We start from the raw sequence: 46,772 nt of genomic DNA, 5'->3' as shown, positions 1-46,772 counted from the left end.
ACATACTGTACAAACAAATTTCTTCATAATCTAAACTCCTCCTAATTTCCACATTATTTTATTATGAATTTATTTTCAATAATTTACTTTTTAAATTATTTTAAATCCTCTTGATGTTTATTATTATATAATAATAATTATCCATTGTAAATATTAAAAATTATTTTTTTTATTTTTTTAAAAAAACTTTTTATAATTATTATTTTAATGATAAATCATCTAATATATTGATAATTTATCATTAATACAGTTTTCAATAGAAGAACTCCTCACAGGAAAAATCCAATGAGGAGTTCTTAGTATATAATAATTCCAATTTATTTTTACTATTAATTTAAATTCTATTTTATTCCCAATGCTGCTTCAACATCAGAAATAATAGTATCTATAGCCATTATTCCACTTCCACCAACATACCAAGCTTGTGGATTAACATATACTATGTGCCCATCTTTATAAGCCTTTGTTGTCTTCATTAATTCATTTTCCACAGCTTCTTTCACAGATGCTTGAGTTCCAGTTATTGCACCTCTATCTAAAACAAATAAGTAATCTGGATTCTTTTCTTTTAAATATTCGAATGAAATATTTTGTCCATGATTTGAAGCCTCTATTTGTGTATCGGCTGGAGTAAATCCAAACTTACTATAAACCATATCATATCTTGAACCTGTACCATATACAGATAATGAACCTTCATTGAACATTGTCATTAAAGCTGTTGAATTATTTTCTTTAACTTTAGCACTTACCGCTTCTAATCTCTTATTTATATTTCCTAATTCAGTTGTAACGCCTTCTTCTTTAGCAAATACTTTTCCTAATACTTTAGCATTGTTCTCTGCTGAAGCAAATATGTCACTGTTAGCTGTACCTAAGTATAATACTGGAGCAATTTTCTTTAAGTCTTCATAATAAGACTCTTGTCTTCCCTCTATTATAATTAAGTCTGGTGCAACTTCATTGATTTTTTCTAAATCAAATTCTTTTAATGAACCTAAATCTACATATTTATCATCTTTATATTTATCTAAGTATGCTGGAAGAGAACCTTTTGGTAATGCCACTGGTTCAACCTCTAACTTAGTCATTATATCTAATGAACCATAGTCTAAAACTACAACATTTTTAGGATTAACAGGTACTTCTACTTCGCCCTTTTGATCTGTAACAACTACTGTTTTCTTTTCTTCTTTTGCTGAATCTTTAGTTGATTTATCTCCTGAAGTACAACCTACTACTCCTACTAATAATAACATAACCATACTTAATATGGCTGCAAGTCTCTTTTTCATTACATTTACCTCCGTTTTTTGTTTTATATAAATTTTATTTTATACTGTAATTTTTTTAGAAATATATACATATCTTTTGATTATTTACTTCTCTAATATTGAAATTCATATCATAAAGACAACTTAAACTATCTTCTGTTATCATTTCTTCTGTTATAGTATGATTTACTAATTTTCCATCCTTTAATGCTACTATTGTATCTGAATAACAGGATGCAAAATTTATATCATGAATAACTATTATTATAGTTTTTCCTAAATCATTAACCATTTCTCTTAAAAGCTTCATCATTTCAGCTGAATGCTTCATATCTAAATTATTTAGTGGTTCATCTAAAAGTATATAGTCTGTATCTTGAGCAATTATCATTGCAATATACGCTCTTTGTCTTTGCCCACCACTTAATTCATCAAGATACTTATCTTGAATATCTATAAGTTTCATATAATTTAAAGCTTCATCAACAAGCCTTTCATCATCTTCTTTTAATTTGCCTTCACAATACGGGAATCTTCCGAATGAAACAAGTTCTCTAATTGTCAGTCTTATATTTAAATTATTACTTTGCTTTAATATTGATAATTTTTTTGATAACTCTTTAGAGTCCCACGATTTTATTTCTTTACCATCTATAATAACTTCTCCTGAATCAGACTCCATAAGTCTTGATATTATAGACAAAATAGTACTTTTACCTGCACCATTTGGTCCTATAAAGGAAGTTATTTTTCCTTCCTCTATTTTAAAAGAAACATCTTCTAGAACTTTTTTATTTCCATAACTCTTGTTAATATTTCTTACTTCTATCATAGCTTACTCTCCCTTAATAATAGATTTATAAAATAAATTCCACCAATAAAATTTATTATTATACTTATAGTCGTATTGAAATTAAATACTCTCTCAACAAAGAATTGACCACCAACTAAAGCTATTATACTTATAAGTGTTCCAACTATAAGAAGAACTGAATGTTTGTAAGTTTTAGTTATCTCATAAGTTAAATTAACAACTATTATTCCTAAAAATGTTATTGGACCAACTAATGCTGTTGATAGTGAAACTAGTATAGCAACAAATACTAATATCTTTTTGCTAAATTTATCATAATCAATACCTAAGTTTATAGCTTGCTCTCTACCTAACGACATTACATCTAGCTTATTAAAATCTTTATATAAAGTAATTGCCATTATTACTAATATCACAACTGAAATAAATATTATTTTTGTATTTACTAAACTAAATGAAGCAAATAGTTTCGTTTGAAGTGCATCAAATTCATTCGGATCAATTAATACCTGCATAAAAGATGATAAACTTCTAAATAATGTCCCAACAACAGTTCCTACTAGCAATAAAAAGAATATATTATTTCTTCCACTTTTAAGAACTACTTTAAATAATATCATTGCTAAAATTACCATTAAGGTGCCTGAAGCTAAAAAGTTTACTGTTTTATTAACCATGAATACTGATGTAGATCCAAATACAAAAATTACTACAGTTTGTACTAAATTATATAAAGCATCTAAGCCTATAATACTTGGCGTTATAATTCTATTATTGGTTATTGTTTGAAATAATAACGATGCTACTGAAATAGTTCCTCCAGCTATTAAAATGCCTAATACCTTTGGAATTCTAAGAGATAGATTAAATCTATAATTTCTTGCATTTAACCCCCACACTACAAATAATATTAAAAAGGTTATTGCAATTATTGACATTATAATTATTTGTTTTTTATTATTTTTCATTATTTATTCCTCCTAAATATTAAATAAAGGAATATTACAGCTCCAATAACTCCTACAGTTAAATCTATAGGTACTTCATATGGTGCAATTATTAATCTACTTATAATGTCACAAGCTAATACAAAACTTCCTCCTAGTAAAGCAACAATCGGCATATTAGTTTTAAGATTGTCCCCTTTCCATATAGAAACTATATTGGGTATTATCAATCCTACAAAAGGTATACTACCTACCGTTATTACAACTAATGATGAAATTAAAGCAACTATTATAACTCCAATATTAGTAACTCTTTTATAATTTAGTCCAAGACTTACTGACATCTCTTCTCCCATACCTGCTAAGGTAAATTTATGTACGTAGGAAAAAGCTATTATCATCAATGGTATGCTTAAATATAATATTTCATAGTTCCCTTTTAATACCGTTGAAAAATTTCCTTGTAAAAAAGCTCCCATACTTTGTGTTAAGTTATACTTATAAGCAAAGAAATCTGTTATTGAGCCTATTACATTCCCCAGCATAATACCAACAAGTGGAATAAAAATTACATTCTTTATCTTTATCTTCTTTAATATAGTCATAAACATAAAAGTTCCTACTACCGAAAATATAAAAGACAAGATCATCTTTTGAAATATATTAGCAGATGAAAATATTATTATAGAAAATAAAACTCCAAGCTTAGCTGAATCAACTGTTGCTGCTGTTGTTGGTGAAATAAATTTATTATTACTAATTTGTTGCATTATTACACCGCTTATACTCATACCCACGCCTGCAACTAATATACTAATCAAACGAGGTAATCTACTTATCATAAGAACCTCTATTTCTTCAGTCCCCATGTTAATTATATTTATATCCGATACTCCAATAAATATAGATACTACCGATAGAATAAATGTAATAATCAATAATGATTTTTTAGTCATCTTCTCACTCCCATCATTTGATAATATATATCAATTGATTTTTATTATAGTTGATATAGATTATCATTGTCAATATACTTTTGGATAATTTATCTATACTTTTATAAATTACGTAACATTTCTTATATTTAAGTGAAGAGGATATTATTATTAAATAAAGAAATGTAAACATTTCTTTACCTATAGGAGAAGCTTTTTACAATATAAAATGCGGCATGAGTTATATTTAATATAAATCTCATACCGCATAACTTTTCCTATTATCTATTTATAAAGATTACGTTTAGAAAAAATTTATTCAAATTAATTTATTGGTATATCATTTTTGTTCTTTATTTTATCAATTAGTTTATATGGTAATAATAAAATATTATCTAGGTGCTTGTCCTCTATTTTTTTAGCTATGGCAATTACAACTTCTGCTAATACTATTGCTGCTATTCCATCTAAAATAAAATGCTGCTTTATAAATAATGTTGATAGAATTATCAGTACACCTACTAATTGTGTATAGTAAAACCATGCCTTGTTATCATTTTTCATTGTATATCTCATAACTATATAGGTATTTAATACATGTATAGATGGAAAACAATTAAATGGTCTGTCATTTTCATAAATAATATTAACCAATTTATTTGATATGCTACTATTTATTATTGTTGGCCTTACTATCTCAACAGGAAATAAATAATAAACTAAATAACATACGCACATACCTATATATACTGTAAATAAAGCTCTTATATATTTTCTACGATCTTTTAATAAAATAAATATTAGTCCTATAAAAATATAAATATACCAATATATATAAGGGAAAATAAACATTGAGATAAATGGTATCTGTTTATCTAATGTTAAGCTAAAATCTTTTCCATCTTTTGCAATTGAGCCAGCTATAACATAGTTTATATTCATTAATGGAAATAATGCAAACCATATTAAATCTAGCCATTTCAATTCATTTAAATTATACTTTAATATAATTTTTTTAGATAATTCCTTCATTTTCTACCCCTCCCCATTAGTTTACTGCCTTAATATAAAATATGTTATTAAATTTAATTTTATCTCTTACTTCCTATTTTACAATAATTAACTTATATTGTGCATTTTATAAAGTAATATTAAGAATTTTATAAGATTTCAAGCCAAAATAAAAAACTCCATTGGAGTTTCTTTAGTTAACTTATTTTTATTAAGTTATATTTTTAATATTTCTTCTACTTTTTTCATGTCTATATTACTTTGTAATATTTTAGAAAGCTCATCAAATTGCTTCATTTTATATTGCTTATAACTTAATTTATCTTGATCTATATCTTCAATTTTATTTACTTTTAATAAATATTTTATAAATATATTAACAAATTTGCTATCATCAAATATTCCATGAATATAAGTTCCGAAAACTGTAGACTCCTCATTTGTAGTACCTGCTATTTCACCATTATTTAATTTAATAAATGGAATTGCATTTTCATCCAAATTACTAATTCCATTATGAATTTCATAACCAGCTACTTTTATATCATTAAATTCTGGAATTTTATTGGAAATTATTTTTCCTTTCGACTGTTTCGTTATTTTATCCCTATTAAATATTGTTTTTATATTTAAAAATCCAAACCCATTTTCAAATGTTTCTTTTCCTTCTATCCCAAGCTTATCCTCGATAAGATTTCCTAACATCTGATAACCACCACATATTCCAAAAATTAATGTTCCCTTGTTTTTCAAATTTACTATTTCGTTAAAAATACCATTTTTCTTTATTTCTCTTAAATCCTCTATAGTATTTTTACTTCCTGGTATAATCAATAAATGGGGATTACCTATATCTCTTCTATTATCTACATATCGTATCGATACTCCATTTAATCTTGCTAAAGCATTGAAATCCGTAAAATTTGACATGTATGGAAGTTTGATAACTACTATATCAAGTTTTTTTATATCCCTATTGTTTAACCTTTCTGTTACGCTATCTTCATCTTCTATATCTAATTGAAAATATGGCATAACACCTAGTACTGGTATTTTTATAATATCTTCTAATTGCCTCATGGCTGGCTTAAATAAATCTATTTTCCCTCTAAATTTATTTATAATTACACCTTTAACACGCCTTCTATCTTCTTCATCTAAAAGCATTATAGTTCCTACCACTGATGCAAATACTCCACCTCTATCTATATCAGCAACTAATATTACAGGTGAATCACTATCTCTAGCCATTGACATATTCGCAATATCGCTATCCTTTAAGTTTATCTCCGCACAACTTCCAGATCCTTCAAGTACAATTACGTCATATTCTTTAGAAATCTTATAAAAGGTTTCTTTAACTATTTCTTTTAATTCCTTATTTAATTCCTTATATTTATATGATTCAATATTACATTTTACTTTCCCATTAACTATAACCTGAGTCGTCATATTTCCACTTGGTTTTAAAAGTACTGGATTCATCCATGCCTCTGGCTCTATTTCACAAGCTTCTGCTTGAACAACTTGTGCCCTTCCCATTTCTAAACCATCTTTTGTTACATATGAGTTTAATGAAATATTTAAAGCTTTAAAAGGAGCAACTTTTAAAGCTTTATTTTTAAAATACCTACAAAATGCTGCTGCTAATGTACTTTTTCCAACTGATGAAGCTGTACCCAATAACATTACACTTTTACTCATTAATAACACCTGCTATATCTAAAAAACCATGAGTTTCATTTGTAATTATTCCATTTTCTTTAAATCTTATTGGATATTTAAATAATGGTCCATCAAACACAAAGGTATGATACTCTCCATTTTCGCCACATGCATCTGAACCTGTTTTTATTATATCCTTAACTAATTTATGAGTTAATTCTTTTCCTAGAAAGTCAGTTGATAATGCATCTAATCTAACATTTTTAATAACGGTTTTAAAACCAGTATCTATGAACTCATAAGTTAATTTTTCCCTATCTTCAAGCCACAATGGGAATATTGCTTCCATTTCAACTTCATTACATCTATCTGTACACCATGTTCTATGTGCATCTAAATCTATATCGCCAAATACACAACCTTCTGCTCCTAATTCATTTTTAGCTTTATATAGTGCTTTTTTAAAAGCCTCTGCATAGTCCTCGCCCTCACAGTTCACTAGTAAAAGAGGAATATCAAGTGATTTTGACACCTCATTTAATAAATCATTTGGTACTCCATGAAACCATGACCTTAAAACTTTTTTATCTACTGTAATGAGTAAGGCAACTGGCTTATTACCTTTTCTTATCATTCTATACAAGGATAATGTGCTATCTTTTCCACAACTATATGACATAACAAATTTTTTCTTCATTATAAACTCCTCCCTTTATCTCCATTTTTCCAAGGTTCTTACCATAAAAGATTTTATATCTATTCCGTAAACTTCTTCTAAATCATTGTTATTTAAAACTTCCTTTGTATTTCCATGACCTTTTATAATTCCATCATTTAACATTAAAACTCTATCTCCAAAATTTTGAACTAAGTTTAAATCATGTAATACAGCTACAACAATTTTATTTTTTTCTTTAGCCCAATTTTTAAGATAATCTAATATTTCAATTTGATATCTTAAGTCCAAGTGATTTGTTGGCTCATCTAAAAGTATAACTTCTGGATCTTGTGCAAAAGCTCTTGCTAAAAATACTCTTTGAAGTTGCCCTCCTGATAATTCACTTATAAGTTTATTTTTTATATCTAATATTCCAACCATTTTTAAGCTTTCATTTATAATTAATTCATCTTTTTTAGTTAATCTAGAAAAAATTCTTTTTAAATGAGAATATCTTCCTAATGAAACTGTTTCATAAATTGTATATGGAAATTGTATATTAGAGCTTTGTGTCATTAACGCAATCTTAGTTGCAAGATCTTTTCGTTTTAACGTATTTATATTTTTCCCATCTAATTTGATTTCCCCATGAAAATCAATAAGACTAGATATAGCTTTTAATAAAGTACTTTTGCCACATCCATTAGGGCCAACTATACATAAGTTTTCACCTCTATTTATGCTAAAACTAACTTGCTTTACAATATCTATTCCGTCATAACCACAACAAACATTTTTGACTTCTAACATATTAAAATCACCTACTTTGATTTTTTAAAATATAAATAAGCAAAAAATGGAGCACCTATTATTGCTGTTACTGCACCCACTGGAAGCTCTGATGGAACTATTATAGTTCTTGCAATTAAATCAGTAATTACCATAAGACAGCCACCAAATACAACTGACATAGGAATAACACATGAATGCTTTGATCCAAATATTTTTCTTACTATATGCGGAGCAATTAAATCAACAAAACCTATAGTCCCACTTATTGAAACTGCTGCTCCTGTTAATATTGCTACGAACAAGAAAAGATACTTTTTAACCCTCTCTGCTTCAACGCCAATAGATTTAGCTTGTTCCTCTCCAAAGGTTAATACATCCATTTCTTTTGCAAATATCATTACTCCAATTATTCCTATTATAAAAAAAGGGAATCCCGCTTTAATATAGCTCCATCCTCTCATAGAAAATGATCCCATTTGCCACATAGTTATAGCTTCTATTTTACTAGTAAATAAAGCTGTTATTGTTGTTAATGCTGCATTAAAAAATAAAGAAAAAACCATTCCTGACAATATTATTGTGCTATTAGACAATTCCTTATCTACCTTACTTGCAAATACTAATACTATTATCATTGTTAATAAACTACTTATAAAGCCTACTAGAGGTAATGAAAAGTTTCCAAGGAATGGGATAGATATTCCCGAAACTATTAAAAGACCTACTCCTAAAGATGCTCCTGATGATACTCCTAAAGTATAGGGGGATGCTAATGGATTTTTTAAAACTGATTGCACTACAGCTCCACTTGCTGCAAGAGCTCCTCCAACAGTAAATGCTAATAATACCCTTGGCAGTCTAATACTCCAAATTATTGAAACATCCTTTACTTCAATACCTTCTAATAATCTTACATTAAATAATTTGTGAAGTATTATTGAAATAATATCCATAATACTAATATTGGAACTTCCAATGGAAGTTCCAATACAAATTATTAAAATAACTAGTGGTATTGATAATATCATCAATACTTTATTTTTATTATATTTATTTATATTCATTTGGATAAATAGCCTTTGCCATTTCTTTTAAAGCCTTAATTATATTTTGTGATGGTCTTGATGATGAGTTACCATCTATACTATAAACTTGGCCTTCCTTTATGGCTGTTATACTACCCCATCCATCACGGCTTTTTATATCATCAACTGCCTTTACTCCATTTATATCTGGCATACTAGTTAATATAACATCTGGATTAGCAGATATAATAGCTTCTGCAGATGGTGATATCCATGATTTTTCATTTGAAAATATGTTTTCTGCTCCAACTATTTCAATCATTTCATTTAAGAAAGTCTCTTTACCAAAACTACTTAACATAGAACCAGAACCTATCTCAAAATAAACTTTCTTTTTATTTGTTATCTTATCTCCAATAGCCTTTATAGACTCAACTTCTTTTTTCATATTATCAATAATTTCTTTGCTTTTTTTATCTGCTTTTGTTATTTGTGCTATAAATTCTATATCTCCATATATCCCATCAATGCTATAGCTACTTGGTATATATACAACTGTTATTCCTGCATCCTTTACCAATTGAAATGGATCATTATCTCCAACCTTATTATGTCCTGATGCAATAATTATATCTGGTTGTAATGATATTATAGTTTCTGCATCTGGATTTCTAAAATCTATTTTAGGTAGATCTTTATTTATTCCTTCTACATCTGCTGAATATTTATCCACTGCAACTAGTTTATCTGCAAGTCCTAAATCAACTAATACCTCTGTATTTGATGGTGCAGTTGATATAATTTTTTCTACTTTCTTTGGTAGAGTGAATTCATTTCCCTCTCTGTCTGTCATAGTTTTTGTAGTTTCTGCACAACCAGCAAATATTGCTAATGAAAATAACATTGCAAAAACTAACGAAAGAATTTTACTTCCTTTTTTCATAATACTTTCCTCCTAATTTTTTATTAGGGCTTATTTTATAGAATGATACTTAATTAATCTTTCTATAAAATAAAAAGACATACTAAGAGTATGCCTAAAATACATATTTCATAATTTAAAATTATTAAATAATAGAAAATAGCTTGTATTATCTATTAAAAATAATTTAAAACTATAATAGTATTTTTACTATCTCACCCTCAGAAGATAATAATCTTTATATAAAAGGCAGGTCTCCCGGCTTTACTTCATCCTACTTTCTAACCTTCCCGCATTTTTTTGCAGTGGTATTAATAGATTTCGTCCATTTCACGGTTACTGGGGTAGCTTAGGAATGATACCTAATTCCCTATTAAGCTTAAAAAGCACCCTAAATATTTAATATAGTATAAATTCAAATAGAATTATATTATTAATGATATAATATGTCAATTAAAATATATGCTGTAATTTATAATATAACCTTTTATTATGCTATAAAATAGACCTATAAAATTAAAGATTAAATACATTAATTCATTATTTTTTTTAATGAATTAATAAGTTTTTCATTTTCTTTTCTAGTTCTTACTGCAATTCTATAATAATTATTATTTAATCCATTATAATTACTACAACTTCTTATAATAATACTTTCTTTTAACATAATTCTCTTTAAATCTATTTCTTTTAATGTTTTAAACATTATAAAATTTACATTTGGTTCGAAAACTTTTATATTTTTTATCTTTATTAGTTCTTGGAATAAGAAGTTTTTTTCACTTTGTACATAATCTATAGTATTTTTTATATATTCTTCTTCTAATAAAGCTGCAATTGAAGCCTTTTCTGCCATTATGTTAATATTCCACGGAACACATGCTTTATCTATTTCTTCTAGTAAATCTTTATTCTTAGAGATGCCATATCCCATCCTAATTCCTGGTATAGCAAAAAACTTGGTCATAGATTTTATAATAAATATATTTCTATACTTATTTAATAAAGATACTGCAGTATAATCATCATTGTCTTCTACAAAATCTAAAAATGATTCATCTACTACAATTATAGAATTAAATTTTAAGGCTCTTTCTGCAATTCTTTCTATCAAATCTTTATTGGTTAAATTTCCTGTTGGGTTGTTAGGATTACATATAAATATAATATCTATATCATTATTTATATACTTTAATATATCTTCACTTATATTCCAATTATTACTTTCTCTTAAATAATAGTATTCTATATTTCCATTTATGCTTAAAACTGCTTCTTCATACTCTCCAAAAGTTGGAGCTGGAATAAGCACCTTTTTAGGTTTTAAAGCTCTAACTAAATTAAATATAACCTCTGCCGCTCCATTGCCTAAGGTTAAGTTATTAATATCTATAATCTCAAATTTACTTATTGCTAGCTTTAAATCATAATAGGTTATATCTGGATATCTTTCAATATTATCTAAGCCCTCTATAATTGCCTTTTTTATATTTTTATGTACTCCCATTGGATTTATATTAGCTGAAAAATCTATTAAATTATCTTTATTTAAATTATATTTTCTTGATAATTCATCTATATTTCCACCATGAACTACTTTACTCATATTAAAATCTCCCCCATTAAAGATAAAAGTATAGCAATTAAATAACTTAAGAAAGAAACCATATATAAAATATTACTAGTTTTATTTACATCTTTAACTTCTATCTTCTTTATTTCATCACCTATAGTTGGTTTTTCTACTAATTTACCAAAATAATAATTAGCTCCTCCTAATTTTAGCCCCAAAGCACCTGCTACCGCCGATTCTGGATGTGCACTATTAGGACTACTATGGTTATATCTATCTCTCTTATATATCTTATAAGAATTTTTATAATCCACTTTTAATATAAAAGCTGCTATAACTATTAAATATCCTGTAATCCTAGCTGGTATATAATTAAATATATCATCAAATTTAGCTGGAAAATATCCAAATTCATAATATTTATCATTTTTATATCCAAACATTGAATCCATAGTGTTTACTGCTTTATATACTAAAGCAAAAGGGGCTCCAAATAGCCCAGCATAAAAAATTGGTGCTACAACCCCATCAGAAATATTCTCTGCTATTGTTTCAACTACTGCTCTTAAAATTTCCTCTTCATTTAAGTTTTTAGTGTCTCTTCCAACAATATAAGATAATCTATGTCTTGCTTCTTCAATATTATTATCCTTTAAGGCTTTTACTACCTTTAAAGCTTCAACCTTTAATGACTTTGTTGCTATACAAAAATATATAATAATTCCACTTATTATCACTCCAAGTATATAATTAAAATTATAGCTAAACCTTAAGATTAAGTTACTAAATACAAAAACAACTAAAACAACAGATATCCAAGTTGATAATCCTGCCATCTTAAGGGACTTACTTAGTTTTTTTCTAAAATAATTTTCTATTCCTTTACATAAGTTTCCTATTAATCTTATAGGATGAATTGGATTTTGTGGATCTCCTATTATTAGGTCTAATAAATAGCCTAAAGTTAATTCTTTCATATGTTTATCTCTCCCAATTTTACTAATTATCTATAATCATTTTATATCTCAGTAACATTTAATATTTTAAACTCTGAATTTAATATTTCTACTTGGATATTATATCCTCTTACATAGCTTGGCTGCCATTCATAAAAATTTTTACTATTATCATAGAACTCTTCTAATATTGTACCTATTGTTCCTCCATGTGAAACTAATAAAGCCGAATTAATTTTTTTATTATTTATATTATTGATAAAGTCTATAAACTCATCTTTTATTCTTTTTTTATAATTATGCTTACTTTCACCGTTAGGACATTTTACTTCTCCAGATTTATCTATTATCCAATCAATATATCTTTTGTCTTGCTTTAAATCATCATAGGATTTCATTTCGAAATCTCCAAAGTCATATTCAAAAAAACCCTTTAACTCTTTAAACTCGTTACTTTCATATAGGGCTTCAAAGGTTTCATTGGCTCTTTTAGCACCACTAGTATAATATTCTTCACATATTGGATACTCAATACTTTTCTTTAGAAATTTTAGTTCTTCTAATCCTTTATCACTTAAGGATAAATCTGTTTTACCACAGTATAATTTCTTTTCATTAGCCATAGTCTTTCCATGACGTATTAAATAAATATTTATGTTACTCATCATCTTTAATCACCATTGGTATTCCACAAAAAATTCTATATACTTTTTTTGAATTTTGGCTTAAGTATTGAAGACATTTTCCTGTATTTTCTCTCCATAATCTATCTTCTTTTTTTAAAGGAACTATTCCCTGACAAATATCATCACTTATTATTATTTTTTCTTTAAATAAGTCTTTATTCTCTAAAATATATTGCAATGGATCTTTATTTTCTAAAGACATTTTATATGTGAACATATGAAAATTATTTATTACTTTTTTTGAAAAATCTATTTCTAAATTATCTATATTATCTAATGTTAGTACTTCTTCATCTAAAATACCGAACTTTTCTTTAACAAAACTCAATTTTCCACTATAAGCCCCACCAAATATAAGAATCAAATTTAAACACCCCTTTGTAATAAAATGCGAAGCATTTTTCAGTTCACAGTTCACAAGGCACAGTGCACAGTTGTTTTAATTTTTTCATTCTTTCATTTATAAATTGCTTTGCAATTTATATCATAACCTGTTCCCTGTTACTTTATTCCAAAAACTGTGAACTGTGAACTGTGCGCTGTGAACTATATAAATTGCTTCGCAATTTATTTATATTATTGCCAAACACATAATTCCTACAACTTCTGCAATTACTAGTCCATATCCAGCACTATCTCCTGACATTCCTCCAAGTTCTTTAGTGCTTTTATTTACTGATACTATAGCAGAAATTATCATAAATACAGGCACTAATATAGCTTTTAAATTAAATATTAAAACAAAAGAAGTACAAGATATTAATAAAATTAAATATAAAATTATTATATCTAATTTCCCAGTATCTTTTTTAAAGTAAGAACCTAAAGAACTTTCTTTCATAGATTCTTTTTTTATTAGCATCAGTGCCATTAAAGCTCTTGATATTATAGGTATAATTATAATTCCAATGACATTCACCTTATTTTCTACTAAAGTATAAATTGCTGCAAAATCAATAATAAATAAAATAGCTAAAGAAATAACTGCAAAGGCTCCTGTATTAGGGTCCTTAAGTATTCTTATCTTTTCTTTTTGATCTCTTCTAGATAGTAATGCATCAGATACATCCATAAATCCATCTAAATGTAGCATGCCTGTAATAATAAAAGGTGCTACCATAGTAATTGCAGAAATTAAAATTGTAGAAAGATTAGAATAATCTGCAATTCTATATATAAAATAATTAATAAATCCAACTATTAGCCCAACTAAAGGATAAAGCTTCATCATGTGTCTAACACTTTCATCCTTCCAAACTTTATATGGCATTGGCAGTATTGTAAACATACTTAAAGCCATTATAAAACCGTTAATTAAATTCTTCATCTTAACTTCATTATTTCCTTTCTACCCTTATGTATAATTTCATTATTAAAGGAATACTCAATAACAATATCAGCAATACTTGCTAAATTTATATTAAGTTTCCCCATTTCCCTTCTAAAGCTTTCAGTATAATTATCATAAATAATTCCATCACTAAATAAATAATCAGTGACTATTATTAAGTTTTCTATCTTTTCACTTATAAGCCTTATTTCTTTAATTATCTTATCACTTACATTTATAATAAAACTTCCATTATCAAACATTTCATTAGTAACTAGGGATGTAATACTATCTAATAAAATTGTATCTTTTTTAGATAGATTATCTACTATGTCTTTTAAGTCCTTATCTTTTTCAATAGTTATAAAGCCCCATCCTTTTCTTTCTAATAAATGATTTTCTATTCTCTTCATATCCTCTAAATCAGAAGCCTTCATAGTTGCAAGATAATATAACGCTCCCTCTTTATTTTCAATTAACTTAGAATACTTTTGAGCTGCTATTGATTTTCCACTTTTAGAACCACCAACTAATAAAATTATCATTTTAACCCAGCCTTTTCTAATCTTTATTAACAATATAATTTTTCTTATCTTTAATCTTATCCAAATAGCTTGGATCTATTTCTGCCTCTTCAAAGGTAGCCATATTATTCATCATAGCACAAGCATAATTAATTACTGAAAAAGCAATTGGACATCCACTGCCTTCCCCTAGTCTCATATCTAAATTTAGCATTGGCTCAAGTCCCATATTATTTATAGCAATGTTATATCCTATTTCCTTTGACATATGAGATGGAATTAAATAATCTTTAACACTATCACATAATTTAGTTGCTACTAAGGCTGCAACTACTGATATAAAGCCATCTATTACAACAGGAAGCTTATAATAAGCTGCTCCTAAGTAAACACCTACCATTCCTGCTAAATCAAAGCCTCCAACCTTTGCAATTACATCTATTGGATCTTCTATATTAGGACTATTTATTTCTATTGCTCTTTTTATTACCTTCTTCTTATTTATAAAGGCTTCATCTGTAAGGCCAGCCCCCTTACCAACAACATCATCTATTTTACATTGAACTAAGGAAGCTAATACTGCACTACTAGTAGTAGTATTTCCTATTCCCATTTCTCCAACCCCTAAGATGTCATATCCCTTTTCCTTAACATCTCGTACTAAGTCAATTCCAATATAAATAGCCTTTAAAGCTTCTTCATAGCTCATGGCAGGTCCCTTAGCTATATTATTTGTCCCTTTTCTTATCTTCTTATTAAGTGCTCCTGGAATCTCTCCCTCACAATTAACTCCAATATCTACAACAATCAAATCTGTATTATTCTCTTTTGCCAAAACTGCAACTCCAGTAAGGCCCTTAGAAAAATTTATTGTTTGTGCTAATGTAACATATTGTGGAGATGATGCTACGCCTTCCTCTACTACACCATTATCTGATGAAAAAATCATTATACATTTTTTATCTATTCTATTTTTTATATTTCCTGTTATTCCTGCAAGCTTGATTGAAATATCTTCAAGTTTTCCTAAACTCCCTAATGGTTTTGCTAAAAAATCAACTCTTTTTTTGGCCTCTTCTTTAGCTTTATGGTTTGTTTCTTTTATATTCCTTATTACATTATTTACTTCTTCTATATAACTCATGCCCTTACCTCTTATTCTACTTCTTTTTGTTATAATATAGTACATGCATAATAAAAGTCAATAAAGTATATTTTTATAAACAACAAAAAATCCACAGCTTAATATAATTAATCCGTGAATTATTATTTAAAATTTACTTTTATAAACTTTATTATTGATACTTTTCAAATATTATTTCTGAAGGACTTGGCCAGATATTTCTTTTATTTACAAGTTTTATTTTTATATTTTTAACCTTTACTCCATTTAAAAATATTTCTATAAAATCTTTATCTTTCCCTATATATGATCCAAATAATATTAATCTTTCTATATCCTTTTGATAATCTAATATTTCATAAATTTCATAATAAATAAGTTCTCTATTAAATGATGAATATTTTATCTTATTAATTTTCACATAATCATTAAACTTATATATAAATTCTCTTGAAAAATGTCCATTACTATCTTCTAAATATATTTCCTTCTTCTCTAAGTCCGAATTCATGCAATTATCTTTATACTTATTAGTTATTGATAAAAATCTTTTTACGCTCTCTTTGGAAATTTTAAAGAATTCATTATAATTAAAAAACCCTTCATACAACACTGTAGTGGATAGAATATCATCTATACTAATACAATCCATATAAGCCTCCTTTAATTTTTATAAAGCCCCAATAAAATCCCTAAATTATTACAAAATACCCTATACTTATATTTTTATACTTTTTATTATAATTTTAAAGTCCTATTTTCATCAAAAATAGTCATAAAAAAATAGGACTAAAGTCCTAGATTTTATTTTTTTATTTAATTTTATAAAATTTATCATTAACTAAATCATTTCAATCAATTCTTCTACTTCACTTTTCTCTATTATTCTCCAATGACCTACTTCTATATCCTCAGATGTTATATTAATAATTCGTATCCTTTCTAGCTTAATAACATTATATCCAAAAGCCTTAGTCATCCGCCTAATTTGTCTATTTAAACCTTGAGTTAAAATAATACTAAATATATTTTTATCTATTCTATTTAATTTACATGGCCTAGTTATTGTTCCCAATATCTCAACTCCACTAGACATTCTTTCAATAAACTCATCATCAAAGCCTCTATCTACTGTAACAATATATTCTTTTTCATGATAACTATCTGAAAATAATATTTTATTTGCTAATTCACCATCATTTGTCATTAAAATCAGTCCTTGGGAGTCTTTATCTAATCTTCCAACAGGAAAAATATAATCCTTGTAATTTAAAAAATCAATTATATTATTTTCGATATCATTTGCTGAAGTACAAACTACGCCTGGTGGCTTATTTAATGCTATATATACCTTTTCTTTCGGATTTACTCTTTCTCCATCTAATAATATATCATCGCTCTCCTCTACCCATTGACCTTGTTCACATAACCTTCCGTTAACAATTATCCTTTTATCTTCAATCCACCTATTTACTTCTTTTCTTGAACAATATCCATAATTACTTAGTAATTTATTTATCCTCACGATGCAAATTATCCTTTCTATTTCTGATTTTTATATTATATACTTAATAGTTCACATTTCACAAGAGACAGTTCTCTATTACCTATTATAAGCAGGAAACAGGGAACAAGTAACAGGTGTCAGGTACCAGGTGTTAGGAGTAGCAGGTATCAGATTTCTGGAAACAAGTTTCATACTACTCCTTTTACCTGAAAAAATAGCTATGAATTGTGACTGTGAACTGAAATAAAATTGTATTTTTGTATTTCAGTCCAAATATATTTTCTTCGTACTATTTGTAATTGTTGTCATAAATGAACTGTGTTAAATTCATCTTAAGAAACTTCTTAAGGAGGATACTATGAAGAAGAAGAAAAAAGTAATTTATTTATCAATATCCATAATTTTAGCTTTATTTGCTATAATAATTTCTTTTAATTATTTTAAACAAAAAAACAAGGATTTGGAAAACAAAGCTTTCTCATGGGATAATGTTAGTCTTTATTTTGTGATGACTGATAGATTTTATGATGGCAATAAATCTAATAATAATTCCTATGGAAGGGTTGGGGTCGATTCTAAAGGATCTACTGTTGGAACTTTTCATGGTGGAGATATTAAGGGTTTAACTAAAAAACTAAAAGAAGGTTATTTTAGTGATTTAGGAATTAATGCAATTTGGATTACATCACCTGTAGAACAAATACATGGTTTTATATCTGGAGACTCTAATGGTTCCTTTGCTCATTATGGTTATCATGGGTACTATGCTTTGGATTGGACTTCAATAGATAAGAATATGGGGACTGTCCAAGAAATGAGAGAATTTGTTGACTTAGCTCATTCAAATGGAATAAGAGTTGTGTTGGATGTAGTAATGAATCATACTGGATTTTCTACCTTAAAAGATATGTCTGATTATGATTTTTCTCCAACAAAAAATGATACAGTTGATATTTCTAGTTGGACTCCTAGTGAAACTGAAAATTTTGATACTTATAATAAAACTATAGTAGATTATTCTGGTCATAAGGAAGAATGGGCTAAGTGGTGGGGTCCTGATTGGATAAGAGCCGGATTACCTGGATATACTCCTGGTGGTACAAATGATATCAACATGAATCTTTCTGGATTACCAGATATAAAAACAGAATCCACAAATCCTGTAGATATTCCACCAATACTTAAAACAAAATGGAAAAAAGACTCTATAGAAAAAAATAATAAATGGATAATTCCTTCTGCTGAAAAATATAGAGAAAATTTAGATATAGCTCCTTCAGAGTATATAATAAAGTGGTTATCAGCTTGGGTAGAAGAATTTGGAATTGATGGTTTTAGATGTGATACTGCAAAACATATAGATATGTATAGATGGCAAGAATTAAAAGAAGAATCAAATAAAGCTTTAAAAACTTGGAGAGAAAATAATCCAAACAAGCCTGGTGCTAAATGGATTGATGACTTTTGGATGACAGGTGAAGTTTTTGGACAAGGAATTGAAAAAAATGAATACTACGCTAATGGCTTTGACTCTATAATAAACTTTAAGTTTCCAAAAGGTGATAGCCTAGATTCTCTTGAAGAAATTTATTCTGAATATGATGATAAAATAAATTCTGATCCTTCATTTAATATTTTAAGTTATATATCCTCACATGATACTGGATTAACTAGAGGTAATATGATAAATTTAGGTACAAAACTTATATTATCTCCAGGAGGCATAGAAATTTATTATGGTGATGAATCTAACCGTAAAGCTTCAACTAATACTATAACTACTGCTAAAGATCAACCTTCAAGATCTGATATGAATTGGGACACCTTAGATCAAACAGTTTTATCTCACTGGCAAAAGCTTGGACAATTTAGATCTAACCATATTTCAATAGGAGCTGGTACTCATAAAAAATTACAAGACTCTCCTTATATATTTAGTAGAACTTATACTAAGAATACTATTAATGATAAAGTTATAATTGCTACTAACCTTTCTGGTGAAACAACTATAAATGTATCATCTATATGGGAGAATTCTACATCTATAAGAGATTTTTATACTGGAAAGAAGTACACTGTTAAGGATAATAAAATTACTGTTAACGCGGATATTAATGGTGTTGTATTACTGGAAAAAGTGGATAAGTGATATTAGGGAACAAGGATTAGGTAACAGATGTCAGGTGGCAGGGATGAGAGAACAATTATTAATATTTAAACTTAATAATATTACTTTAAAGCTATAATATGTATTAAACTATATATTTTGAAATTTATGTGTTTATTTAATTAAAATTTGTATAAAAAGTGGACATATGTAAATTGACTTATTTTGTCACTTCATTCCAAGTCAACGCTAGCTTACATATGTCCATTGAAAAACTAAAAGAAAAAATTATAGACCTACAACTTCTTTTATTGCTTCTACTACTCCATTATCATTATTGCTTTTTGCAATAAACCTTGATACCCTTTTTAAATCATCATGGGCATTTTCCATAGCAAAGCTATAGTAGGCACTTCCCATCATTTCTAAATCATTAAGATAATCTCCAAATACCATTGTTTCTTTGTGATTTATATTTAACATGTCCTGAATTTTATTTATAGCAACTCCTTTATTAACTCCTTTAGCTGTTATATCAAGCCAAATTTCTCCTGAAACAGTAACTTGAAGCTTGTCTTTATATTCATTATAGTATTTGTCACTATTAAATTCAGAGCCCGAAAAATCGCATATAGTTACTTTAAGTATATCATCCTCAACCTTGGTCAAATCTTCAATTATTTCATATCTTTCATAATACTTCTTTGTTTCCTTTACTAATCTTTCTTCTCTACTTTCTATATAAGCTGATTTTTTACCACATACTATTACATATGAATTTTCTATAGTTCTACCGATCTTTATAAGATCAACTGCTACATCTTTATCTAATGAATTTACTATAATTTCTTCACCCTTATATACTACAAAGGTTCCATTTTCAGCTATAAACATCATATTATCTTTTACTTTATCAAATCTCTTAAGTAAATTGTAATACTGTCTTCCACTTGCAGCTGCAAATATTATATCTTTCTCAATAAGCTTATGAAAAATATCAAAAAATTCCTTATTTATTTCATTTTTTTCGTTTAATAAAGTTCCATCCATATCTGATGCTATAAATTTTATCATCTGATTTATCACTCCTATTTTAATATATCACTTTTACATTATGCTTTGCTAAGCCGTCAATTATATCTTCTTCTGGTCTTTTATCTGTAATTATATAATCAATGTCATCCAATTCACAGAATTTATATGATCCATCACTATAAAATTTTTCATTAATAGTAATTAGATACTTCTTCTTACTCATCTTTATAATTGCTTCCTTTGTACTTACTTCATCTAAATTAAAATTACTAACAAAATTATCTTCTATATTAATTCCACCTACACCAATAAAAGCTTTATCTATTTTAAATTTTTTAATTTCTTCTACAGTAAAAGCCCCCATAGTTCCGCCTATTTTTTTATTATAAATTCCACCTAACTGTATTATATCAATATTTGGCATTGAATCAAATTCCATAGCTATTCTATTCATATTTGTTATCAATGTTATATTTTTTTTAAATCCAGTCATCATAGTTGCAATAGTATAGTTAGTGCTTGAAATATCCATAAATATAACATCATTTTCTTGTATTTCATCCATAACTAATTTTGCTATTTTTTCTTTTTCTTCAATATTACTTATAATCCTTGAAGTAGTATTATCATTATGAATTATTTTTCTCTCTAGAATTGCTCCCCCATATGTTCTTTTTATGTTGCCTTCTTTTTCTAACTTGCTTAGATCCTTACGAATCATATCTTCAGAAACCTTAAATTTTTCACTTAGTTCTTTTACCCTTACCTTACCATCTTTTTTAATCATTTCTAATATATCTTCTAATCTTTCTTCCATAAACAATTGAATCACCGCCTCTTTATTGTTTGTTATTGTTTATTATTATTTTATATCATTTATTATTATTTTTCAATATTAAATAACTAAAAACATTAGACAATAATCTTTCTAAAAGAATAGGAACTGTATAATTACTTATTTTAATAAAGCATTATACAGTTCCTAAATATTAATTTTTAATTATTATAGTTAATAAAGCTAAACTCTTCACTTTCATCATCATTATTTTTTTTCTTAATTAATAAAAGTGATATTACAATTCCTATGATTCCAAATATCATAAAACCTATAAAAGTACCTGTTACCATAATAGATTCCGATAAAAACATAGGTAGTATCGTTGCTATAGTATTATTAACCATATGCATTATTATTGCTGGCCATAATGATTTTGTTTTATATGTCACATATCCAAAAATCAATCCTAACAATGTTGCATAAGAGCCTTGAATTAAGTTTCCATGAAATAAACCGAATAATACCGCTTGTATGATTATTGTCCAAGTGATAGATATATTTTTATTTAACGTTTTATATATTACACCTCTAAATAAGAACTCTTCTGCAAATGGAGCAACTATTCCTACTGTTATTATTGAAATAATTATACTTCCTTCCGCTAGTGGTGAAAGTATTTGATTCATGACATCGAAATATTTTGTAAGCAATCCTGCTTCTTCTATTAAACTTAATACTCCAGAATTAAATAGCCATACACATACTCCAAGAACTCCTGCAATAATAAGATTTATATTTTTTGTTTTAACTATTTGTAGTTCTTTTTTAGTACTTTTCTTTCTTACTTTATAAATCAGTAAAAATGTAAGTACTGTTATTATAGATGAAGCAAAAAGTATATAGTTTGTTAAACCTAGGATACTATTAGTCATGTCTTCTATATTAGGACCATTTGCGGTGATTTCATTTATATTATTAATTGTGTAAATAACTCCTATAGTACCTCCTACCACTACTGAAACTATTACTTGAATCAAAAACGCTAATAATAAATATCCTGCAGCCCCAAAAAAACTTTTAAATTTTCCCTTCATTTCTCCCCCTACCTTCTAGTATTATTTTTCATTAAATTTTATTAATTCTAATTATATACCATACTGTAATATTTATCCATATATTTATAAAAAATCAGCCTTTTACATAAAAAACTCTATTTTACCATACTTTCTCTTTATTTTTTCTCTCCCTTAGTTTAAAATTAAAAGTAAAACTAAGATACTATTTATTTCAGTTCACAGTTTCTGATTATAATCGGTGGAATGGAACAAGTAACAAGGACGAGAGAATTTAATTTTACAGAGTAAAAAATCTTTAATTTTCGTTTTCACTACTAAATTTAAATTTATAACCTGTTACCTACTACCTGTTACTTTATTCAAAAAACTGTTAACTGTGCACCAGGAAATTGCTTTGCGATTTAAGACTAGTCATAAATATATAAAAATATGATTTAAAAGTAAAAAATAGTATATAACTAATATATAAGGTAATAAAAAGATAAATTTGTACAGGAGAGGTATGCATATGTCAAATGAAATTAACTCATCTAACTTTATAAGAAATATAATAATTGAAGACTTAGAAAGTAAAAAACATAATGAGATTATAACTCGTTTTCCACCTGAACCAAATGGATATTTACATATTGGTCATGCTAAGTCAATAGTTTTAAATTCAGGTCTTGCAAAAGAATTTAATGGAAAATTCAATTTAAGATTTGATGATACGAATCCAACTAAAGAAGATACCGAATATGTTGACTCTATTAAAGAAGATGTTAAGTGGCTTGGTGGTAATTGGGATAATATTTATTTTGCTTCAAACTACTTTGATATAATGTATGATAAGGCAAAACTTCTAATAAAAAAAGGATTAGCTTATGTTTGTGATTTAACACCAGAAGAAATAAGACAATATAGAGGAACTTTAACTGAACCTGGCAAAGAAAGTCCTTATAGAAATAGATCAGTTGAAGAAAATCTTGATTTATTAGAAAGAATGAAAAAAGGTGAATTTAAGGATGGAGAAAAAGTATTAAGAGCTAAAATAGATATGACTTCTCCTAACATAAATATGAGAGATCCTATTATATATAGAATCGCACATGCTGTTCATCACAACACTGGTGATAATTGGTGCATATATCCTATGTATGATTTTGCTCATCCACTTGAAGATGCAATAGAAGGAATAACTCACTCAATTTGTACTTTGGAATTTGAAGATCATAGACCTCTTTATGATTGGTTTGTAAGAGAATGTGAAATGGAAAGCACTCCAAGACAAATAGAGTTTGCTAGACTTAACATGACTAATACTGTTATGAGTAAAAGAAAGCTTAAACAACTAGTAGACGAAAATATAGTTGATGGTTGGGATGATCCAAGAATGCCTACAGTGTCTGGTTTAAGAAGGAAGGGCTATACTCCTGAAGCCATTAGAAACTTCTGCACGGCAATTGGAGTTTCTAAAGCAAATTCTCTTGTAGATTCTCAAATGCTTGAGTATTTTATAAGAGAAGATTTACAACCTAAGGCTAATGCTGCTATGGCAATCTTAAGACCATTGAAGGTTGTTATAACTAACTATCCAGAATGTCAAAGTGAAATGCTACCAGTTCCAAACAATGCAAAAAATGAAGCAGCTGGTACAAGAGAAGTTCCATTCTCAAGAGAAATCTATGTAGAGCAAGAAGACTTTATGGAAGTACCCGTTAAAAAGTACTTTAGACTATTTCCAGGTAATGAAGTAAGATTAATTGGTGCTTACTTCATTAAGTGTAACGATGTAATAAAAGATGAAAATGGTAATGTTATAGAGTTACATTGTACTTATGATCCTGAAACTAAGAGTGGCTCTGGATTTACTGGAAGAAAAGTTAAAGGAACTATCCACTGGGTAGATGCAAAAACTGCAAAGCCTGCTGAATTTAGACTTTATGAACCATTAATATTAGATGATGCTCCTGAAAATGAAGGTAAGCATTTCTTAGAACAAATAAATCCTAACTCATTAGAAGTTTTAGAGGGATATATTGAAAATACTACTGCTAATATAGCTAAACCACAAGATAAATTTCAATTGGTACGAAATGGTTTCTTCAATGTAGATCCTAAATACACTACTGATGATAAGCTTGTATTTAACAGAATAGTTTCACTTAAGAGCTCATTCAAAATTAATAATTAAATAATTAAAGAATGAAAGAATTATAAAATTTTAGAGAGCTGCTGTTGTAGCTCTCTTTTTTATAGTTTCTATTTTAAACCAATGTTGGTAATATATAGTATAAAAATTATAAATAAACTTATCCACTTTTAATTCGTAATAGTTTAATAATTATATAAAAATATATATTTATAATATAATCCCAGGAGATATAAATATGATATCTCCCATAAAAATTAATAATTTTCAATCATGAAATTTTTCCACTCTTCAATAAATTCTTCTTCTGACAAATTTAAAATTTCATTTATATTTTTTACTCCAACATTATCTATTATTTCTAATAATTTATCATTCCCATACTTACTAATAACGAAATCAACTATAGCTCTATATGCTTGATATCCCCATTCATCAGTTACAGAACTTGAATTCTTTAATATTTTACTTAAGTCTGGAAGATTATTTGTTAATGCTGCCACTCTTAAAGCATTATTAGTTCTATAATATATATTATTATCAAAATATGTATTATAATATGCTATTCCCTCAGATAACCATTCATAAGCTGCATTATCCATAGAAACATTTCTAGCAGATGTTAACTTGTGAATTAATTCATGCCTAAATGTCTCCTTGATATCAGAACCATTCTGAATTTCTACTATATATATTCCTACTCCATTTGCTGCACCTAAAGGTTCTAAGCTTTTATATGATCCAAAATCTATAGCTGATGTTAAGTCACTAGATGTTTTATAAATCATAACATCTATTTTACTATCTATATCTACACCCATATTTTTTTCAAAGTCATCATATATTGAATTAATATATTTATTTAAATCTTTAATTTTCTTTATATTATCTTTAGTATAACTATAGTAAGTAAAGTTCTTTCCCTTTAAAACCTTATAAAGTTCTTTTTCTTTATCATAAGGTTTATAAAAATTAATAAATAAAATAACTCCAATTATAATAAAACTTAATAACAACCCTATTTTTAATTTTAAACTTTTCATATAACCTCCTATATATCATAAACCTATATATTTAATTTTTTGATATCAATTAAATTTTACAAAAATATATAAAAATTGATAAACTTTTTTATTAACTTTTAATTAATAATAATACAATTGCGTATTAATCTATGTTTTAATTATACATTATTATGGAATTATATTCCATAATAATGTAAATAATATGACCTTTTGGAAAATAATAATAATTATCAAGTAGAGCGTTTCTATAAAGCTCTAAAATAGAAGTTATATTATAAAACTTTATACCAATCGGTCAAATTTTATATTGAAATATTTCTTTTTTGGTTATAAAATATTCTATGTATTTTATATACATAATCATTAAACTTAAGATATACGGAGGTACTTATGAATAATTTTATAACTATATTAATATTAACAATTGTTGGTGGTCTTATTGGATGGATAACTAATATATTAGCTATAAAACTTATGTTTAGGCCTATTAACCCTATTAAGATTCCTATCTTAAATATTGAAATATTAGGCTTAATTCCTAAAAGGAAAAATGAAATTGCTTCTAATATTGGTGAAGTTATTTCTAATGAATTACTTTCAATAGATGATATATTAAATCAAGCATTGAATACTAACTCTAATGGAGAAAGCTTTAATTCACATATAACAAATAAAGTGAAAAGTATAATAAATGAAAAGCTTAATATTATTCCTATGCCATTTAGAATGATGGCTACACCTTATATAGATGAAATTTTAAATAAAGAAGTTCCTGATGCAATTAATGAAATTAGCATTGATTTATTAAGTAAAGCTAAAGAAAATGTTAATATTCAAGAAATCATTGAAGAAAAAATTAATCAATTGGACTTAGAAAAATTAGAGGATATCATAATCAAGGTTGCCAAAAAAGAGCTTAAGCATATTGAAATTTTAGGTCTTATATTAGGTGCTATTATTGGAGTACTTCAAGGAATTTTAGTTATTTTCCTTTAAGAAAAATATATTATTATTTACACTTAACTAATAATATCTTATATATATTCTTATCTATATTGAATTGTATAAGATAGTCATTTAAAATAGTAATTAATATGTTCTTATGTTAGATTGAGGTGATTTTTATATTAGAAGCTTACTTTTTAGAAAATAGTATTAGAGACTTTAATGATATGTATCTTTGCTATTGTGGCTTAGAAAAGTGTGTGCCTTTACATTCCTTTGGTCCTGCTGTTAGACCTAATTATTTATTACATTATGTACTAGAAGGAAAAGGTTATTATTATGTGGATAATAATAAATTTACAGTTAATAAAAATGAAGGTTTTTTAATAAGCCCTAATATCGTTACTTTTTACCAAGCTGATCAGGAAAACCCTTGGACTTATTTATGGATAGGAATTGATGGTAACAAGGTTGAAGCTTACTTAAAATCAGTAGGTCTAGATAAAAACAATGTAATTTTTAAATCTAGTGAAAATGATGAACTTAAAGAATATGTTATGGAAATGCTAAAGCACCATAGAAGTACCCCTGCTGATTCTTTTAAAATAGAAGGGCTTTTATATCTGTTTTTTTCCAAATTAGCAGAAGATAATAAAAGTATATTGCTTAATGATAAAAATCATTCTTATAATACATATATAAATAATGCAGTAGAGTTTATTCAAAACAATTATCATTCACAAATTAAGGTAACTGATCTTGCTGACTATGTATGCTTAAATAGAAGTTATTTAACATCTATTTTTCAAAAACATTTAAATATGTCTCCCCAAAAGTTTTTAATGGAGTTTAGAATAACTAAAGCTTCAGAACTTTTATATAATACAGATTTACCCATTGGTAATATTGCTTTTTCCTGTGGATATAATGATCCACTAGCCTTTTCAAAAGCCTTTAAAAAGGTAAAAGGAGTTAGTCCAAAAGAGTATAGATTAAATAAAGGTATTTCTGCAAATAAGCTTTTATTAAGAACATAATTAAATATTTATTATATAAAAGAGAGAAACTCACTTTATCTGATTTTCTCTCTTTTTAAATTTCTTTTATATTTAGCTTATTTTACTTAATGTCCAAATTTTAGCTTGGTAATCATTAAATAATTCTCCAATTTCAAGTCCTATATACATAAGTTCATCTCCGCCAAATACTTCTCCAGTTTCATTAAGTTTATATAATGAATTTTCCTCTAGTGCTTTAAGCTTTAATCTCCTTGGAAGTACATTTGCTTCTCCATACTTTTTTACATAACTAACTACAACTTTATTTTTATCTTTGGATAAATTCATCCATGCTACTTCATTACTATTAGATGAACTCTTTAGCCTATATAAATCTCCATATTGAACAATAGCTCTTATATTTTTATAAAACTCAACTTGAGCTTTCACTTCTTCTTTTTCTTCATTACTCATTTTTGTTATATCTAATTCGTAACCAAAGCTACCAGCCATAGCTACTACCCCTCTTGTATTAAGTGGAGTTATTCTTCCCACCTGATGGTTTGGAACTGCTGAAACATGACTTCCCATAGAACTAGGTGGATAAACTAATGATGTGCCTTCTTGAATCTTTAATCTTTCAATAGCATCAGTATCATCACTTGTCCAAGCTTGTGGCATATAATACAACATTCCGCCATCAAATCTTCCACCTCCACCAGAGCAGCTTTCATATAAAATATTAGGAAAATCTGAAGTTATATTTTCTAATATTCTATATAATCCTAACATATATCTATGCACAACTTCTTTTTGCTTTTTAGCTGGCCATGCAGGAGATCCTATTTCACTCATATTTCTATTCATATCCCATTTAACATAAGATATTGGTGCTGATTTTAATATATTTGTAAGCATTTTTATTACTGCATCACAAACCTCTTTTCTAGACAAATCTAATATAAGCTGATTTCTTGCTTGTGAGCGTGTTCTTCCTTCTATATGAATACACCAATCTGGATGTTCCTCATACAATTTACTATTAGGTGAAATCATTTCTGGCTCAAACCATAAACCAAACCTCATTCCCATTTCATTTATTTCTGATGCTAATAAATTTAATCCACCTTTTATTTTCTCTTCGTTAACAAACCAATCTCCAAGTGAAGACTCATCACTATTTCTTTTTCCAAACCATCCATCATCTAATACAAATAATTCTATTCCAAGTTTACTGGACTCATTTGCTAGCTCTTTAATTTTTTCATTATTAAAATCAAAATATGTTGCTTCCCAATTATTTATAAGTATTGGTCTTTCCTTATCTTTATATATTCCTCTAGATAATCTTTCTCTATATAAATCATGATATATATGAGACATTCCAGTTAGTCCATTAGGTGAATATACTAATACGGCTTCAGGGGTTTGAAACTCTTCTCTTGCTTCCAAATTCCAAGTAAAATCAAAGGGATTTATACCAATTTGTGCTCTTGAATTATTATGCATATCAACTTCAACATTTGCTAAAAAGTTTCCACTATAAATTAAATTGAATCCATAAACATCTCCATAATCTTCATTAGCATTGTGGCTAACTAATGCCATAAATGGATTTTGAGCATGGCTGCTTGCCCCTCTTCTACTTTCTACACATTGTCCTCCAGACCTTAATGGGGTTCTTATTATATGCCGCTCTCTTGCCCATGCTCCTGATAAATGTATAAAATCAAATTCACTGTTATTAAAGTCAACATTAGCACTTAAAACTCTTAATATATCAACTTCTTCATCGCTATCATTTATTATTTTACAAGATCTTGCTATTGCATTATATTCTTCAAAAATAGTATAGGATAATATTACTCTAAGCCTTGCCAGCTCATCCTTTAAGGTTATTTCTAGAGTTTCTGCTTCATTATCATTTTCTACATAGGTTGCTGGTAGTCCATTAAGTTTTTTCTTCCCTTTAAATATTTTATGACTATCATATCTAAAATCTGTTACAGTTGTTCCATTTGACAACTTTATTTGAACTGCTGGTGAGCGTAAATCTGCATTCCCATAGCTTGGGTACTCCTGTGGTATTGCTTCTAAATGTAAATTATCTATATTATCTAAGTCAGCTAAAAAACTTCCACACTGTCTTTTTTTAATTATATAATCTATTTTATTTGAATTAATTTTTCTTCCCCAATATAAATGAACTATATGTCCAGTTTCTAAAACTCTTAATACATAGCTTGTATTTTTTGATTCAATATTAAATAGTTTATTTTCTTTATTAAATCTAATTCCCATATTATCCTCCATCATAAATATATTTTTATACCTTTAATACTTAAGAATATTATAATTTGTGATAGATTTTATTAACATGACTATTTGTTATAACTTTATGTCCTAATGTTATTTTTATTAAGATTATTTTATTTAATATAAGAAAAGAGCTGTTTGCCACAGCTCTTTTTTACTATTCTAATTTGAATAATAGTTCATCTTCTAGAACTTTTCCTGTATCCTTAAATCCAAAACTTTCATAAAGCTTTCTTGCTATATTGTTCTTTGGATTAAAGGAAATATATATATCCTTACAATCCTCAAGTTTCTTCATTTCCTCAATTATTTTACCTAAGGCAAGTTTTCCATATCCTTTTCCTTGATATCTATGATCTATCATAAACCTACATATTTCATAAAAGGAATATTCATAGCAATATCCATACATTGTAAAGCCAATCATTAAATCATCATCATATATTGCTTTCACAATCCAACCATTTTGAACCTTTGATTGTGCAATGGAAAAAGCATTTGAAGCAACGAATTCTTCAAAAACATAGTGCTTACCATCTTTATTAGTAGTTAATAGGGTACATTCCACTAAATTACTCTTATCAATATCTTTTAAATATATACTCATTTTATCTCTTCCCCTTCATAGAACTTTTAATCCTATGTCTTTCTTGGCTCTTAGCTTTTGATAAATTATAGGCTTCTTCTCTTTTAAGCTTTTTATATCTTTCTAATCTATCTATTTCTAATTCACCATTTTCAACGGCTTCTCTTATTGCACATTTAGGTTCATTCTTATGAGTACAATCTGAAAACTTACATTGCTTTTCTAACTCTTCAATATTACTAAAGGATTTATCAACATCAGCAGAAATTAATCCAAGCTCCCTCATTCCAGGAGTATCAATTATTACTCCACCATCCTCCAATAAAAATAACTCTCTATGGGTGGTTGTATGTCTTCCTTTATCATTTTCACTAATTGAGTTAGTTTTTAAAACCTCTTCATTCAATAGCTTATTAATTAGTGTAGATTTACCTACTCCAGACGAACCAATAAAGGCTATTGTTGTTCCAGATTTAATATATTCCTTAACTTTTTCATATCCATTTCCATTTAAACTTGAAGTTACTAGTATATCTATTCCTATAGCAACTTCTTTAACTTCTCTTAGTCTTTCATCTATATCTTCATATAAATCCGACTTAGTTAATACTATAACTGGTATTGCCATGCTATCCCAAGCCACAGCTATATATCTTTCAAGTCTATTAATATTAAAATCATTATTTAATGCCATGCAGATAAATATATAATCAATATTTGCTGCAACAATTTGCACATCATATCTATTGCCAGCTATCTTTCTTGAAAAACAACTTTTTCTAGTTAACACTTTATGAATTATAGCATCACCATTCTTATTATCCGTTCTGTCTAATAATACCCAATCACCCACTACAGGATAATCAAAAGTACTATTTGAAGAATATGATAATTTACCAGATACCCTTGCAAGCACTTCTCCCTCTTCAGTAACAATCCTATAAATATCCTTATATTGTACTGATACTCTTCCTAAATAAAAGCTTTCATTGTAACTACTTGCTTCCTTAATGTATCCTTCATTTAATCCTAATTCTAGTAAGTTTTTATTATTCATTTTTCCTCCCGAAATTAAACATATTGGGAAGGATATTTATTGCTATACTGTAGTCACCTTCCCATTAACAACAATATAGTTTTTATTGATTCTTACTAAATCCATCATAAAACATCACATCCTTTCAGATAATTAATGGTTAAATTTGTATGTAACCACTATAATTATAATATAACAATATTAACTTTTTTCATACAATTATTTGTAAATAATTCTAACTTTATATTTCTACTTCTATATTTATTTAAAGTTCATTTACATTATTTATTATGAATGTCCTCCTTCTGATAATCAAAGGCAGTTGCCAGATTTCTTTTTATCTTTAAAAGGAGTTTTTTATTAAAAATATAGCTATAAGTTTTCTGAGCCACAAATCAGACTTTCACCCACTAGTACGAACCTACTCTGAGCACAGAAAAAAGAGGAAAATATATATTTTCCCCTATGTATATAAGAATATTATTCAAATTTATCAATATTAATATTTATTCAAATTTATTAATATCTTTCAAATAGTTCTCAACTTCATCCCATGTTGGTATAGATTCTAAAGCGCCAACCTTTGTAGTAGTTATTCCACCAACTATATTAGCACATCTAATTATTTCTTCCATATCCTTTTCTGGTGAATTTAATACTTGTGCAAGTACTGCTCCCATAAATGCATCCCCAGCACCTGTGGAATCCTTCATTTTCATTTTTTTAGTTGGTACTAGCACTTGTTTTTCAAATGTTGTTAACATTGCACCCTCTTTACCTAATGTAACTATCAAATTCTTACATCCTAAATTTAAAATAAAATCTGATGCTTCTTTAATAGTATTTTTACCACTAATTAACAAGGCTTCTTCGTCACTCAATTTAACTATATAGCTATCTTTAATAAAATCAATACAACATTTAATAAATTCATCCTTTTTATCATTAAATAAATTATCTCTATAATTAGCATCAAATGATATTATCTTGTTATTTTTCAATGCATATTCCTTTAACTTATAATAGGTGCCTTTTAATTCCCCATCTAGGAAAGCAGTGGCACTTCCAAAGTGAAATAAATCAAATTTATCCAAATCATCTTTAATCATATTATATGATAGAAAAGAATCGGCATCTCTAACGAATTCAAAATCCCTTTCACCATCCTCCATTAATGATACGAATGCAAAAGTTGTATTATGATTTTCTAGCTTATACATAAAATCAGTCATTATATTATTATTTTTAAAAGTATCTTCTAAAAAGCTACCAAAGGCATCGTTACCAACTGTTCCAAAGAAATATGCTTCTGCACCTAGTTTTGATATAGCTGCAGCAACATTTGCAGGAGCTCCACCTGCCTTTTTCACAAATCCATTTGTTTCTTTTAATGAACTTCCTAAATCTATAGATACAAAATCTATTAACGCTTCTCCTGTACAAATAACTCTTTTCATACCATACATCCTCATTTCCTATAAGCTTATTTATCTTAATTATTACATAGTATATAATTGTAAGAACAATTTATTTTTTACACAATAATATCATGTTTTTTTATATTAGCTAAAGTTAATCCTTGTGATGAAAAAGTAATATCTGTGGCACTTAAAGGTGTATAGAATGTAGATGTCATTACATGTTCTCCATCATTAATAAAAATCTCTACAGAATACTTATCTATAATTAATCTTAATTTTATTTTACCATCATTTTCTTTTACACTAATATCTCTTCTATGAAGTGTATCCCCATATTTTCCAGAGTAACTTCTATCAAATGTAACTATACTCTTTCTTGGGTTATAGCTTATTAATGTTTCATATTCTTCATTTTTTGCTACTTTAATTTGGAATTCTTCAGATTTACTTGCATCAATATCTAATGTAATATCTATTGCCCTACCATTAATTCCCTCTAAAGATATTTCTTTTTCAATTGATAAATCATTATATTCAACAGTATTCTTATAATAATTTTCAATTTCTCTAATTGGATTTTGAATTAAAAAACCACCTTTAATTGTAAGCTCTCTAGGTATAGTCATCATTCCACACCATTTAAAATCATGTGGTACAATTCTATTCTCCCAAGAATGCATCCATCCTACCATTATACGTCTTCCATCTTTTGCTTCAAAAGTTTGAGGTGCATAAAAATCTAATCCATAATCTATAACACTATACTTTTCTCTAGTAAAGTTATTATTATTTTTATCATATTTCCCAATTATATATGCTGTATTATTTCCATTATGGAAACCATTTTTATCAGCCTTAACCTCTTGTGGTGAAATTACAAGAATATAATTTTCATCTAATTTAAAGAAATCTGGACATTCCCACATACGTCCTATCTTATTTTCACTCTTATCAACAATAGTAACATATTCCCAATTTCTTAAATCCCTTGATTTATACATAAGAATTTGTCCACTACCATCTTTACTCCTACTTGCAACTACAGTATAAAATTCATTCCCATCTTTCCATATCTTAGGATCTCTAAAATCTTCTAAACTACTTCCTTCTGGTAACATTTCATTTGTTATAACTGGATTGCAATCTAATTTTTCATAATTTATTCCGTCTCCAATTGCAATACATTGAGTTTGTCTTAATATACGCTTTCCCTCTTCATTAGTTTTATCTAAAACCCCAGTATACATAATTATATGTTTACCATCATCTTCTATAGCACTACCTGAAAAGCATCCTTCCATATCATAATCTTCATCAGGAGCAAGAGCTACCGGTAGTTGTTCCCATTTTATAAAATCCTTTGTTTTACTATGTCCCCAATGCATAGGTCCCCATATTGTATCATATGGATAATATTGATAAAATAAATGATATTCATCATTAAAAGTAGAAAATCCATTTGGATCATTAATCCACCCTATAGGCGCACATAAATGAAATGATGGTTTTTCATCTTTGCTAATACTTTTGATAAATTCATTTTCATATAATTTTGCTTTTTCTAAAATTGCTGCATTTCTTTCCCTCATTTATTTAAACCCTTCCTTTTTCTCTAATATAATACATAAGAGACCTATAGTCTCTTATGCATTAATTTATTATTTTATTTAAAATACTCATCTAAATATTTTTGTTTAATTTCTAACATTTTTGATAATCCTAATGATTCTATTTCTTCAAGATATGCATCCCACTCTGCATCAATACCACCATTTAATATCCACTCTGCTTTTTTACGTTCTGTGAATGATCTTACAGCAGTTTCATATTGAGTAAGTTGTTCAGTATCTTCAGAAGTCATAAATACTAATGGATAATTATATTCTGCTTTCATATTTTCTACATATGTTCCATGAAGTATATCTAATCTTGCTTTTGCATCATCCGGCATAGTTGTATATTTTCCATAATACTCATCAAGGATAGCTAAAGGACCAGCAACGAATTGATTTGCACGAACTTCCCAAGGAGATGCTCCATTTAATTCTAAGTGTTTTAAGCTACCATCTTCTTTTAATTCAAATACATTTTGATTATTTTCATCACCATAAGTTCCCCAGTTGTCTTGAACTGATTGAACTGGATCATATAATCTATCTATCCATTTTGCTGTTAATTCTAAGTTTTTGTTTGCTGATGTTATAACACATCTACCAACATCAACACCAAATCCATTAGATCTTGGAATATTAACATTTCCATTAGGTCCTGCTAATGCTGGAAGAGCAATATAATCACTTGCATTTTCTACTACGTTTGCTGCATCCCAAGTAAAGAACATACCAAATTTTCCATTCTTACCTTTAGATACATAAGTAGACCAATCTTGAGTAAATGCTTCTAGATCTAATAATCCTTGTGTTTGAAGGCTATTAAGCCATTTAATTCCTTCTTTATATCCTTCTTGAACTGTTGAATAAATAACTTTTTTGTCATTTGTTACAAGATAATGATCTGCGTTATCCCCTTCTCCAAATGCTCCAAGTAAGATTCCGGGATCTTGGTCTCCATTATTCATAATAAATGACATTGGAATTGAATCAGGCTTCTTTTCTTTAAAAGCCTTTAATACTGAAACTAATTCGTCTGTAGTTGTTGGTACTTGAAGTCCTAATTCATCAATCCATTTTTTATTTATATATGGAATATTTCCTACTGATTGAATTGCTTCTTTACCTGTTCCTAATTCTTCTATCCAAGGGAAAGAATAAATATGTCCATCTGGAGCTGTAATCATTTTTCTATACTCTGGATTTTCATCTAATACTTTTGAAAGGTTTGGCATATAATCTTTAATTAAATCTTCTACTGAAATAATAACTCCTTGCTTTGAGTAACGAAGTAAATCATAAGTACTCATGTATGAGTCAAAAACAACATCTGGAAGAGTATCTTTCTTAGATAATGCTAAATTTCTTTTATCTGCAAATTGATCATCCACATAACATGTCCAATCTATATTCACATTTGTTTCTTCTTCTAGCCTTTGGAATATAAGTCTTTTACTTGGATCTTGCTCTGAAATAGCAGGCGCATGTGTTAACATTTTTAAAGTTGCAGTTTCTTCTAATGGAAATGAAACATCTGTATATACTTTTGTCTCCTTTCCGCCCTTAGAGCCACATGCTACCATTGATAATGTTGTTATAGTTGCTAATGAGACACATAATATTTTTTTAATCATAGATTTTTTCATTATATTTAATCTCCTTTATATTTATTTTTAGCCTTTTAATGATCCGCCTAAGATACCTTTATCAAAGTATTTTTGGAAGAATGGATACATAATTAATAATGGTAAACTTGAAATTACTATAGTTGAATATTTTAATAACTCTGCAATCTTAGCCATTGCTGCTGTACTTTGAATATCAGCAATCATTCCAGTTGCTGGAGTATTTTGAATTAATATTGATCTTATTACAAGTTGTAATGGTTGTAAGCTTGCATCATCTAAATAAATCATAGCATCAAAATAACTATTCCATTGTCCTACAAATTGATATAGAAGCAATACTGCAATTATCGGTTTACAAACTGGTAAAACAATCTTGAAGAAATGTTTTATTTCACTTGCACCATCTATAGCTGAAGCCTCTCTTAATTCTTTAGGTAAACTTCTGAAATATGTTTTAGCAAGCATTATATTCCATACATTAATTGCCCCTGGAAGTAGTATTGCCCACACTGTATTAATAAGCTTTAATTTATCCATTAAAAGATAGGTTGGCATTAAACCTCCACCTATAAACATAGTTATAATAAATAATGCATTAAAGAACTTTTTCCCCACAAAATCTTTTTTTGATAATGGATATGCTGCTAAAAGTGTAACTGCAACTGAAATAAGGGCAAAAGTAATTGAATAGAACATAGAGTTAAGGAACCCTCTTAAAATCATATCATCTTCAAAAACTCTTCTATATCCCTCTAAAGACCATTTGCTAAAGTCAAGAGTTATTCCATTATTACTTAATTCAACTGGATCCATGAAAGATGCAATAAGTACATACGCAAGTGGTATAATAATTAAAAGCACAAATACTGCTAATATAAAGTACCCACTACCCATAATAAATTTATCAGATTTTGTAAGCCTACTTTTTTCTTTTTTCATCATTTTATCCACCTCCTACAAGCCTTGTGCTTCTTCTTCGTCCTTATTCAATCTATTAACAGTTGTATTCACAATAATTAATAGAATTAAATTTATTATTGCATTAAACAGTCCTACTGCAGTAGAAAAACTATAGTCCCCTAATTGAAGACCCACTTTATAAACATATGTTGATAAAATTTCTGATGTTGGCAAATTCAAACTTGTCTGTAATGCTAACGCTTTTTCGAAACCTATACTCATGATATTACCTGCTGATAATATAAATTGTATAACCATTATTGGCTTTATTGCTGGTAAGTCAACATATATAATTTGTTGAAAAACATTTGCTCCATCTATAATTGCTGCTTCTGTTAACTCTTTACTTGAATTAGAAAGTGCTGCTGTATAAATAATAGAAGCCCATCCTGCTCCTTGCCATATTCCACTAGCTATATATATAGTACGAAATGCTTCAGGCTTAGTCATGAAATTAATTGCAGTTCCTAAAAAGTTATTAATAGGTCCTACAGGAGATAAGAATAATATTATCATCCCCGAAATTACTATTACTGAAATAAAATTTGGAGCATATAAAATTAGTTGTATCTTTTTTCTTAATCCTTCGCTCTTTACTCTTGATAATAATAAAGCTAATATAATTGGCATTGGGAATCCCCATAATAAGCCATATACGCTTAACTTTAATGTATTCATAAGTAACTGCATAAAATCTGGCGAGTTTAAAAATCTTTGGAAATGTTTTAAACCTACCCACTCACTATTAAGAAGTCCAGCAATAGGATTGTAATCCTCAAATGCCATTAATATCCCACCAATTGGAACATACTTAAACACAATTAATAAAATCAGAGGTGGTAGCATGAAAAAAAGATATAATTCATAATTTTTTTTCATATACTTAAAATTATTATTTAACTTATCCTTTATTCCCCCTAAAATATTTGAAGGTTCTTTTTTTAAAATATTTTTTGAATTTTTCTTTGTACTAGGTAAAAGGTTTTCTACCTCTCTCAATTTAATCCCATCCCTTCTATATCCATATTTACATTTGTAACATAAACAGTTTATTTCTTTACATTTTCGCTCTTTCTGTAAACATTTTCTAATGTTATAATCTAATATTATCATTTTTATTTTACATTGTCAATATATGTAGTTACATTTATCAACTTAATTTTTAACCTTTGCGCAAAATTTATTTTACATTTGTAACACTATTTTTCTTTCCTTTTCTCTTTTAATTTGGTATAGTAAAATGGTAGTATTAAATTAACATTAATAAAAAAGTTTTATTAATAAATGTAAAGGAGTATTTTATAATGCAAAATAAAAAGGTTACAGTTCAAGATATAGCAGATATGCTAAACCTGTCTCGAAATACTGTATCAAAAGCACTTAATAATACTGGAACAATTTCTGAAAGTACTAAAACAAAAGTTATTCAAAAAGCAATTGAAATGGGATATAAACAATTTTCTCACCTTAACCCCTTAATAAATAGTGAAATTCCTATAGAAAATAAAATCCCTATAGGTAATAAGGAAATTGCACTATTTACATGCAACATGCCAAACAGTTCTCACTTTGGTGCTAATCTTTTATCAGGTTTCGAGAAAACAATAAGTAATTTAGGCTTTAGACTATCTATGCATCTGATTAGAGATACTGATGTAGATTCCTTAAGTTTGCCTATTAATTTTAATCCAGAATCAGTTGATGGTATAATTTGTATAGAAATGTTTAACCATGAATACAATAAATTAATTTGCAATTTAAATCTACCGACATTATTTATTGATTCATCAGTAAATAATGATGATTCAGAACTTAATGCTGATATTCTTTTAATGGAAAATTATCATAGTGTTTATAAGCTAACTAAAACCCTGTTAAAAAATGATATAACAGATATTGGATTCATCGGTGATATTAATCACTGTGCAAGTTTTAATGAACGTTGGAAGGGATATTCAGCTGCATTATCTGATTCTGGAATTGATATAGATTTTCAGAAATCAATTCTTGAAAATGATAAAAGCTTTCTTACCTCATCCAAACTACTTAAAGATAAATTATCTTTAATGTCACATTTACCACAAGCCTTTATATGCGCTAATGATTTTATTGCTATATATTTAATAAAAGTATTAAAAGAACTTAGCTTATCTGTCCCAGATGACATATTAGTATGTGGATTCGATGATTCAGCGGAATCAAAGATAATTGAGCCGAAACTTACTACAGTTAATATCCCAAGCTATGAAATGGGAAAATTTGCAGCAAACCTTTTGCTTTCAAGAATAGAAAATCCTCTAATTCCTTTTAGAACAATGCATGTAAAAACTTCAATTATATTTAGAGGATCTACTGGAAATGTTAATATGTAGTGTTATTACAAGTTATATTTTAATAAAATTAGAGCTGCCTTAAAATGAATTAAATCATTTTAAGGCAGCTCCTTTTATATTATTAATTTACATATTTCTAAACTGGCTTAATAGAAACTTCTAACCTTCCTCCATCCCAAGCATTATTTTCATTAGCTGTTATTATGAAGTAAATTTTATCACTTTTTTTAACATCTAAAGCTTTTATATCTATATCTTCAACAATATCATTTTCATTGCTTACAGATACAGCTTTTTCTTTTAAGATCTTATCATTATGGTAAATTGTTAATTTTACTCCATCTGGCCAATTAGGATTTCCATCTGCATGCTTGAACTTTGTATAGTTACCTGCCAAGTCAATCTTTCCATTTTCACCAACAATCCATCTATATATAGCTCCCTTAGCTTCAGCTGGCTGTACAAAGTCTTTCTTAATTTCTAATCCACCTAGTCCTGGTTGCTCATACTTACCATCTGCTCCATTATAGCTTATAGCTTGTTTAAAATCTTCATAGCTAGTTCCAAATCCAAAGTTCCATCCGTTATTTCCTTGTACACTAAAATCCTTCTTTAAGTTTGCTATATTTTCTCTTACCTCTTCATTATCAACGTTACTATCTTCTTTATTTTCATCTTGATTTTCTTCTTTATTTTCTTCAGAACTATTATCGTTGTTTAATGTTGGATAAATTTCTACTGATAATCTTCCTCCATCCCAAGCATTGTTTTCATTAGCTGTTATTATGAAGTAAATCTTATCACCTTTTTTAACATCTAAAGCTTTTATATCTATATCTTCAACAATATCATTCTCATTACTTACAGATACAGCTTTTTCTTTTAAGATCTTATCATTATGATAAATTGTTAATTTTACTCCATCTGGCCAATTAGGATTTCCATCTGCATGCTTGAACTTTGTATAATTACCTGCTAAGTCAATCTTTCCATTTTCACCAACAATCCATCTATATATAGCTCCCATATCTACAGCTGGTTGTACAAAATCCTTCTTAATTTCTAATCCATCTAGTCCTGGTTGACAATACTTACCTTCATCTTCGATGTATTCTATAGCTTTAGCAAAATCTTTACTACTTGTTCCATATCCAAAACTCCATCCATTATTATCTTGGATACCAAAATCCTTCTCTAAACTTGCTATATTTTTTCTTATCTCGCTATTATCTTCTTCATTATCTTCAGAACTATTATCATTATTTAATGTTGGATAAATATTTACTGATAATCTTCCTCCATCCCAGGCATTGTTTTTATTGGCTGTTATTATAAAGTAAATTTTATCACCTTTTTTTACATCTAAAGCTTTTACATCTATATTTCTAATATTTTCTTTATCTGTACTTACAGATACAACATTTTCTTGTAATACCTTATTATTGTGATAAACTGTTAATTTTACTCCATCTGGCCAATTTACATTTTCATCTGCATGAGTAAACTTTGTATATTTACCCTTTAAGTCAATTTTTCCATCTTCACCAACAATCCATCTGTATATAGCTCCCTTATCTACAGCTGGTTGTACAAAATCTTTCTTTATTTCTAATCCATCTAGTCCTGGTTGATAATACTTACCTTCATCTTCACTGTACCCTATAACCTTAGCAAAATCTTCGCTATTTGTTCCATATCCAAAACTCCATCCATTATTGTCTTGGATACCAAAATCCTTCTCTAAACTTGCTATATTTTTTCTTACAGCATCATTATTTTCTTCCTTATCCCCACTGTTATTGATAGAAGGTTGAATATTAACATTTATTCTACCACCATCAAAAGAAGTATTCCCATTAGCAGTAACAATAAAGCTTACCTTATCCCCTTTATTTACTTTAATATTTTGCATAAGTAATGGAATAACATTATCCTTTATATTATCTACAGTTACCTTTTTATCTAATATAATCTTATTATTTATATATACTTTAATTGTAGTTCCATCTGGATAATTAACATTAGAATCCTCATGTTTAAATTTAATATATTCACCTAATATATCAATATTTCCATCTAAAGCTGCAATCCATTGTAAGGCTGCTCCATTTTCTAAACTTGGATGTATAAAGTCTTTCTTTATTTCTAATCCAGGTGCAGATGATGAGAAATATTTTTCATCTGAATCATCATATTCATCAATTACACTTAAATTATCTGGTGTATTTCCACAAAGATAATACCACCCATTATTTCCTTGTGCTCCAAAATCTTTTGCATTTGATGCAATGTTTTTACCACTATTATTGTCTTTTATTGTAGTATCAACTAATGGATTATCTAAATCCTTTATTGTTACTGTATAAGATCCACCATCATAAGCATTATTCTTCTTACCGTTTACAACTAATGTTATATAATCTCCTTTTTTAACATTCAGTTTATCAATTGACATATCTTCAAATATATCACGAACTCTATTTGCTTCAAAGTTTTTACTCTTAATAGCTTTATTATTATGATATAATGTCACATTAGTACCATCAGCCCAATAAGGATTAGGATCATTATCTATAAATTTAGTATAATTAGCTATAATCTTAACATTTCCATCTTTAGCTACCTTCCACTTAACAATAGCAGATTCCTTATCCCCTGGTTGTATGAAATCTTTCTTAATTTCAAGGCCTCTATCATTATAATACTTTTCATCTTTTTCATATTTTCTTATATTTTCTGCATCAAAAGGATTATCTCCTTCTCCAAATTGATAGAACCATCCATTATTTCCTTGTGCACCAAAATCCTTCACAGTAGATGCATTGTTAGTTCTTAGGTGATCATTTGGAATAGCTGTGTTGTTCTCATTTTGCATAGCAGACTTATCTTTAATGTTAACTTCTAGCTTTCCTCCATCCCAAGCTCCATTTTCATTTGAAAGCACTACGAAGTATAGCTCTTCACCTTCTTTAATACTCATATCCTTTAATTTGAATGAATATTCATTGTCTCCATTTTCAAATACATCTACAATTTCTTCTGTAAGCAGATCATTGTTGTGATATACTCTTATTTTTACTCCATCTGGCCAACTAGGATTTCCATCATGTTGCTCAAACTTAGTATAATTTAACTTTACGTCAATATTACTGTTGTGATATGCTACCCATTTTAATATAGCACCTCTATTTACACCAGGATGAATGAAATCTTTTTGTATTTCTAAACTTGGAGTAGTATTGTCTAAATAAACTGTTTCTTTAAATGTTGACACATATCTTGCATCTTCTGGTGTTGTTCCAGATTGATAGTACCAACCATTATTCCCTTGACTGCCAAAATCATCTATACTATTTGCATTATTATCTTGTCTTGTTGTGTCCACACCAATATCTTCAGATGCTAATTTAGGATCAGTAATTGTTGCATATAGTATTCCTCCATCATAAGCATTGTTTTTATTAGGATCTACTACAAAGTAAATACTTTCACCTTTTTTAACTTCTACATCTTTAATTTCAATTTCAGCAATATTTTCTCTATCAACTTCTATATCTACTTTCTTATTTGCTATAACCTTATCCTCATGATAAACATTTAAGGTTACTCCATCTGGGAAAGATGGGTTTTTGTCTCCATTAACGCTTTTTACATAGGTAGCTTGTACATTGACTATACCATCCTGTGCAACACGCCACTCTAATATAGGTGCTGTATCTTCTCCAGTATGAATAAAATCTTTTTTTATCTCTATTCCTTTTATGCTATAGTCTATATACTTTTCTTCTTTCTCAATGAATTTTAATTTAGTAGCTGTTTCAGGATCACTAGGATCACCCTTTTTATATAGCCATCCATTACTTCCTTGAGGTCCAAAATCACCTACATTAAAGGCCATATTTACTCTTCCAGGAGTATCTACAAATCCATCATCTTCAACTACTGCCTTCATCATTCCAACAGGTCTTCTATTTTCAAGTAACATAACTTTATTTGATCCACTAAAGATCTTAACTATAATTCCAGTTATTAGAAGTATGCAAGCTAAAATACTAGTTATAACTAACTTCTTTCTCTTATTGAAATGTTCCTTTTTATCTTTATGTTCTAGTTCTTCATTATTAATAGTTGTTTCCACAAGTCATCCCCCTATTAATTTATTTTTATACTAAATTCCATTAATACTATTACTTGCTTAATTTTAAATCTTCAATTTCTATGTTGCTATCAACAGAGAATATTCCCCATTTTTGATCTTGCATAGAAAACATACGTGAACTTAATACAGCTTCATCATTTACATAAAGAACAGCAATGCTATCATCTATTAATAAAGTAAATTCTAAAGATTCACCTTCCTTAACTTCAAGGGGCATTGTTGATTGTGGCTTTTTATTAAATATATCTTCTGTTGAAAGGTTATAAAATTGAATTTCATTCTTCTTAGAATCAATAACAATATTTATATCACCCATGTTTTCTTCATCAACATTAAACATAAAGCCAAATTTACTATTTTGAGAACTTAAATTGATTTTTCCAGTAATCTTATTTATTCCACTTATTTCTGGGAATGTTAAAACCTCATAATCTTGTCCAGAAAAACTATATTTATTCTTTGCTTTCTCAATAGTTTCAGTCTGTGCTAATGGATTTAACTTAGTTCCTTTACTAAACTTCTTTACTACATCCTCTACTGGTACAGGATATAATTCTCCTGTTTCCTTTTGTTTAAGCTGATGCACTACAAGATTTCCAGCCCAGTCATATTTTCCCGAATCAATATACATCTCTTTTGTTGGTGTCCATCCAAACATGTAAAGATTCTCTGAATCCTTTTCCATTCTACCTGCGTAGAATCCATTTCCATCAAAATAATCTTGTTCTGGAATTACAAATGGTCCTTTCGAATCTTTTGCTGTCCTATAATGAACAACACGATCAGGCCATTGATCTGAGAAGGAAAGGTACCAATAATCACCATACTTAATTAATGTAGGACACTCCATATTTGAGTCGCTTCCCATATCGTTAGATAATAGAACTCCTTGATCCTTCCATTCCTTTAAATCATTAGAAGTATATAAAGCAATTACACCCATCTTATCTTTTCTAGTTGTTACTAGCATCCAATATTCATTATAATCTTCATTATAAATTACATATGGATCTCTAAAATCATCAGCTTCATATTGGCTTGATGCATAGAATGTATCCTCTGGAATCTTAGTCCATTCATTTAAGTCCTTACTAGTTGCATGCATAACTGCTTCTTTTGGCATTTTCTTACCATTATGTCCTGTATAAAAAGCATGATATAATCCATCATTATCTTTAACTACAGAACCAGTTCCCAATGCTAAATCTTGATCTTGAGTATTTTTAGAGTATGGTATTACCACACCTTTATCTTCGTACTCATAAAAGTTTTTTGTTGTAAATAAACTCCATGGATGAAATCCAATATCTCCATCTCTTAAATCTTCCAAATAAAATATATTGAATTTTTCGCCATCAAAATATGGCATAGGATCTCCCACCCATGTTTCTGATCTAGTAGGGAATATTTTAAAATTATCTTGATTCGAATTACTACATGATGTAAAAGTAAACATTAATAATATAGAAATTAACTTTAACCCTATTTTAACCACTTTATCGCCTCCATCTTATAGAAAAATATTTTTTATAAATAGAATTAAGTTTATACTATCTCTTTCACCTCCTTCTAACCTATTCTTGTTAATATCCTTAACCAAAAGAAGCTTTCATCCTTCTTCGTTATTATTCATCATTTGTTAAAATGAAACCTTTCATTTTTATTTTTCAAAGTTATTTAACTATATTTTTTGTATAATTAAAAATGAAACGTTTCATTTTCAATATAAGTTTATTTTAAGTGAAATTGTTTTCAATGTCAATATTTTATATTTTATATTTTTTTAGTTGTATATCCACTTATAAACTCTACCGGTAATACTATGCTGTGACTACTCTTATCCCCATTTATGTTGTTTAACAGTAATTTTACTGATTCCTTTGCTAATAAATCTACATTTTGTCTTATTGTTGATATTCCTTCTGAAATTTCTTCACTCATTCTACTCCCATCATATCCTATTATTTGAATATCATCTGGAATATTTATATTAAACTTATGTAACTTTTCTATTATTCTATGTGCAAGTATATCATTACATGCAAATATTCCATCTATTTTCTTATTTTCAATATAATTTTCAATAATTATTTTTTCCAAAAAGCTCCCTAAATTCCTATGCTCATCACAGAACTCAAAGCTCTTATATTCTACATTTAATTTTTTACATTCGTGAATAAATCCTTCTTTTCTATCCATAGTACTGCTTTTTCTATCAGATTTAACTCCTACTGAAATTAAACTTCTACATCCACTTTCAAATAAAGATCTTGCGGCAATTTTACCACCCTCATAATTATCAGACATTACATAATTAACTTCTTTACTAAAAAATCTATCTATACTTACAAAAGGTATATTAGTATTAACATACTTATCTATATCACTATAAGTAATTGCTATTATACCATCTACCTTATTTTGTTTAACCATATTTATATATTCAACTTCTTTTTTAGAATTTCCATCTGAATTACATAACAGCAATTTTTTCCCCATGCGACTTAATATTTTTTCTGACTTATATACAAATTCAGAAATAAAAGGATTCCATACCGTTGGTATTATAATTGCAATAGTATCAGTCTTATTTTTTCTAAGGCCTCTAGCATATATATCAGGCTCATAATTTAATTTTTTAATTGCTTCATCTACTTTGATCTTCGTTAGCTCTTTTACATATTTATTATTAATAACCTTAGACACTGTCCCCAGAGATACACCAGCTTCTCTAGCAACATCCTTTATAGTTGGCTTCATACTGTAATCTCTCCTTCCTATAATTACTATACATACAAATAGGTATTATTTCAATTATATTGAAAAGATTTATTTATATTTATACTATTAAATTTTTAATTTTCTAAAAAAGGAGCTGTCGCATTA

At 27.8% G+C, this 46,772-nt stretch carries 39 protein-coding genes and 1 riboswitch; of the genes, 5 read left to right on the top strand and 34 right to left on the bottom strand.

All coding sequences use genetic code 11. The features are described from left to right. Nucleotides 1-341: 341 nt before the first annotated feature. The 19 genes from AAT22_RS07250 to AAT22_RS07160 all read right to left on the bottom strand — a co-directional run bounded on the left by AAT22_RS07250 (nucleotide 342) and on the right by AAT22_RS07160 (nucleotide 17,760). Nucleotides 342-1,295, bottom strand: coding sequence for an ABC transporter substrate-binding protein (locus AAT22_RS07250; RefSeq protein WP_047000735.1), 954 nt, complete (start codon nucleotides 1,293-1,295; stop codon nucleotides 342-344). A gap of 55 nt (nucleotides 1,296-1,350) precedes the next feature. Then, nucleotides 1,351-2,106: an ATP-binding cassette domain-containing protein gene (locus tag AAT22_RS07245; protein WP_047000734.1), complete on the bottom strand. Its 756-nt coding sequence runs from the start codon at nucleotides 2,104-2,106 to the stop codon at nucleotides 1,351-1,353. After that, on the bottom strand, nucleotides 2,103-3,056 hold the full coding sequence (locus AAT22_RS07240; RefSeq protein ID WP_047000733.1) for an iron chelate uptake ABC transporter family permease subunit: 954 nt from the start codon (nucleotides 3,054-3,056) through the stop codon (nucleotides 2,103-2,105). Before AAT22_RS07240 ends, AAT22_RS07245 begins: the two co-directional genes overlap by 4 nt. Then, entirely contained in the window at nucleotides 3,056-3,991 is a 936-nt protein-coding gene (locus AAT22_RS07235) for an iron chelate uptake ABC transporter family permease subunit (protein WP_047000732.1), read from the bottom strand. Before AAT22_RS07235 ends, AAT22_RS07240 begins: the two co-directional genes overlap by 1 nt. Before the next feature lie 303 nt (nucleotides 3,992-4,294). Beyond that, complete coding sequence (locus AAT22_RS07230; RefSeq protein WP_047000731.1) at nucleotides 4,295-5,002, bottom strand: phosphatase PAP2 family protein; 708 nt, start codon at nucleotides 5,000-5,002, stop codon at nucleotides 4,295-4,297. A gap of 195 nt (nucleotides 5,003-5,197) precedes the next feature. Beyond that, nucleotides 5,198-6,685 (bottom strand): cobyric acid synthase, encoded by a 1,488-nt coding sequence (locus AAT22_RS07225; protein ID WP_047000730.1) that lies wholly within the window; start codon nucleotides 6,683-6,685, stop codon nucleotides 5,198-5,200. Continuing rightward, nucleotides 6,678-7,343, bottom strand: a complete 666-nt coding sequence (locus tag AAT22_RS07220; RefSeq protein ID WP_047000729.1) for a diphthine--ammonia ligase — start codon at nucleotides 7,341-7,343, stop codon at nucleotides 6,678-6,680. Before AAT22_RS07220 ends, AAT22_RS07225 begins: the two co-directional genes overlap by 8 nt. Nucleotides 7,344-7,358: 15 nt before the next feature. After that, nucleotides 7,359-8,114: an ABC transporter ATP-binding protein gene (locus AAT22_RS07215; RefSeq protein WP_047000728.1), complete on the bottom strand. Its 756-nt coding sequence runs from the start codon at nucleotides 8,112-8,114 to the stop codon at nucleotides 7,359-7,361. Between the two features lie 11 nt (nucleotides 8,115-8,125). Next, a complete protein-coding gene (locus AAT22_RS07210; RefSeq protein ID WP_047000727.1) occupies nucleotides 8,126-9,160 on the bottom strand; it encodes an iron ABC transporter permease in 1,035 nt (344 codons plus the stop codon). Further along, nucleotides 9,147-10,064: an ABC transporter substrate-binding protein gene (locus tag AAT22_RS07205; RefSeq protein ID WP_047000726.1), complete on the bottom strand. Its 918-nt coding sequence runs from the start codon at nucleotides 10,062-10,064 to the stop codon at nucleotides 9,147-9,149. The genes AAT22_RS07210 and AAT22_RS07205 overlap by 14 nt, the downstream gene beginning before the upstream one ends. A 209-nt stretch (nucleotides 10,065-10,273) precedes the next feature. Further along, nucleotides 10,274-10,452, bottom strand: a riboswitch (cobalamin riboswitch). A gap of 123 nt (nucleotides 10,453-10,575) precedes the next feature. Continuing rightward, the gene (cobD, locus tag AAT22_RS07200; RefSeq protein WP_047000725.1) at nucleotides 10,576-11,649 is read right to left on the bottom strand and encodes a threonine-phosphate decarboxylase CobD; all 1,074 of its coding nucleotides are present in this window, start codon (nucleotides 11,647-11,649) and stop codon (nucleotides 10,576-10,578) included. Further along, the gene (locus AAT22_RS07195) at nucleotides 11,646-12,593 is read right to left on the bottom strand and encodes a cobalamin biosynthesis protein (protein ID WP_047000724.1); all 948 of its coding nucleotides are present in this window, start codon (nucleotides 12,591-12,593) and stop codon (nucleotides 11,646-11,648) included. The genes cobD and AAT22_RS07195 overlap by 4 nt, the downstream gene beginning before the upstream one ends. 41 nt (nucleotides 12,594-12,634) lie before the next feature. Continuing rightward, on the bottom strand, nucleotides 12,635-13,237 hold the full coding sequence (locus AAT22_RS07190) for a phosphoglycerate mutase family protein (protein WP_047000738.1): 603 nt from the start codon (nucleotides 13,235-13,237) through the stop codon (nucleotides 12,635-12,637). Further along, on the bottom strand, nucleotides 13,230-13,622 hold the full coding sequence (locus AAT22_RS07185) for a bifunctional adenosylcobinamide kinase/adenosylcobinamide-phosphate guanylyltransferase (protein ID WP_047000723.1): 393 nt from the start codon (nucleotides 13,620-13,622) through the stop codon (nucleotides 13,230-13,232). Before AAT22_RS07185 ends, AAT22_RS07190 begins: the two co-directional genes overlap by 8 nt. Nucleotides 13,623-13,829: 207 nt before the next feature. Then, nucleotides 13,830-14,585 (bottom strand): adenosylcobinamide-GDP ribazoletransferase, encoded by a 756-nt coding sequence (locus AAT22_RS07180; RefSeq protein WP_047000722.1) that lies wholly within the window; start codon nucleotides 14,583-14,585, stop codon nucleotides 13,830-13,832. Continuing rightward, nucleotides 14,582-15,133: a bifunctional adenosylcobinamide kinase/adenosylcobinamide-phosphate guanylyltransferase gene (locus tag AAT22_RS07175; RefSeq protein ID WP_040436451.1), complete on the bottom strand. Its 552-nt coding sequence runs from the start codon at nucleotides 15,131-15,133 to the stop codon at nucleotides 14,582-14,584. The genes AAT22_RS07180 and AAT22_RS07175 overlap by 4 nt, the downstream gene beginning before the upstream one ends. A gap of 16 nt (nucleotides 15,134-15,149) precedes the next feature. Continuing rightward, nucleotides 15,150-16,256, bottom strand: a complete 1,107-nt coding sequence (gene cobT / locus AAT22_RS07170; RefSeq protein WP_047000721.1) for a nicotinate-nucleotide--dimethylbenzimidazole phosphoribosyltransferase — start codon at nucleotides 16,254-16,256, stop codon at nucleotides 15,150-15,152. A gap of 151 nt (nucleotides 16,257-16,407) precedes the next feature. Then, nucleotides 16,408-16,887, bottom strand: coding sequence for a hypothetical protein (locus AAT22_RS07165; protein ID WP_047000720.1), 480 nt, complete (start codon nucleotides 16,885-16,887; stop codon nucleotides 16,408-16,410). A gap of 189 nt (nucleotides 16,888-17,076) precedes the next feature. Then, the gene (locus tag AAT22_RS07160; RefSeq protein WP_047000719.1) at nucleotides 17,077-17,760 is read right to left on the bottom strand and encodes a pseudouridine synthase; all 684 of its coding nucleotides are present in this window, start codon (nucleotides 17,758-17,760) and stop codon (nucleotides 17,077-17,079) included. 340 nt (nucleotides 17,761-18,100) lie between these two features. On the opposite strand from AAT22_RS07160, the gene AAT22_RS07155 reads away from it, so the two are divergent. Beyond that, nucleotides 18,101-19,891 carry an alpha-amylase family glycosyl hydrolase gene (locus AAT22_RS07155; protein WP_047000718.1) on the top strand — a complete coding sequence of 597 codons (1,791 nt, stop codon included), beginning with the start codon at nucleotides 18,101-18,103 and terminating at the stop codon, nucleotides 19,889-19,891. A 246-nt stretch (nucleotides 19,892-20,137) separates the two neighbouring features. Here the strand turns inward: AAT22_RS07155 and AAT22_RS07150 are convergent, their stop codons facing one another. The 3 genes from AAT22_RS07150 to AAT22_RS07140 form a co-directional block, all read right to left on the bottom strand. Next, the gene (locus AAT22_RS07150; RefSeq protein ID WP_047000717.1) at nucleotides 20,138-20,923 is read right to left on the bottom strand and encodes a Cof-type HAD-IIB family hydrolase; all 786 of its coding nucleotides are present in this window, start codon (nucleotides 20,921-20,923) and stop codon (nucleotides 20,138-20,140) included. Nucleotides 20,924-20,942: 19 nt separating this feature from the next. Beyond that, entirely contained in the window at nucleotides 20,943-21,701 is a 759-nt protein-coding gene (locus AAT22_RS07145; protein WP_242849797.1) for a DeoR/GlpR family DNA-binding transcription regulator, read from the bottom strand. A gap of 179 nt (nucleotides 21,702-21,880) precedes the next feature. Then, nucleotides 21,881-22,756 carry a type II CAAX endopeptidase family protein gene (locus tag AAT22_RS07140; RefSeq protein ID WP_047000715.1) on the bottom strand — a complete coding sequence of 292 codons (876 nt, stop codon included), beginning with the start codon at nucleotides 22,754-22,756 and terminating at the stop codon, nucleotides 21,881-21,883. A 490-nt stretch (nucleotides 22,757-23,246) separates the two neighbouring features. On the opposite strand from AAT22_RS07140, the gene AAT22_RS07135 reads away from it, so the two are divergent. Continuing rightward, nucleotides 23,247-24,911 carry a glutamine--tRNA ligase/YqeY domain fusion protein gene (locus AAT22_RS07135; RefSeq protein ID WP_047000714.1) on the top strand — a complete coding sequence of 555 codons (1,665 nt, stop codon included), beginning with the start codon at nucleotides 23,247-23,249 and terminating at the stop codon, nucleotides 24,909-24,911. 215 nt (nucleotides 24,912-25,126) lie between these two features. On the opposite strand, the gene AAT22_RS07130 is transcribed toward AAT22_RS07135, so the two are convergent. Beyond that, complete coding sequence (locus tag AAT22_RS07130; RefSeq protein WP_047000713.1) at nucleotides 25,127-25,912, bottom strand: hypothetical protein; 786 nt, start codon at nucleotides 25,910-25,912, stop codon at nucleotides 25,127-25,129. Between the two features lie 372 nt (nucleotides 25,913-26,284). On the opposite strand from AAT22_RS07130, the gene AAT22_RS07125 reads away from it, so the two are divergent. Together AAT22_RS07125 and AAT22_RS07120 are read left to right on the top strand one after the other, a co-directional pair. After that, nucleotides 26,285-26,890, top strand: coding sequence for a DUF445 family protein (locus AAT22_RS07125; protein WP_047000712.1), 606 nt, complete (start codon nucleotides 26,285-26,287; stop codon nucleotides 26,888-26,890). 119 nt (nucleotides 26,891-27,009) lie between these two features. Continuing rightward, a complete protein-coding gene (locus AAT22_RS07120; protein WP_207642005.1) occupies nucleotides 27,010-27,876 on the top strand; it encodes an AraC family transcriptional regulator in 867 nt (288 codons plus the stop codon). A 72-nt stretch (nucleotides 27,877-27,948) separates the two neighbouring features. Here the strand turns inward: AAT22_RS07120 and AAT22_RS07115 are convergent, their stop codons facing one another. The 8 genes from AAT22_RS07115 to AAT22_RS07080 form a co-directional block, all read right to left on the bottom strand. Next, on the bottom strand, nucleotides 27,949-30,138 hold the full coding sequence (locus AAT22_RS07115; RefSeq protein ID WP_016206026.1) for an alpha-galactosidase: 2,190 nt from the start codon (nucleotides 30,136-30,138) through the stop codon (nucleotides 27,949-27,951). Nucleotides 30,139-30,310: 172 nt separating this feature from the next. Beyond that, a complete protein-coding gene (locus tag AAT22_RS07110; protein ID WP_016206027.1) occupies nucleotides 30,311-30,760 on the bottom strand; it encodes a GNAT family N-acetyltransferase in 450 nt (149 codons plus the stop codon). Nucleotide 30,761: 1 nt separating this feature from the next. Next, complete coding sequence (gene rsgA, locus AAT22_RS07105; RefSeq protein ID WP_047000710.1) at nucleotides 30,762-31,796, bottom strand: ribosome small subunit-dependent GTPase A; 1,035 nt, start codon at nucleotides 31,794-31,796, stop codon at nucleotides 30,762-30,764. Nucleotides 31,797-32,281: 485 nt separating this feature from the next. Continuing rightward, nucleotides 32,282-33,232, bottom strand: coding sequence for a carbohydrate kinase (locus AAT22_RS07100; RefSeq protein ID WP_047000709.1), 951 nt, complete (start codon nucleotides 33,230-33,232; stop codon nucleotides 32,282-32,284). A gap of 77 nt (nucleotides 33,233-33,309) precedes the next feature. Then, nucleotides 33,310-34,785, bottom strand: coding sequence for a glycoside hydrolase family 32 protein (locus tag AAT22_RS07095; protein WP_047000708.1), 1,476 nt, complete (start codon nucleotides 34,783-34,785; stop codon nucleotides 33,310-33,312). Nucleotides 34,786-34,859: 74 nt separating this feature from the next. Continuing rightward, nucleotides 34,860-36,452, bottom strand: coding sequence for an extracellular solute-binding protein (locus tag AAT22_RS07090; RefSeq protein ID WP_047000707.1), 1,593 nt, complete (start codon nucleotides 36,450-36,452; stop codon nucleotides 34,860-34,862). Nucleotides 36,453-36,479: 27 nt separating this feature from the next. Next, nucleotides 36,480-37,376, bottom strand: coding sequence for a carbohydrate ABC transporter permease (locus tag AAT22_RS07085; protein WP_347456919.1), 897 nt, complete (start codon nucleotides 37,374-37,376; stop codon nucleotides 36,480-36,482). 12 nt (nucleotides 37,377-37,388) lie between these two features. Continuing rightward, complete coding sequence (locus tag AAT22_RS07080) at nucleotides 37,389-38,273, bottom strand: ABC transporter permease subunit (protein WP_084820731.1); 885 nt, start codon at nucleotides 38,271-38,273, stop codon at nucleotides 37,389-37,391. A gap of 425 nt (nucleotides 38,274-38,698) precedes the next feature. Here AAT22_RS07080 and AAT22_RS07075 point away from each other — a divergent pair, with 425 nt between their 5' ends. Beyond that, nucleotides 38,699-39,766, top strand: coding sequence for a LacI family DNA-binding transcriptional regulator (locus tag AAT22_RS07075; protein WP_047000706.1), 1,068 nt, complete (start codon nucleotides 38,699-38,701; stop codon nucleotides 39,764-39,766). A gap of 97 nt (nucleotides 39,767-39,863) precedes the next feature. On the opposite strand, the gene AAT22_RS07070 is transcribed toward AAT22_RS07075, so the two are convergent. The 3 genes from AAT22_RS07070 to AAT22_RS07060 form a co-directional block, all read right to left on the bottom strand. After that, entirely contained in the window at nucleotides 39,864-43,865 is a 4,002-nt protein-coding gene (locus AAT22_RS07070; protein ID WP_047000705.1) for a hypothetical protein, read from the bottom strand. A 49-nt stretch (nucleotides 43,866-43,914) separates the two neighbouring features. Continuing rightward, nucleotides 43,915-45,381, bottom strand: coding sequence for a glycoside hydrolase family 32 protein (locus AAT22_RS07065; RefSeq protein WP_047000704.1), 1,467 nt, complete (start codon nucleotides 45,379-45,381; stop codon nucleotides 43,915-43,917). Nucleotides 45,382-45,659: 278 nt separating this feature from the next. Further along, complete coding sequence (locus tag AAT22_RS07060) at nucleotides 45,660-46,646, bottom strand: LacI family DNA-binding transcriptional regulator (RefSeq protein WP_047000703.1); 987 nt, start codon at nucleotides 46,644-46,646, stop codon at nucleotides 45,660-45,662. Between the last annotated feature and the right edge of the window lie 126 nt (nucleotides 46,647-46,772).

This window comes from Clostridium sp. C8 (assembly GCF_001010885.1).
GTDB lineage: Bacteria > Bacillota > Clostridia > Clostridiales > Clostridiaceae > Clostridium > Clostridium sartagoforme.
Note: the sequence above shows the minus strand (reverse complement) of the source record. Positions and strands in the feature narration are given on the sequence as shown.

Coding starts and splice junctions, on each gene's coding strand:
- AAT22_RS07250 (WP_047000735.1), bottom strand. CDS start 1,295: ATGAAAAAGAGACTTGCAGCCATATTAAGTATGGTTATGTTATTATTA.
- AAT22_RS07245 (WP_047000734.1), bottom strand. CDS start 2,106: ATGATAGAAGTAAGAAATATTAACAAGAGTTATGGAAATAAAAAAGTT.
- AAT22_RS07240 (WP_047000733.1), bottom strand. CDS start 3,056: ATGAAAAATAATAAAAAACAAATAATTATAATGTCAATAATTGCAATA.
- AAT22_RS07235 (WP_047000732.1), bottom strand. CDS start 3,991: ATGACTAAAAAATCATTATTGATTATTACATTTATTCTATCGGTAGTA.
- AAT22_RS07230 (WP_047000731.1), bottom strand. CDS start 5,002: ATGAAGGAATTATCTAAAAAAATTATATTAAAGTATAATTTAAATGAA.
- AAT22_RS07225 (WP_047000730.1), bottom strand. CDS start 6,685: ATGAGTAAAAGTGTAATGTTATTGGGTACAGCTTCATCAGTTGGAAAA.
- AAT22_RS07220 (WP_047000729.1), bottom strand. CDS start 7,343: ATGAAGAAAAAATTTGTTATGTCATATAGTTGTGGAAAAGATAGCACA.
- AAT22_RS07215 (WP_047000728.1), bottom strand. CDS start 8,114: ATGTTAGAAGTCAAAAATGTTTGTTGTGGTTATGACGGAATAGATATT.
- AAT22_RS07210 (WP_047000727.1), bottom strand. CDS start 9,160: ATGAATATAAATAAATATAATAAAAATAAAGTATTGATGATATTATCA.
- AAT22_RS07205 (WP_047000726.1), bottom strand. CDS start 10,064: ATGAAAAAAGGAAGTAAAATTCTTTCGTTAGTTTTTGCAATGTTATTT.
- cobD (WP_047000725.1), bottom strand. CDS start 11,649: ATGAGTAAAGTAGTTCATGGTGGAAATATAGATGAATTATCAAGAAAA.
- AAT22_RS07195 (WP_047000724.1), bottom strand. CDS start 12,593: ATGAAAGAATTAACTTTAGGCTATTTATTAGACCTAATAATAGGAGAT.
- AAT22_RS07190 (WP_047000738.1), bottom strand. CDS start 13,237: ATGAGTAACATAAATATTTATTTAATACGTCATGGAAAGACTATGGCT.
- AAT22_RS07180 (WP_047000722.1), bottom strand. CDS start 14,585: ATGAAGAATTTAATTAACGGTTTTATAATGGCTTTAAGTATGTTTACA.
- AAT22_RS07175 (WP_040436451.1), bottom strand. CDS start 15,133: ATGATAATTTTATTAGTTGGTGGTTCTAAAAGTGGAAAATCAATAGCA.
- cobT (WP_047000721.1), bottom strand. CDS start 16,256: ATGAGTTATATAGAAGAAGTAAATAATGTAATAAGGAATATAAAAGAA.
- AAT22_RS07165 (WP_047000720.1), bottom strand. CDS start 16,887: ATGGATTGTATTAGTATAGATGATATTCTATCCACTACAGTGTTGTAT.
- AAT22_RS07155 (WP_047000718.1), top strand. CDS start 18,101: ATGAAGAAGAAGAAAAAAGTAATTTATTTATCAATATCCATAATTTTA.
- AAT22_RS07150 (WP_047000717.1), bottom strand. CDS start 20,923: ATGATAAAATTTATAGCATCAGATATGGATGGAACTTTATTAAACGAA.
- AAT22_RS07145 (WP_242849797.1), bottom strand. CDS start 21,701: ATGGAAGAAAGATTAGAAGATATATTAGAAATGATTAAAAAAGATGGT.
- AAT22_RS07140 (WP_047000715.1), bottom strand. CDS start 22,756: ATGAAGGGAAAATTTAAAAGTTTTTTTGGGGCTGCAGGATATTTATTA.
- AAT22_RS07135 (WP_047000714.1), top strand. CDS start 23,247: ATGTCAAATGAAATTAACTCATCTAACTTTATAAGAAATATAATAATT.
- AAT22_RS07130 (WP_047000713.1), bottom strand. CDS start 25,912: ATGAAAAGTTTAAAATTAAAAATAGGGTTGTTATTAAGTTTTATTATA.
- AAT22_RS07125 (WP_047000712.1), top strand. CDS start 26,285: ATGAATAATTTTATAACTATATTAATATTAACAATTGTTGGTGGTCTT.
- AAT22_RS07115 (WP_016206026.1), bottom strand. CDS start 30,138: ATGGGAATTAGATTTAATAAAGAAAATAAACTATTTAATATTGAATCA.
- AAT22_RS07110 (WP_016206027.1), bottom strand. CDS start 30,760: ATGAGTATATATTTAAAAGATATTGATAAGAGTAATTTAGTGGAATGT.
- rsgA (WP_047000710.1), bottom strand. CDS start 31,796: ATGAATAATAAAAACTTACTAGAATTAGGATTAAATGAAGGATACATT.
- AAT22_RS07100 (WP_047000709.1), bottom strand. CDS start 33,232: ATGAAAAGAGTTATTTGTACAGGAGAAGCGTTAATAGATTTTGTATCT.
- AAT22_RS07095 (WP_047000708.1), bottom strand. CDS start 34,785: ATGAGGGAAAGAAATGCAGCAATTTTAGAAAAAGCAAAATTATATGAA.
- AAT22_RS07090 (WP_047000707.1), bottom strand. CDS start 36,452: ATGAAAAAATCTATGATTAAAAAAATATTATGTGTCTCATTAGCAACT.
- AAT22_RS07085 (WP_347456919.1), bottom strand. CDS start 37,376: ATGATGAAAAAAGAAAAAAGTAGGCTTACAAAATCTGATAAATTTATT.
- AAT22_RS07080 (WP_084820731.1), bottom strand. CDS start 38,273: ATGAAAAAAAATTATGAATTATATCTTTTTTTCATGCTACCACCTCTG.
- AAT22_RS07075 (WP_047000706.1), top strand. CDS start 38,699: ATGCAAAATAAAAAGGTTACAGTTCAAGATATAGCAGATATGCTAAAC.
- AAT22_RS07060 (WP_047000703.1), bottom strand. CDS start 46,646: ATGAAGCCAACTATAAAGGATGTTGCTAGAGAAGCTGGTGTATCTCTG.